This is a genomic window from Photobacterium marinum (genome assembly GCF_000331515.1).
GTDB classification, from domain to species: domain Bacteria; phylum Pseudomonadota; class Gammaproteobacteria; order Enterobacterales; family Vibrionaceae; genus Photobacterium; species Photobacterium marinum.
Genome location: NZ_AMZO01000033.1, coordinates 57672 through 115342 on the forward strand (window position 1 = coordinate 57672; position 57671 = coordinate 115342).

Genomic DNA, 57671 nt, shown 5'->3' on the forward strand with positions numbered 1-57671 from the left:
ATCAGGGTTTGAACATGCAAATACAACCGGCTTGTCAGCCATCAGCTTCAGCGATTCAGGAGCCAGCAGGTTCGGACCAGATACACCAACAAAGATATCAGCACCTTCAATCACATCTTCCAGCGTGCGCTTGTCAGTGTTGTTAGCAAACAGCTGCTTGTATTCGTTGATATCATCGCGACGAGTATGGATAACACCTTTACGGTCAAGCATGTAGATTTTCTCGCGCTGGGCACCACACTTAATAAGCAGCTCCATACACGCCACAGCAGCCGCACCAGCACCCAAGCAGACAATCACAGCTTCGCTAATCTCTTTGCCCTGCAGTTCCAGCGCATTCAGCATTCCAGCCGCAGTTACAATAGCAGTACCGTGCTGATCATCATGGAAAACCGGTACCTGACAACGTTCAATCAGGCGCTTTTCAATTTCAAAACAATCCGGTGCCTTAATATCTTCCAGGTTAATACCACCGAAGGTATCAGCGATGTTCGCAACCGTATCAACAAACTCGTCGATAGTACGGTGCTTCACTTCGATATCAATTGAATCAAGACCAGCAAAACGCTTAAACAGCAGTGACTTACCTTCCATTACCGGCTTAGACGCCAGCGGACCAAGGTTACCCAGGCCAAGGATAGCCGTACCGTTGGTAATTACTGCAACCATGTTGCCTTTACCAGTGTACTTGTAAACGTTCTCGGCGTTTTGTGCGATCTCACGGACTGGTTCAGCCACACCCGGGCTGTATGCCAATGCAAGGTCTTCAACCGTGTTTGCCGGTTTAGTCAATTCAACGGCAATTTTGCCTGGTACCGGGTAAGCGTGATAGTGAAGTGCCTGTTGGCGAAAATCTTCTGACATAGTGTTCCTGATCCTGAATGAAAATGATGTTCAGTTCGGTAATGAGAGCTAGATCATATTCTATAGTGATACAAAATCATAGCGAGGCTCAGCTGGTCGAGCCAATAATCCCAACCCGCCGACTCAGGTATTACATATTTTTGATATCACGACAAGAAAATGGGTAGTTTTCGTGCTACTTGAGGATAAGAAAATTAAATAATGAACAAGGCGAGAATAAATGAAGGATAGCAGATATAAAAAAAGGGATGCTTTCGCATCCCTTTTTATCGGAATTCATCTGGCAATTACTTGCTAGAAAGAGCACCGAAACGCTTGTTGAACTTGTCGATACGACCGCCAGTGCTAACCTGACGCTGCTTACCAGTGTAGAACGGGTGGCACTTGTCGCATACATCTAGGTTGATGTCTTTACCTAGAGTAGAGTTGAATACGAAAGTGTTGCCGCAAGAACATTTAGCGTTCACTGCTGTGTATTCTGGGTGAATACCTTGTTTCATGGGATAACCTCAATATGTAAGGCCGTGTCGCTCTCCCGATCCAAAGCCGGGCACCACACGTCATTAATAACAGGATAACGTATTACCATCAGCAAGCTGATATCAATACGCTAAATTCAGGCGGCGTATAGTAATCAATCAAACCGCCGAGATCAACCAATGCGCTCCTTTTTTCACCACTTTGCTGGCAATCGCCAAGCAAGGTACACTTCTTCATCTTAGTACATGCGGATTATGCGGTTAGTTATGACGCCCCAAATTGCCCGAGTGGCCCTCCCTGTTCCCCTGGATAAACAGTTCGATTATCTGATCAAGCCCGAGGCACGTCCTGTGATCGGCGGCCGGGTCAGGGTTCCCTTCGGCCGTCAGCAACTGGTCGGTATCGTCATGGCCATCACCGACAAATCCGATTTTCCGCTGAACCAGCTTAAAGCGATCTCTAGCGTGCTGGATCACCAGCCGCTATGGCAACCGCCCCTGTTTGGCCTACTGACCTGGGCCAGCAGCTATTACCAATACCCGCTTGGTGACACCCTGGCTAATGCCATGCCAACCCTGCTGCGCAAAGGGCGAGAAGCCTCACCGGCCAGCCTGAAAATGTGGCAAATAACAGAAACCGGACGCGACCAGTCGATTACCTCGCTAAAACGGGCACCACGTCAGGTGCAGGTACTTAATACCCTGCGCAATGGTAAAAGCAGCCATGAATCCCTGTTGGCCGACGAAGTCAGTACCGCCACTCTCAAAACTCTGAGCGATAAAGGCTGGATTCAGGCCATTGAAGAAAAGCCAGCCTCTACGGACTGGCTCAGGGATTTTGCGGTAACAGAAGAAAAGCCAAGGCTAAATGAAGAGCAGGCACTGGCGGTAGCGACCGTCAACGCCAGCCCGGAATTTGGCTGCTATTTATTGGAAGGGGTGACTGGCTCAGGCAAAACAGAGGTTTACCTCAACCTGTTGGAACCTGTGCTGGCGGCAGGGAAGCAAGCCCTGATCCTGGTACCGGAAATCGGCCTGACGCCGCAGACTATCAACCGCTTCCGCCGTCGCTTCAATGTACCGCTGGAAACAGTGCACTCCGGGCTGAATGATACCGAGCGGCTGTCAGCCTGGCTGGCCGGGCGCGATAACCAGGCCGGGATAATTATTGGTACCCGCTCCGCGCTGTTCACGCCATTCAGTAACCTCGGCATTATCATTGTCGACGAAGAGCATGATGGGTCTTACAAACAACAGGACAGCCTGCGCTACCACGCCCGTGATCTGGCTGTGATGCGGGCCAGCCGGGAGAACATTCCGGTGGTGCTCGGCTCAGCCACACCAGCGCTGGAAAGCCTGCATAATGCAAAAACCGGGAAATATCACCACCTGACCCTGACCCGCCGCGCCGGTAACGCCCAGCAGGCACGCCACGGGGTTCTGGATGTCAAAGGCCTTTACCTTGAGGCCGGACTGTCAGCACCGCTGATAGCCCGAATGAGAAAGCACCTAGATGCAGGAAACCAGGTAATGCTGTTCCTCAATCGCCGCGGTTATTCCCCGGCGATCATCTGTCATGAATGTGGCTGGCTGGCCGAATGTAAACGCTGCGATGCGTATTACACCTTCCACCAGCAGTCCGGTGAACTGCGCTGCCATCACTGTGCCACCCAGCGTCCAGTGATGCCTCAATGTGGTAACTGCGGCTCAACCCAGCTCAATGCAGTCGGCGTCGGCACCGAGCAGCTGGAACAGCAGCTGGCTACCCTGTTCCCCGAATACAAAACCGTCCGGATTGATCGCGACAGTACCCGTCGCAAAGGCAGTCTGGAAAGCTATCTTGAGGCAATTCGCAACAACGAATACCAAATCCTGATCGGCACCCAGATGCTGGCCAAGGGACACCACTTTCCGGATGTCACCCTGGTCGCCTTGATTGATGTCGACAGCGCCCTGTTCTGTAATGACTTCCGCGCTTCTGAGCGCCTGGCACAATTGTTTGTCCAGGTTGCCGGACGAGCCGGACGGGCGAGCAAACCCGGCGAAGTGATCCTTCAAACTCACCATCCGGAGCATGCCTTGCTCCAGGCTCTGCTGCATAAAGGCTATGATGAGTTCGCCGTCAGCGCCCTGGATGAGCGCAAACAGGCCTTCCTGCCACCTTATACTTACATGACATTGTTCCGCGCAGAAGCCAACAATAGTGAGCATGTTGAGCAGTTTTTACAGCAAGTTCGCGGCATTTTTGAATCCAGTCCAGTTTACAACCACGAAACACCGGTACTGGGACCGAATCCGGCCCCTTTGTCGCGCCGCGCCGGACGTTATCGCTGGCAGCTACTGGTTCAGGCACCAAACCGTAAGACCTTGCAACAGCTGCTTGCCATCGCCAAACCGGCGATTCAACTGCTCCCTCTAGCACGAAAAGTTCGCTGGTCAATCGATGTCGAACCGCAGGATTTAACTTAAAATGAACAATGCGATAGAAGTCACACAATGAATGTAATTTATGCTATTTTGGGCATGTTTAATCCGCCGGAGAGGGCCTACAATAGCAGGCTCGCTGGTATAGGTATCTGCCCGATTTGGCAATGATCCTCCGGCAATATAAGAGAGAGAAATATATAGAGAGGAACTGCAATTATGGCGACAATGAAGGATGTTGCCCAGCTCGCCGGTGTTTCAACAGCCACCGTATCCCGTGCGCTGATGAACCCGGAAAAAGTGTCGGCTTCAACCCGTAAAAAAGTTGAGCAGGCCGTCATGGATGCTGGCTATTCCCCCAACTCACTGGCTAGAAATCTTCGTCGAAACGAATCAAAAACCATCGTCACAATCGTCCCGGATATTTGTGACCCGTACTTTACCGAAATCATCCGCGGTATCGAAGAAGCGGCCATGGAACATGGCTACTTGGTCCTGCTAGGTGACAGCGGTCAACAGAAAACCCGCGAAAACTCATTCGTGAACCTGGTCTTTACCAAACAAGCCGACGGGATGCTCCTGCTTGGTACCGACCTTCCGTTCGATGTCAGCAAACCCGAGCAAAAGAACCTGCCGCCTATGGTAATGGCCTGTGAATTTGCTCCGGAACTTGAGCTGCCAACTGTCCACATCGACAACCTGACAGCGGCCTTCGAAGCCGTAAACTACCTCACCCAGATGGGCCATAAACGTATTGCCCAGATTGCCGGTCCGGACACTGCCGCTCTGTGCCAGTTCCGCTCCCAGGGTTATCAACAGGCCTTGCGTCGTGCCGGGATTGAGCTCAATCCGGCTTACACCGTCAAAGGCGATTTTACCTTTGCCGCCGGTGCCCGTGCCGTAACCGCCCTGCTTTCTCTGCCAGAACCACCAACAGCCCTGCTGTGTCACAGTGATGTGATGGCAATCGGCGCTATGCAGCAAGCCAAGCGTCTTGGCTTCCGGGTACCGCAGGATCTGTCAATTGTCGGCTTCGATGATATCCAGTTTGCCGAGTACTGTGATCCACCGTTGACTACAGTTTCTCAGCCTCGCTATGAAATCGGCCGTCAGTCGATGCTAATGCTGCTTGATATCCTCAAAGGCGGAGACATCGCCTCCGGATCACGCCTGCTTGATGCCAAGCTGGTGATCAGAGAAAGTGCAGCGCCACCTTCCCATTAAGTCATCAGATTATTCAGTGAGCTTATGATTTGGGCATAAGCTCACAAAAATCACCCATAATATTGCAAGCTTTCACTTTGGAAGCCGTCTCGGTACTAGTCAGATCTGGCGCAAATTTGTAACATAGCGTGAATTCATTCCCGTTGTATTGATCGTCACTGTGGCCACGAAAGATTATGTAAAACGCGGACGCGCCCCGAAGAAGCCGGCGCGCAAAAGCCGTAAAGCTCCGCCATCATCAGGATTTCCATTTAAATGGGCCTTTATCGCTCTGTGCCTAGTAGGTGCACTGGGCTATGGTCTTTATTTCCTGTCGACCAATCCGGCACCCGAGCAGGAAGCTGAGACAGTTCAGCCAAAACCGGCTCCTAAACCTCAGCCGAAGCCTAAACCAAAGCCACAGAGCAAGCCGCTGCCGCCAAAGCCTGAAGAAAAATGGCGCTACATCGAAGAGCTGGAGAACAAAGAAGTTCAGGTTGAAGCACCGAAAAAACAAACTCCGACCCGCCCTTATCTGATGCAGTGTGGTGCCTACCGAAGCCGCAATCAAGCTGAAGAACGCAAAGCCATGATTGCCTTCCAGGGTCTGAGCAGCCAGATCAAGGTCAGCCAAGGTGAAAAAGGCAGTTGGTACCGCGTGATCCTCGGTCCTTATCCGCAAAAACGAAAAGCGGAAAGCGATCGCAACATGCTGCGACGTGCTGGCATTGAGCCGTGTGCCATCTGGTTCTGGGAATAACCGGAGCCACTCTTCCAATAAGTTCACAGAAAAGGATGCACTTGCATCCTTTTCTTTTTTCACTTGTTCTTTTTCCGGTTCAGATGCCTTGAAAACAGAAAACCCCATCCCCAGATATACACTTAATACCGATACCGGCACTGGCCGGAGAGACTCAAAGAGGTAACACCGTGACAACTATCGTATCTGTACGTCGAAACGGTAAAGTCGTTATCGCCGGTGATGGTCAGGTTTCCCTGGGCAACACTGTAATGAAAGGTAACGCTCGCAAAGTGCGCCGTTTATACCACGACAAAGTTCTAGCAGGCTTTGCCGGCGGCACTGCTGATGCCTTCACCCTATTCGAGCGTTTCGAGCGTAAGCTGGAAATGCACCAAGGCCACCTGCTCAAAGCAGCCGTGGAACTCGCCAAAGACTGGCGAACCGACCGCATGCTTCGCAAACTGGAAGCATTGCTGGCAGTTGCTGACGAAAACAGCTCGCTGATCATCACTGGTAACGGTGACGTGGTTCAGCCTGAACATGATCTTATTGCTATCGGCTCCGGTGGTAACTTTGCCCAGGCAGCGGCAACAGCCCTGCTGGAAAACACAGATCTGGATGCCCGTGACATCGCCGAGAAGTCACTGAATATTGCCGGCGATATCTGTGTCTTCACCAACCACCACCACACCATCGAAGAACTTGAAACCAAGTAAGGAAGCCGATATGTCCGAGATGACTCCACGCGAAATCGTCCACGAGCTTGACCGCCATATCATCGGTCAGGACAAAGCCAAGCGTGCCGTAGCAATAGCCCTGCGTAACCGCTGGCGCCGTATGCAGTTGCCTGAAGAACTGCGCGTTGAAGTTACCCCGAAAAATATCCTGATGATCGGTCCTACCGGTGTGGGTAAAACAGAGATTGCCCGTCGCCTGGCTAAACTGGCCAATGCACCGTTCATCAAAGTAGAAGCGACTAAGTTCACCGAAGTGGGCTATGTGGGTAAGGAAGTGGAAACTATCATCCGCGATCTGACCGATGTTGCTGTAAAAATGACTCACCAGCAGGCAATGGAAAAAGTTCGCTTCCGCGCCGAAGAGCTGGCTGAAGAGCGAATTCTGGATGTTCTGATCCCGCCGGCACGCGATGCCTGGGGCCAGAACGAAGAAGCCGACACCGGCTCCGCAGCTCGCCAGTCATTCCGAAAAAAGCTGCGTGAAGGCAAGCTGGATGACAAAGAAATTGAAATGGAAATTGCTGCGCCACAGATGGGTGTAGAGATCATGGCTCCTCCTGGTATGGAAGACATGACCAACCAACTGCAAGGCATGTTCCAGAGCCTGGCAGGCAATACCACCAAAAAGCGCAAGATGAAGATCAAGGACGCGATGAAAGCCGCGACCGAAGAAGAAGCAGCTAAGCTGGTTAATCAGGACGAGCTGAAAGAGCAGGCTATCTTCGCGGTTGAAAACCACGGCATCGTATTCCTGGATGAAGTCGACAAGATCTGTAAGCGCGGCGAATCTTCAGGCCCAGACGTATCCCGTGAAGGTGTTCAGCGTGACCTGCTGCCACTGGTTGAAGGTTCAACCGTTTCGACCAAGCACGGCATGGTTCGAACTGACCATATCCTGTTTATCGCCTCCGGTGCATTCCAGGTTGCAAAACCATCTGATCTGATCCCTGAACTGCAAGGCCGTCTACCAATCCGTGTTGAGCTTGAAGCCCTGACCAGCGGTGATTTCAAACGCATCCTGACTGAGCCAAATGCCTCGCTGACCGAGCAGTACAAAGCCCTGATGGCAACCGAATCCGTTGATATCGAATTTACTGAAAACGGTATCAACAAGCTGGCCGACGCGGCTTGGCAAGTTAATGAGCGCACCGAAAACATTGGTGCCCGTCGCCTGCACACGGTAATGGAACGTCTGATGGAAGAGCTGTCGTTTGACGCTGCGGAACAGTCTGGCGACAAAATCGTGATTGACGAGTCATACGTAACCAAACGCCTGGGCGAGTTGGTTGAAGACGAAGATCTGAGCCGCTTCATTCTGTAATCGCTCGATTCCGAGACAGAATATTCCTTATCCAAACGGTGCCTTATGGCACCGTTTTTTTGTTTTTAAACAAACAAAGTGGCGATAAAGTTGCCCATATCGAAAGTTGCGCCATAATACGGATTCGACTGGTTCCGAAGTAAGCAACACATTATGAAATCATCTTCACTCGCAATCTGGCTGGATGCAGCAAGGCCAAAAACCCTGCCATTAGCCATCGCATCAATTGTATGCGGCAGTGCAGTGGCAGGATGGCAAGGAAGTTTCTCTGCTTTAGTCGCAGGCCTAGCCCTGCTGACCGCACTCTTACTCCAGATCTTATCCAATCTGGCCAATGATTACGGCGACGCTGTCAAAGGCACTGATAATAACGAGCGCCTCGGCCCGCAGCGGGCGATCCAGTCTGGACTGGTTACCCCGACGGCAATGCGCAAAGCCATGATAATTAATATCATCATGACCATTGTTAGTGGGCTTAGCCTGATCTTTATCGCCTGCAACAACCTTCAGGATATGTTTGGATTTATGTTGCTGGGCCTGATGGCCATTGCCGCCTCCATTGCCTATACCGTTGGTAACAAACCTTATGGCTACCGCGGGCTGGGTGATTTATCTGTCCTGATGTTTTTCGGTTGGCTGGGCGTCGCCGGCACCTATTACCTTCAGGCAGGACAGATTGATTCCGTCATCATGCTGCCGGCAACCGCCTGTGGCCTTCTGGCTGTCGGTGTGCTGAATATCAATAACCTGCGTGATATCGATAATGACCGCGCCTGCGGCAAGCTAACACTTGCAGTACGAATGGGACCGGACTGGGGTCGTAAATACCACCTGTTTCTGCTAGCCGGCAGCATGCTCTGCCTGTCACTATTTGCCGCGCTGGAGCTGCACTCACCGTTCGGCTGGCTGTTTGCTCTGAGCCTGCCACTGCTGTTCAAGCACGGTAAGCAGGTACTACAGTCGGCAGACGGTGCCGCCCTGCGTCCGATGATGGCAACTATGGTTAAATGCGCCCTGCTGACCAACCTGCTGTTTGCCGCCGGAGTGGTACTGGCTGCGGCCTGATAATCCCGGTAATTTGGCCCTGCTTTGTGAGGGCCATTATTGCAATGCCTTGCCAGCTGGTTATACTTTCAACAGGTTATCTCCTTTTCAACTGCCACAACAAGAAGCGAGCTTATGGAATACAATACCTCCGAACTCTGCGATATTTACCTTGATAAGGTGGATGTCGTTGAACCTATGTTCAGCTCTTACGGTGGTCGCAGCTCCTTTGGCGGCCAGGTAACCACGGTTAAGTGTTTCGAGGACAACGGCCTGATCCGTAATGTTCTTGAAGAACCCGGAGCCGGTCGGGTATTGCTGATTGATGGTGGCGGTTCGCTGAGACGTGCGCTGGTTGATGCAGATATTGCTCAGCAGGCAGTCAATAATGACTGGGAAGGATTAATTGTCTATGGCTGTGTGCGCCATGTCGATGATCTGGATGAAATGGATCTCGGTATCCAGGCGATGGCTTCAATCCCGGTTGGCGCGGATCAACAAGGTGTCGGAGAAATTGATGTAGCGGTGAACTTCGGTGGCGTTACCTTCCTGCCGGAGGATCACATCTACGCTGATAATACCGGTGTTATTTTATCGCCGGAACCACTCGATATTGAGTGATCCCAGTGCTCACCAAAAGAGTCAGATAAAAAAACAGAGCCATCAGGCTCTGTTTTTTTATTCAACGTCGTCCATCTTACCAAGAAGGTTACGAATGCGCTCTTGCCACGCCTGGTGATCATTGCGCAGCTTCTCGTTATCCTGCTCCAACGTTTCACGACCAGAACGCAGCTCCTGGGCTTCATTTGCCAGAGCATCATTCTTTTCTTTAAGTTCTTCAATTTCCATTTGCAGAAGAGAAATTGTATCAACAGCCATTTGTACTTTGGCTTCCAGCTTTTCCAACATTTCTAATGACATATTGTCCACCTGATCTAAGCCTATCCTCTTACCTTAAACTGATAAGGTAACATCACACAGGCATGTTTACGTTGCTTTATTCGCCTATTCTAACGGGGCTGCCGCCTTCTGGCATCTACAAATCTGCCCCTTTGCAGCAAACGGGGAAAAAATGTGCAGTTCTGATGATGTTCTGATGTTCTGTCGGAGCAAAGCCATGCCGGATATAGCCCGCCCCCCCTTGAACTCTGACTTTCAGGCAGGCCACCGACCACCTGAGCATAACGGTAATCAAAAGAAATATAACTGGGCGAAGACTCGGAAAAGCAGCATCTGAATAGAGCAAAATGCGTAGAATTGCGATCTAACTCTATTTTAATGCAGTTTTGCCATGCTAATTTTGAAAACGATCGTATCTCTCTTGGATAAATCCAAGATTTGCCCCATCTGGCACATCCGACCTTTCTTGGTCGGATTTTTTATTGCAAAATTAGCAACTTAATAGCAAAAACTCGCCATCAATAATCACCAAGTTGCACTGACACTTTGTCGATTCGTTCTCGGTCAAAAAAGCCGCAATCGTTTGCGCGTTCGCTCAAAAATGAAAATGTTTTATGCTCGAACACACATTTTTTAGCTGACAACATTTTAAATAAGGTGAGATCGAGTACAGTAATTTCCGCATAAAAACAAAATAAGTAGTACCCCTACAACATTCGACAAAAGGACTGAAAGATGACTACACCAAAACAACATACGTTGCTTGGCGAATGCATCGCTGAATTTATAGGCACTGGGCTGCTGATATTCTTCGGTGTGGGCTGTGTCGCAGCTCTGGTACTGACCGGCGCCAATTTTGGCCAGTGGGAAATCAGTATCGTTTGGGGCCTCGGCGTAGCAATTGCCATTTACTGTACAGTTGGTATTTCCGGCGCCCATATTAACCCGGCGGTGACCATAGCCCTGGCTCTGTTCCATGGCTTCGACAAACGAAAAGTAGCTCCGTACATCATTGCCCAGATGCTTGGTGCCTTCTTTACCGCAGCGCTGGTCTACAGCCTGTACAGCAACCTTTTTACCGAGTATGAAGCCGTTAACCAAATTGTCCGTGGTACTGAAGCCAGCCTGGCAACCGCCGGTATCTTCTCCACTTATCCAAATGCAGCCCTGTCTTTCGGCGGTGCCTTTGCTGTGGAATTCGTGATCACCGCGGTACTGATGTTCGGCATTCTGGCCATAACTGATGACAAAAACGGCGCACCAAACCGTGCGATGGGTCCATTACTGATTGGTATCCTGATTGCGGTTATCGGCGGCTCGCTTGGCCCACTAACCGGCTTTGCCATGAACCCAGCCCGTGACTTTGGCCCTAAGTTCTTTGCCTTCCTGGCTGGCTGGGGCGATATGGCGCTGACCGGTGGTAAAGATATTCCTTATATGTTTGTACCTTTGCTGGCACCAGTCTTCGGTGCGTGCTTCGGCGGCTGGCTGTATCCAAAAGCTATCGGTGCCTTCCTGCCTGGCAATGCTGAAGCAAAACAAGAAACAGCTGAAGAAACTGAAGCAGCCAAAGCATAACGTACGTTCTACTACCCTTATCCAATAACGAATAACCGAGGAAACCATCATGACAACTGAGCAAAAATACATTGTTGCACTTGATCAGGGCACAACAAGCTCACGTGCCGTTGTGCTGGATCACAACGCGAACATTGTGTGCACGTCACAACGTGAATTTACTCAGATCTATCCGAAAGCAGGATGGGTTGAACATGATCCTCTGGAAATCTACGCGACTCAGAGCTCAACTCTGGTTGAAGCTTTGGCGAAAGCCGGCATCCGCTCCGATCAGGTTGCCGGTATCGGTATTACCAACCAGCGTGAAACCACCATTGTGTGGGACAAAAATACCGGTAAACCGGTTTATAACGCGATTGTATGGCAATGCCGTCGCACCGCAGATATCTGTGAGAAACTAAAACAAGAAGGTCTGACCGACTACATCCGTGAAAACACCGGTCTGGTTGTTGACCCGTACTTCTCCGGTACCAAGATCAAGTGGATCCTGGACAATGTAGAAGGCGCCCGTGAAGAAGCCGAAGCCGGTAACCTGTTGTTCGGTACCGTTGATACCTGGCTGATCTGGAAGATGACCCAAGGACGCGTCCACGTAACTGACTACACCAACGCATCACGTACCATGGTATTCAACATCAATACCATGCAGTGGGATGAAAAACTGCTGAAAGCACTCGATATCCCGCTGTCCATGATGCCGGAAGTCAAGCCTTCATCAGAAGTTTACGGCCAAACCAACATCGGTGGTAAAGGCGGTACCCGTATTCCAATCGCCGGTATTGCCGGTGACCAGCAAGCTGCCCTGTTCGGTCAGATGTGTGTCGAAGCCGGCCAGGCGAAAAACACCTATGGCACCGGCTGCTTCCTGCTGATGAATACCGGCAAGGAAAAAGTCACCTCAAATAACGGCCTGCTAACAACACTGGCCTGCGGTCCTCAGGGTGATGTGGCTTATGCGCTGGAAGGGGCGGTCTTTATGGGCGGTGCTTCCATCCAGTGGCTGCGTGATGAAGTGAAACTGTTAGATGACGCCAAAGACTCTGAATACTTTGCAGAGAAAGTCGGCAGTGCTAATGGTGTTTATGTCGTTCCTGCCTTCACTGGCCTGGGGGCTCCGTACTGGGATCCGTATGCCCGTGGTGCTGTTGTCGGCCTGACCCGCGGTGTTAACGCCAACCACATTATCCGCGCAACACTGGAAAGTGTGGCCTACCAGACCCGCGATGTACTAGATGCCATGCAGGCAGATTCCGACATCAGGCTGGCTTCACTGCGTGTTGACGGCGGTGCTGTAGCCAACAACTTCCTGATGCAATTCCAGTCTGACATCCTGGCAACAGAAGTTCACCGTCCGGTTGTTACTGAAGTTACCGCATTGGGTGCCGGCTATCTGGCAGGCCTGGCCGTGGGCTTCTGGAACAGTATTGACGAGCTGAAAGACAAAGCGGTACTGGATCGCCGATTCACCCCTTGCGATGACGATCAAAAACGCGAACGCCGCTATAAAGGCTGGAAACGTGCTGTTGAATGCGCCAAAGGCTGGGCAGTAGAAGACGAATACATCTAATACCCCGCCTAATATACATACCTAACCAAGGCCTGCTGATGCAGGCCTTTTCTTTTCCTTCCGCGTCACAATCAACTTCCTTTAGATTCAAAAACAAATTTTACGCAAACGATTACTCCGAGCTGTGTTAGAATCGCCGCCAGAATTTATAGCCCACACAGATTTCATTTTCCGGAGTAATCATGAAACGCGATTTAGCAATGGCATTTTCCCGTGTCACTGAAGGTGCAGCACTGGCTGGCTACAAATGGCTCGGCCGCGGCGACAAAAACGCAGCAGACGGCGCAGCCGTTGAAGTTATGCGCACCCTTCTGAACCAGACAGAGATTGAAGGGGAAATTGTGATTGGCGAAGGCGAAATTGATGAAGCGCCTATGCTGTATATCGGCGAGCAGGTAGGTACCGGTGGCGACGCGGTAGATATCGCAGTAGACCCGATCGAAGGTACCCGCATGACTGCAATGGGCCAGAACAATGCCCTGGCTGTACTGGCTGCCGGTGAAAAAGGTTCATTCCTGAAAGCTCCGGACATGTACATGGAAAAACTGGTTGTCGGCCCAGGTGCTAAAGATTGCATCGACCTAGGCCTTCCCCTAACAGAGAACCTTGAACGCATTGCAGCGGCACTGGGTAAATCGCTGAACGACCTGGTAGTCACTACCCTGGCAAAACCTCGCCACGATGAAGTGATTGCTCAAATGCAGGCGATGGGCGTACGTGTTTATGCTTTCCCGGACGGTGATGTTGCCGCTTCTATCCTGACTTGTATGCCAGACAGCGAAGTCGATGTCATGTACTGCATTGGCGGTGCTCCGGAAGGTGTCGTTTCTGCTGCAGCTATCCGTGCCCTAGGCGGTGACATGCACGGCCGCCTGCTGCCACGCCACCAGGTAAAAGGTGACACCGAAGAGAACCGCGAGCTGGGCCAGATGGAAATCGACCGCTGCCATGAAATGGGCATTGAGCCAAATACCGTGCTGCGAATGGAAGACATGGCACAGAGCGACAACGTGATCTTTGCCGGTACCGGTATCACTAAAGGTGATCTGCTGGACGGCATCAGCCGCCAGGGCAATATCGCGACCACAGAAACACTATTAATCCGTGGTAAATGCCGCACTATCCGTCGTATCAAATCAACACACTACCTGGATCGCAAAGACGACGCGATCAAAGAACACATCCTGTAACCTTACCCGTTGCAGAGACTTTCAAAGCGCGCCCGTCCGGCGCGCTTTTTTCTTTCCCGTCCCTGATTCTGAATCGTCCTATTTCCCCCACTAGCAATAATTAGTTAGTAAAGTTGTTGCTTTATAATTTTTGCTGACTACATAATAGAATTGATGAAGAAAAAAGCAGCAACTATGAAGACCATCGACAAAATACTCTATCGCATCAAGCGGGAAGGCGCTGTGACCGCCAAGGTGCTGGCTGTGGAGTTCAAGCTCACAACCATGGGCGTGCGCCAGCATTTGCAAGCGCTGGAAGATGAAGGCCTGGTCGATTATGAAGATATCCGGGCCAAAGTCGGCAGGCCAACCAGGCACTGGAACCTAACTGGCAAAGGGCACCGCCGGTTTGCTGACCGCCACGGTGAATTTATTATTCAAATGCTTGATTCTGTTGAGGAACTCTTTGGCTCCGACGGCTTAAACCAGGTGGTTGAACGCCGGGAGAATCAAACCTTTGAACAATACCAAAAAGCATTAGCCAACTGCGCTGATGTAAAAGAAAAACTGGAAAAACTGACTACAATGAGGGAGCAGGAAGGCTATATGGCTGAACTGTCCCGGGACGGCGATGACTTTATCCTGGTGGAAAACCACTGCCCGATTTGCCATGCCGCCACCCGTTGCCCTTCGTTATGTAATTCTGAACTTGCTGTCTTCCAGCGCCTGGTCGGCGACGAGTTTCAGGTAGTCAGAGATGAACACATTATTGCCGGAGAGAGGCGCTGCGCTTATCGAATACATAAATTAGATTAAGGAGAAGATTATGGCTGACTGGATCCCTGCTGAGGTTATCACCAATCGTCACTGGAACAGTGACTTATTTAGTCTTGTACTACGAGCCAATATCGAGCCTTTCCGGGCCGGACAATTTACCAAGCTGGGACTGGAAATTGACGGACAGATTGTCCAGCGAGCCTACTCCTTCGTCAATCCACCGAGCAACAACAAAATTGAGATCTACGCCACCCGGGTGGCTGACGGGATACTGTCCCCACGCCTTCACGCCCTGGAAGCCGGCGACAGCGTAATGATCTCAGCCCGTGCTAACGGCTTTTTCACCTTAGATGAAATCCCCGAAGGTGAGCACCTGTGGATGCTAGCAACCGGCACCGCCATCGGCCCTTACCTGTCGATCCTGCGAGAACCGGATGTCTGGCGTCGTTTCCGTAAAGTTGCCCTTATCCATGCCGTCCGCTTTTCGGCCGATCTCAGCTATCAGGCTGAAATCAATGAACTACTGGAACGTCATCCGGACCAACTTGTCGTCCAACCATTCGTCAGCCGTGAACCGGCTCCATTGAGCCTACCGGGCCGAATCCCGCAAGCCATTGCCGACGGAATGCTGGAACGCCATATCGGCCTGACTCTCAACCCGGAACAAAGCCAGATCATGCTATGCGGTAATCCAGAAATGGTCAGAGAAACCAAAGCGATTCTCGAAACCATGGGCTTTGTCAAAAACCTGCGCCGCAAACCCGGTCAAATCACCATGGAACATTATTGGTGATCAATCCCCTGCCCGCCCGCTAAATGCGGGCGACTCCCTCTTTCGTTACTTCAGTGTAAGCACCCTGCTTTTCATAACGTTTTTTCCCAATCTCAAAAATGAGCCACTTAGCCACAGGCTGGCTAACTAACTTTAATGACATAACTCTTATTAACTTCTTTGCGTATCAGAAGGGGCGCAAGAAGAATGGAAGTTGAGATTGCGAGGGGAACAGTAATGCAGAACTTACCAACGTTTGACGAACTGAAACGCATGGCAGAACAAGCCCCTGAGGAGCTGGAAGCCCTCCGGCTTTCGATGAGTGAAGAGATCATTAACAATGCCAGCGATGAAATGCAACCAAGATTGCGCGCTCAGATGAGCCACATTAACCAGGTTATTGCCCGTGGGAAAAACCCTAATCACACCAATATATTGCTGATGTCCGAACTGCAAAACCAGCTCAAGCGTTTTGCTCAGGCCCTCAATGATCCGGATTCTCTGACAGAGCAACAGGCTGAAATCAAACCTTTTATCCGATCAGAGCCGCCACAGGACGAGCTATCCAATCAGGCAGATCTACGCCGCTGAGCCATAAATTAACTGTTGCGCCATCCAAACTGAAAACCACACCCTAAGTAATGACAGGGTGTGGTATCAGAAGGTACCGGTTCTTATATTAATGCGTCGCTTTGAGGAAACACTCACGATCCATATCGCGGATATCGACAGTCAGGCTGTTGATCTCACTGGCATGTTGCTCCAGTATCGCCATCAACCGCCGTGACAGTTCCCGTTTCTGCTCAGCACTACGCCCTGACAGCATTCGCAGTTCAAGATGGATAAAGGTTTTCAAATCCCCTTCCGGGCCCACCAGCCAGGTATGACAGGGATAGCTGCGAGACTTTACCGAATTGTCCTCAAACAACCCGCAGGACAGCAGGGTCTGGTGTAAATCTTCCAGCAATCCCGGGACACTAACGCGCTCGGCAACGGGATCGGCATACTCCATAACAAGATTTGGCACAACGTCCTCCATGGATGCTTATCACTCGCTGTGACTTATTGAAAATACAGCATTTTGATATAACAGCATGGTCAACTTACCCGATCATCTGCTGACAAGCCAAACAAATAGGCTATATTTCAATCACTGATCACTGTCTTTTTTCGTCTTAATCATCCGGTAAAATGAAATATTTAAAAATATTTCCCGCCAAGAGTTCACTTTTAGTGACGAAAAAGGTACAACCGAGCACAGAAATGATTTCGGACAGAAAATATATCAGCCAAAGCTGTTATATTTTTACAACATCAGCTGATACCAAACAGCATAGTTGTTTGAAATGATCAGATAATTACGCTTTTTGGTATTAACTTTTTACATCAAATTGATTTGGAGAAAAGCTATGCGCCATCCTGTGGTTATGGGTAACTGGAAGCTAAACGGTAGCAAGGAAATGGTATCTAACCTACTTAAGGGCCTTGATGCGGCACTTAAGGGTGTTGAAGGTGTAGACGTAGCCGTTGCTCCACCAGTTATGTATCTTGACCTGGCTGAACAGCTAATCGGTAAAGCAGAAAACAAAATCATCCTGGGTGCACAGAACGTTGACGTAAACGCTAAAGGTGCATTCACTGGTGATATCTCTCCTGAGATGCTGAAAGACTTCGGTGCAAGCCACATCATCATCGGTCACTCAGAGCGTCGCGACTACCACAGCGAGTCTGACGAGTTCGTTGCTAAGAAATTCGCATTCCTGAAAGAGCAAGGTCTGACTCCTGTTCTATGTATCGGTGAATCTGAAGCACAAAACGAAGCTGGTGAAACTGTTGCTGTATGTGCTCGTCAGATCGACGCAGTAATCAAGACTCAGGGCGTTGAAGCTCTGAACGGTGCAATCATCGCTTACGAACCAATCTGGGCTATCGGTACTGGTAAAGCAGCAACGGCGGAAGATGCACAGCGCATCCACGCTGCTATCCGTGCTCACATCGCAGAACAAAGCGAAGAAGTTGCTAAGAACGTTGTAATCCAGTACGGCGGTTCTGTTAAGCCAGAAAACGCAGCTGCATACTTCGCTCAGCCAGACATCGACGGCGCACTGGTTGGTGGTGCTGCTCTGGACGCTGAAAGCTTTGCAGCTATCGCTAAAGCTGCTGCTGAAGCAAAAAAATAATCATTACCTGATTGGTAACTGAATTACTAAGGCCACCTCCGGGTGGCTTTTTTTATACCCAGACTAAATAGCCAAGGTATAAAAAAACCGGTCATCTCGACCGGTTTTTCAATAAAGCTTGCTTATAGCAAATGATGCTTAGAACAACTTGTCAGCTAGTTCGTACAGATCATTACGAACCGGGCGCTTCATGTTCTCAATCGCATCGATGATGTCATGGTGAACCATCTTCTCGTTCTGGATACCCACACAACGACCACCTTCACCTTTCAATAGCAGCTCAACCGCGTATGCACCCATACGTGAAGCAAGAATACGGTCGAATGCAGTCGGCTGACCACCACGCTGGATGTGACCCAGAACAGTAGCACGGGTTTCACGTCCTGTTTCATCTTCGATGTACTTCGCCAGCTCATTGGCATCGGTCATCAGCTCAGTCAGTGCAATGATCGCGTGCTTCTTGCCTTTGTAGATACCTTCTTTGATCTTCGCCAGCAACTCTTCTTTATTCAGACCTGTTTCTGGCGTGATGATGTACTCACAACCACCGGCAATCGCAGACATCAAAGTAAGATCACCACAATGGCGGCCCATTACTTCTACGATAGAGATACGTTGGTGAGAAGAAGATGTGTCACGCAGGCGGTCAATCGCATCGATAACTGTGTTCATTGCAGTCAGGTAACCGATAGTGTAATCAGTACCTGCAACATCGTTATCAATCGTGCCTGGCAGGCCGATACATGGATAACCCATCTCAGTCAGCTTCTTCGCACCCATGTAAGAGCCGTCACCACCGATAACGACCAGAGCGTCGATACCGTGAATTTTCAGGTTCTCGATTGCCTGTGCACGCACTTTCTCATCTTTAAACTCAGGAAAACGTGCAGACCCCAGGAAAGTACCACCTTTATTGATCACATCTGAAACGCTTGAGCGAGTCAGCTTCTCAATGCGGTTCTGGTGCAGGCCCTGATAGCCGTCATAAACACCATAAACTTCCAGGCCTTCAGACAATGCAGCACGCACAACACCGCGAATCGCCGCATTCATACCAGGTGCGTCACCACCACTGGTCAATACACCAATCTTTTTAATCATGGTTACCCTCTGACTTTGGGAAATGAAAATTCAAATCCGGCACGAGTTGCCAGGGTTCCCCCGCCTGACATCATAAGCCGGCTCGCCGGGCTTATCTCGTGCAAACTGTAACTTTCCTACTAATGTAGGAGTATTACAATTTTGATAAAAAATTTTGTTGATTCACATCACGATCACCTCGGACTTCATTCACCCGGGTGACTATTGCCTGAAAGGACAACGGATATGAAACGAAACTGTTAGCATTCTGGTTGACGACCGGGCAAAACACAGACTGTGTAAACAGCCAAAGTAACGTCATGCCTTAAGTATATAACCTGTCATCAGAGCCACCAGCCGTGCATGAGGGAGAGTGATAACCGTGGGTAACTGGGTGTTTTCATCCATGATAATCACGCCTGTTCATCAGCACTCACTGGGCAATACCCCGCAGTATAGCTGTTTTATGATGAAAATTAATAACAAAAAATGACAGGAAATATGATTTTCATCGCAGCACGACAGACATGAATAACAAAAAGCCGCAACTCAAGTTGCGGCTGTATCAGGATGAAAAGGATTACAAATCATCATCGGCCCAGCGGGCTTCACACTGGCTGCGACGTTCATCCTGTAGCTGTTTCAGTTTTTCTTTTTGCGCCGGAGTCAGAACTGCCAGCATCTCATGACGCTTCTTCAACATAGTGACACGGTGTTCAATTTGCAGATCTGACATCTGCTTGGCCAAGTTACGTACTGCATTTTCATCAAAGTTTTCCGCCAACATCAGGTTCTGCATCTGCTGGTGATAACCGCGCATAGTATCAAAGTGCTCACGGTACTCAGTACGCATCGCATCACGGTTAGTGCGGCGGAAATCCCGCATCTGGTCACGCTGCTCATCTGTCAGATCCAAATCACGGAACATCTGCTTTCCGTCAAAGTTACCGCAGCCACCCCGACCTTCATGATAGCCACCATGGTGACCACCTTTATGACCGCCGCCATAAGCCAAAGCGCTGGCTGAACCCAGAGCGAAAGGAAGGGCGATAGCAATTAACAGTGTTTTCTTAAATTTGTTCATGATTGTTCTCCAGTTTCCGTCAGCAGGTATAAGTCTAGAATAGTCCCTGCTAGGTAAAGTGCTGTCTGCCAAACGTAAAACTGCGTAAAGCCAACTTCAGGAAGCTTGGCGGAAAGGAGGAGTTTAGCGATACTGGAGCTGACTGATTAACCTTACCACGCCTTTCCACAAAGGCAACCAAATGCATAAGGTAACCCCATGGCAAAGATACTGCTGGTCGATGACGATACCGAACTGACAGCCCTGTTAACCGACATTCTTGAGATGGAAGGCTTCGAAATCATTGAGGCCAATAATGGGGAACAAGGACTAAGTAAAGTCGATGACACCATTGACCTGATCCTGCTTGATGTCATGATGCCGAAAATGAACGGTACCGAAATGCTGCGAAAACTGCGCGAACAACACAGTACCCCAGTACTGATGCTGACCGCCAAAGGTGAAGAAATAGACCGGGTACTGGGGCTGGAGCTGGGTGCCGATGACTACCTACCAAAACCTTTCAGCGACCGGGAATTACTGGCCAGAATGCGTGCAATCCTACGCCGGACCCAACACAATAGTAATGATGCCCACCATGCATCTGACAGCCTGATTTATCAGGACATCACCATTTATCCGGGACGACAAGAAGTGTATTGCAATGAGCAGCTGATAGATATGACGGGAACTGAGCTGGCACTGCTGAGCCATTTCATCCGCCATCCCGGCAAGATCATTTCCAAAAATGAACTGAGCCTCGAGGTCCTGGGCAAGCGGCTGGCTCAGTTTGACCGCGCTATCGACATGCATATTTCCAATCTTCGCAAGAAATTGCCTGAGCGCAGTGACGGAAAGCCACGCATCAAAACCCTGCGCGGCAAAGGCTACCTGCTTGTTGAGGAAGCCGGATGAAACTGCCCCGTTTTTCCAGCCTTTACGGCCGAATCTTTGCCACTTTCTGGCTGACGCTGCTGCTCATTGTCGTCGTGCTGCTGTTGCTGCCGCACCTCGATCCACGATCCCAGCATACAATCCCGGAACCACAGCTCAAACGTTATCAGGACTCGGCCCTCAGTATTTCAGATCGCATTGCCTTTGGCCGGGAGCCGCTGCAAGAAAAATTGCGACACTTCACCGAGCATAAGCGTCATAAGGGCTTTCAGCTCTACTTCACCACCACCGACGGGGAAATTATCACGCCTCAGAAGCGTAATAAGGCACTGCGTAATTTCATCACCATGGCCGATAACCCGGAGGATCCGAAGCAGAAGCTTTATGGCCGCTGGATGATGGCCGGGCCATTTACCGTCGAGCACCAGCAACAAACACTGCTGATGTACATCGGCCGGATATGGCGGGAACCGCCGCCGTTTTTCATCCAGATTATGGACAAACCTTTTCAGCTCCTGTTACTGACGATGCTGGTCAGCACACCGCTGCTGCTTTGGTTAGCATGGGCCATCAGTATTCCGGCCCGTCGCCTGCAACAAGCCGCTGAACGTGTAGCAACCGGAGAGTTTGAAGCCAATCCGAAACTTGAATCCGGCCCCCGAGAATTCAAACAAGCCGGAGCCAGCTTCAACCAAATGGTCCAGGCCATCAACCAGATGGTAAGCGGCCAGCAACGCCTGCTGTCTGATATTTCCCATGAGCTACGCTCACCGCTGACCCGGTTAAGGATGGCCACTGCTCTGGCCTCACGCAAACAAGGTGAAAGTAAGGAACTGGAGCGAATTGATACCGAAGCTGAGCGACTGGAAAAAATGATCAGCGAACTACTGGAGCTTTCACGCATGCAGGTTAACAGTCATCAGGAGCGTGAAAACGCAGACGCCAGCACCCTGTGGTATGAAATGCTGGAAGATGCCCGCTTCGAAGCTGAGCAAAGCCAGAAAAAGCTGACTTATACCCCGCTCGAAGAGTGGCCACTCAGTGGTAACCCAAACTTGCTGATCAGCGCCCTAGAAAATGTGGTGCGTAATGCCATCAAGTATGGCAACGACATTATCGAGGTAACCTTCGCCACCACCGACCAAGAGCTTACGATCCTGATCGACGATAACGGTGAAGGGGTACCGGATGAAGAGCTGGACGATATTTTCCGTCCCTTCTATCGGGTATCGACAGCCAGAGATCGCAGCAGCGGTGGCACAGGCCTAGGGCTGGCAATCACCGAAAGCGCGATCCGCCAGCACAACGGTAGTATCAAGGCCAGCCGCAGTCCGCTTGGCGGCCTCAGAGTCAGCATTTCGCTACCACTCGCCCGGTAATCAAGTAATATCATCAGCGGAAATGGACAGACAGTCTGTCCGTTTCCGCTTTTTCTCTCCGGTTGGTTTTCGTCCCCTTTGTTTTGGTTACAATAGGGGCAAATTTTTAGCTGAAGCCACCCGTATGTTTGATATCGCCCTTTATGAACCGGAAATCGCTCCGAATACCGGCAACATTATCCGCCTTTGCGCCAACTGTGGTGCCACGCTGCACCTGATTGAACCTTTGGGCTTCGACCTAGAAGAAAAAAAACTGCGCAGAGCCGGACTGGACTACCACGATCTCGCTCATGTCCACCGTCATAAAAACTTTGAGGCTTTCCTGACAGCCATTGGTGAACGCCGCATTTTTGCCTGCACCACCAAGACAACCAACTACCATACTAATGCCAAATTTCAGGCCGGTGATGTGCTGTTATTCGGCCCGGAAACCCGTGGCCTGCCTGCTGAAATAATTGAAGTCCTGCCACTGGAACAGCGCCTGCGCATCCCGATGCACCCGGACAGCCGCAGCCTGAACCTGTCCAATGCCGCAGCTATCATCGGCTATGAAGTATGGCGTCAACTGGGATTTGAAGGCGCGGTATAAGTCCGAAATTAGAGGTTCGAAGCTCAAGAAAAATAACCTCTTAAAAACGACAAAGCGAGAGCTGCAGCTCTCGCTTTTAAATTTAATTCATCAACAGTGAAAGGTTAAATACCGTCACCGGCAATAAAGGTCTGGGATGTACCGTTAAACCGCTGATCCATATCCATCGCCGGCTTTTCACTGCTCGGACGGCCGACAATCTTCGCCGGCACCCCGGCAACCGTTGTATGCGGCGGCACAGGGTTCAATACCACGGAACAGGAACCAATTTTCGCCCCTTCGCCGACTTCAATATTACCCAGGATCTTAGCACCGGCACCAATCATCACCCCTTCACGAATTTTCGGGTGACGGTCGCCGCACTCTTTACCTGTACCACCCAACGTCACATCCTGCAGGATGGACACGTCATTTTCGACCACTGCCGTTTCACCAATCACAATACCGGTCGCGTGGTCGAACATAATCCCCTGACCGATAGTCGCCGCCGGGTGCACATCCACCTGACAGGCAACTGAGATCTGGTTTTGCAGATAAACAGCCAACGCAATCCGGTTCTGCTTCCAGAGCCAGTTAGCTACCCGATAACCTTGCAGGGCATGAAAACCTTTCAGATATAACAGAGGTGTCAGGAACATCCCCACAGCCGGGTCTCGTTCAACCACAGCCCGGATATCGCAAGCGGCAGATTCCGTTATCATACAGTCGGCTGCATACGCCTCCTCAACCACTTCGCGTACAGCCATTGCTGGCATCGAAGGTGTGGCCAGCTTATTAGCCAGAATATAACTGAGTGCTCCAGCCAGATTGTCATGCTTAATGATCGTTGCATGGTAGAAACTGGCTAACATCGGCTCCTGCTCTGACTGCTCCCGCGCTTCCCGCTTGATCGCCTGCCAGATCTCATGTTGTTGACATTCCTTCACGTCACCCTCTGTCTCGATTGTCCGTTTATTCAATCTGATATTTGGTTATCTGTTAACTGTAACCTGCTATGAAAAAAAAACAACGCGAGCACCCGGCCCGCGTTGTCTCAATCTTCAGCTTCTAGTGTCATCGAGCCATAAAGAAGTAACCCGACAACGAAGAAGTTAACCGTTATTCGTCTTTCTTCTCACGGGCCAGTAGATCTTTGGCTGCCTCACGGGCATCTTTACCCTGGTAAAGCACCTGATAAATCTGCTCGGTGATCGGCATCTCAACACCATGGCGCTTGGCCAGCAGCCACACTTCCTTGGTATTGCGATAACCTTCAACAACCTGGCCTATTTCTTCCTGAGCAATGTCTACCGATTTACCCTGGCCCAACGCCAGACCAAAACGACGGTTACGTGACTGGTTGTCAGTACAGGTCAGTACCAAATCCCCCAGCCCAGCCATCCCCATAAAGGTCTCCGGCTGCGCACCCAGAGCAGCGCCAAGGCGACACATTTCCGCCAGACCACGAGTGATCAGCGCAGTACGGGCATTGGCACCAAAACCGATACCATCCGACATGCCGGCCCCAATCGCAATCACATTCTTCACCGCCCCGCCCAGCTGCATACCGATAAAATCGGTATTGCTGTAAACACGGAACGTCTTGCTGCAGTGGATTTTTTCCTGCAGTTCGCGAACAAAAGTTTCATCCGGGGAAGACACGGCAATCGCCGTCGGCATACCAGCTGCCAGCTCTTTGGCAAACGTCGGGCCGGACAGGACAGCCAGCGGCACATCCTCACCCAATGCCTCAACAGCCACCTCTTTCAACAAGCGGCCGGTCTCAGGCTCAAGGCCTTTGGTTGCCCAGCAGATCCGCGAGTCATCGCGCAGGAAAGGCTTCACATTCGACAATACCTCGCCAAACACATGGCTCGGAACTACCACCAGCAAATCACGGCAGGCCTTAACCGCAGCTTCCAGATCCGCTGACACGATCAGCGACTCAGGAAACGGTACTCCCGGCAGGAAGGCTTCGTTAGATCTGTCCACCTCAAGCTGCGCCATATGCTCCGGCTCGTGCCCCCAAAGGATGACATTTGCACCGTTGCGGGCCAGTGAGATTGCCAGTGAGGTACCGTACGAGCCGGCACCCAGCACTGTCATCGTGATTGCTTTATCTACGCTTTGATTCATAACGGCTAATCAGCTAATTAAGCTTCAGTGTTTTCAGTGTTTGCTTGCGCTTGGTTCTGCAGGTAGTTCATGAACAGCGCATCAAAGTTTACCGGAGCCAGGTTCAGCTGCGGGAATGTACCTTTCACTACCAGGCTTGAGATAGTTTCACGTGCATAAGGGAACAGGATGTTCGGGCAGAATGCACCCAGGCAATGTGCCAGCTGAGGCGCTTCCATACCTGCAACAGTGAAGATACCACCCTGCTGAACTTCACACAGGAATGCAGTGTCGTCAGCATTTTTCACAGTCACAGTCAGACGTAGCACAACTTCAAACACACCTTCGCCCAGTTCACGGCTTTGTGTGTCCAGATCCAGTTTTACATCCGGGTTCCACTCTTTCTGGAACATGTCCGGAGAGTTTGGCGCTTCAAAAGAAACGTCTTTCAGGAAGATACGCTGGATTTGGAAGTTCTGTTGCGCTTCGTTGTTTGCTGCTTCAGCCATTTTAATGTCCTTTTTCTCTCTCATATCTCATCACATGAGATCATAATTATTCGCAGCCATGACAATCTTCACGCGCTGCACGAATCAGATTGTAGCCAGTGCGCACTCAAAGGGTGCACAAACCTTGGCAGCAAGAAGTTACTTCTTACCTTTGTTTGATTTACTGCGCACCAGGGGCAGATTGGCTTCATTCCAGGAAATCAGGCCATCTTTCAGTAAATTAACATTCTCAAAGCCGGCTTTATGTAACAGGCCAGCAGACTCTTGCGCGGTCTGGCCCGTCTTGCATACCACAATGATTGGGGCAGTTTTATGCTTTTCAAGCTCTGAGAAGTTTTGTTCTTTAATTTGGCTAGGCAAAATGTGAAGCGCACCCGCAATATGGCCCTGGCGGTATTCGTCACGGCTACGGATATCGACAAACACCCCCTCTTCACGGTTTACCATGCTGACAGCCTGGTTCGGGTCCACAACAGCATAGCCCGCCGCCTTCTGCTTCACATAAGAAGCAATTACGGCTACCACCAAACCAACCCATACCAAAGATAAAATGGGATTACTTGTAACAAAGTCGATGTATTGCTGCATGATTTTCGCTCTATTTTTCCTAGTATCAGACACCTGGGATTCAGGGCCAAACTCCACCTAAAAGGAACCTGAGTATACCCGTGTCGATCTTGTTGTACAGCCAGAGTCAGCAATTACGCGCCATGGCTCACTCGATCCCGGCGATATTAGTATATGCCTTAAACAACGGCGACTTACTCCAGGTTTACAATGAAATTGCAAAAAAATGTCCCCAGAGACTTAAACTAAAACGTGGAAATGATTATATTTCTCGTTGGAAGATAACAATCTATTTACAGCATTGTTTGATCTTACCCTACAGTTTTTGGCATAAGTTGTAGTAAAATTACACATAAACCAGACGAATTACGTTAGATATTTCAACTTTCATCAGATGTTTAATGTAATTGGTCTAAATTAAACTCAGATTTCTAACTTTACGAGAGGACAGCATATGTCTGCTAAGAAGCCACTGGCTCTGGTTATCCTGGATGGTTGGGGTTACCGCGAAGACAACGCTAACAACGCAATTGCTAACGCCAAGACGCCTGTGATGGACGCTCTGATGGCAAATGAAGCCAACACCCTAATCTCTGCTTCAGGCATGGATGTTGGTCTGCCGGAAGGCCAGATGGGTAACTCTGAGGTTGGCCATACTAACATCGGCGCTGGCCGTGTTGTTTATCAGGACCTGACTCGCATCACTAAATCTATCGCTGACGGCGACTTCTTCGAGAACGAAGCACTGGCAGCTGCGATGGACAAAGCAATCAAAGCAGGCAAAGCTGTTCACATCATGGGTCTGATGTCACCAGGCGGTGTACACAGCCATGAAGACCACATTGCAGCAGCTGTAGAAATGGCAGCTAAGCGTGGTGCAGAAAAGATTTACCTACACTGCTTCCTGGATGGCCGTGATACCCCACCTCGCAGCGCAAAAGCCTCTCTTGAGCGTTTCGATGCAATCTTCGCTGAGCTGGGCAAAGGTCGTGTTGCTTCACTGGTTGGCCGTTATTACGCTATGGACCGTGACAACAACTGGGACCGCGTCGAAGTTGCATACGATCTGCTAACAGCGGCTAAAGCTGAATTCAGCGCTGAATCTGCAGTTGCTGGTCTGGAAGCGGCTTACGCTCGTGACGAAAACGACGAATTTGTTAAAGCAACTGAAATCCGTACTGAAGGCCAGGACGTTGCGGCTATTGAAGATGGCGATGCTGTGATCTTCATGAACTACCGTGCTGACCGTGCCCGTCAGATCACTCGTGCTTTCGAAACTGATTTTGCAGGCTTCGAGCGTGCTCAGTTCCCGGCGCTGGCTGATTTCGTGATGCTGACTCAGTACGCCGCAAACATCAAACTGCCAATCGCATTCCCGCCAGCAAGCCTGGACAACACTCTGGGTGAGTGGCTGTCTAAGAAAGGTAAGAAACAGCTGCGTATCTCTGAAACAGAGAAATATGCACACGTTACTTTCTTCTTCAACGGCGGTGTTGAAAATGAATTTGACGGTGAGTCTCGCTCACTAGTTGCTTCTCCGAAAGTAGCCACTTACGACCTTCAGCCAGAGATGAGCGCACCAGAACTGACTGAGAAGCTGGTTGCAGCTATCAAGAGCGGTGAGTTCGACACTATCATCTGTAACTACCCGAATGGCGACATGGTTGGCCACACAGGTGTTTACGATGCTGCCATTCAAGCTTGTGAAGCACTGGACGGCTGCATTGGCCAAGTGGTTGAAGCTATCCGTGAAGTTGACGGCCAGATGCTGATCACTGCAGACCACGGTAACGCAGAAATGATGGTTAACCCTGAAACTGGCGGCATCCACACGGCACACACTAACCTGCCGGTACCACTGGTTTACGTAGGTAACAAATCACTAACTCTGAAAGAAGGCGGTAAACTGTCTGATCTAGCACCAACTATGCTGGCGCTGTCAGATATCGAAATCCCTTCAGAGATGACTGGTCAGGTGCTGTTTGATCTGAAATAATCAATCCCATGCGGGATATGATCAAATACCTAAACCAAACTCTCCGCGCCAGTGCATTATGCACTGGCGCTTTGTTATGCCTGGTTATTTCCTTACCAAGCCTTGCTGCCAACCAGAACCAGCTTGACGGTGTAAAACAAGAAATATCTCGCCAGCAATCCCAACTCAGCAGCAAGCAGAAAAAAATCACATCGCTGCAAAAATCACTCAAACAGCAAGAACTTGCAATTGCTGCTGCGGCCAGAAAAATCCACGCCGCTGAAGGCGAACTCTCTACCCTTGAGTCATCAATCCGCCAATTCCACGGACAACTGCAACAACTTCAGCAACAGCAAGTTGGCCAGCAGGAAATGCTCAAGGAACTCCTTAACAATCATTACCGACAAGGTAAAAACAGCCAACTGGCCAGTTTACTCAGCGGTGAAGACAGTACTGAACTTGACCGAATGTCTGTCTATGCGGAACGACTCAGCGCAGCCCGCGCCCGTGCCCTAGACGAGCTCGCGGCTACCACCACAGAACTGCAACTCAAACAGCATCAATTGAACCAGCAAAAACAACAGCAAAAAAACACACTGGCTGAACTGAAAACAGAAAAAAGCAAGCTCGAAGCCGAACAACGCAAGCGCAAGAAAACTGTGCGCACGATCAAAACTCAACTAAAGTCCGATACTCAATACCTGACTGAACTGCAGACCAATGAAAAAAGGCTGGTTGACGAAATAGCCAAGGCTAAAGCAGCTGCAGAAGCTGCGCGCCGGGTACCGATGGATGGCCTGGCCAAACGTAAAGGCAAACTGCCGTGGCCGGTCAAAGGCAAAGTCTTGCATCAATACGGCAGTTCACAGCAGGGCGAACTGCGCTGGAAAGGTATGGTGATCAGCAAATCAGCAGGCAGCCAAGTTAAAGCCGTTTACCCCGGTAAGGTTGTCTTTGCTGATTGGCTTCGTGGCTACGGCCTGATGCTGGTTATCGACCACGGTAAAGGCGATATGAGTTTTTACGGCTACAACCAGACGCTGCTGAAAAAAGTCGGAGATACTGTTCAGGCCAACGATGCCATCGCCTTGGTAGGTGACAGTGGCGGCCAGGATCAATCAGCTCTGTATTTTGAAATTCGCCGCAAAGGCTCACCGACAAATCCGGTAAGCTGGCTGACGAAATAACTCAGATTTAAATAACGTTTTATAAGGACAGATTTAATGCGACGGATCGCAATCGGACTCAGCCTTCTGATCGGATTACTGCTCTCTGGCAACCTACAGGCAGCAAGACTAGCCATTGTGATCGATGACCTGGGTTACCAGTCAATGCCGGCGGCACTTTCAGACCTTCCGCCTGAAGTGAGTATCTCTATTCTACCTGACACCCCTTTCGATCTGGAAACCGCCGACCAGGCCAAGCAAGAACGGCGCGACACCCTGCTCCACATGCCGATGCAGCCGCTGAAACCAGCCCCCCTGGAACTCACAACCCTTACAGAAGCGATGTCGCAGGCAGAACTGCAACAGACCCTGCGCCATGCCCTGAGCCGAGTACCCAATGCTATCGCCATGAACAACCACATGGGCAGTGCCCTGACTCAAAACCCCAAAGCAATGGATTGGGTGATGGAGGTACTGGATCACCAAGGAATAAACTTCCTTGATAGCCGTACCACGGCAAAATCTGTTGCCCTGCACCAGGCAAGGCAACACGGCGTACCGGCATTGCGCCGTCATGTTTTCCTTGACCACTTCCGCACCCGAGAATTTGTCAGCCAGCAGTTAAGACTGGCTATCAAACGAGCCAAAAGAAACGGCTTTGCCATCGCCATCGGCCATCCCTATCCTGAAACGCTGGCGACGCTAGAAGAGCAGATCCCGGCATTGGCCGAACAAGATGTTCAGCTGGTACGCATCTCTTCCTTATACCGTTAGGAACTCAAGGCTCGACGATTCAAGATCGCTTCCCCTAAATATCTCGCTGTACCTGCTCACAGTAATGAGATTCCAACTGCATAACCTGCTCTTTACCCTTAGCTGTAGTCAACGGTCGGACGATACTCAACATCTGCAATACGCCCTGATAGATCACACCCTTAGTAATCTTGGCGCCGGCTGCCTGAGTGGTCTGATAACAAATCCAACTGGAAGCAACCAGCTTGAGGGTATTGGCTAAGCTAAGCAGCTCTTTATCATCAAGATCCAGCAAACCGCTGGCTCGAAAACTGTTCATCATCGCCATAATATTACTATGCAGCTGCTCTTGCGCGGCCAGGTATTTATTCTGCAGTTCAGGATCCCGGCGTAAAATATCCGGTAAATTGGCATAAAAAAACCGGTACCGCCACATCAGCATGAAGACACCGTCGAGGTATCCCAATAAGTTATCAGCAGTGACATTCACTTCAGCTTGTGGCTGAAAACGAATACTCAAATCGCGGGCGTATTCATCAAAAATACTGTGTATAATCTCTTCTTTATTGCGAAAATGATAATACAGATTGCCGGGGCTTATCCCTAAATGAGCGGCAATATGGTTCGTGGTAATGTTTGGCTCACCGCTTTCGTTAAAAAGCTCTAGTGCAGCCAGAATAATTCTATCGCGGGTCTTCATTCGCTTCTCACTTCCGTCGCCCGGTGGCAATAGTGTAATGTTATCATAAAGAAGATTCATCACGGTGGCACTTATGCGGCCGTTGTCCCAATGTATTAAAGACTGGAATAGCCATGATTATTGTAACTGGTGGCGCCGGCATGATCGGCAGCAACATCGTAAAAGCTCTGAACGAGCAAGGACGCAACGACATCCTGGTTGTTGACAACCTGAAAGACGGAACGAAATTTGCGAACCTGGTTGATCTGGACATCGCCGATTACATGGACAAAGAAGACTTCATTACCCAGATTATGGCGGGTGATGAGTTCGGTCCAATCGATGCTATCTTCCATGAAGGTGCTTGCTCTGCAACCACTGAGTGGGACGGAAAGTACATGATGCTGAACAACTATGAGTACTCGAAAGAGCTGCTTCATTACTGTCTGGAACGCGAAATTCCGTTCCTTTATGCATCATCAGCGGCAACATATGGCGGCCGTGATCATGACTTCATCGAAGAAAAAGAATATGAAGGTGCGCTGAACGTTTACGGTTACTCGAAGCAGCAGTTTGATAACTATGTTCGCCGCATCTGGCAAGATGCAGAAGAGCACGGTGAAAAACTGTCTCAGATCACCGGCTTCCGCTACTTTAACGTCTACGGCCCTCGTGAACAGCATAAAGGCAGCATGGCATCGGTTGCCTTCCACCTCAACACACAGATCACCAACGGTGAAAATCCGAAACTGTTCGAAGGTTCTGATACCTTCAAACGTGACTTCGTTTATGTGGGCGATGTTTGCCAAATGAACCTGTGGTTCTGGCAAAACGGTGTATCTGGTATTTTCAACTGCGGTACCGGTAATGCAGAATCATTCCGAGAAGTCGCCAAAGCTGTGATCAAACACCACGGTAAAGGCGAAGTAGAAGAGATCCCATTCCCAGAACACTTGAAAGGGCGCTACCAGAAATTTACCCAGGCCGATCTAACTAAAGTCCGTGCAGCAGGCTACGACAAGCCATTCAAATCCGTTGCCGAAGGCGTGGCTGAGTACATGGCAATCCTAAATAAATAATAGCCAAAAACAACATAAAGCCGGTAGTAATAACTGCCGGCTTTTTTAAGCCGTCAACCTATTTTAAGACAAGACAAACAATATCTAGCAGCACATTACGTCTTGCTTACAAATACTGACATTGTCCTGTGGTATTAAAAGGTAACCCTATTCAACGCTGTTTGCTCTGCTATCTCCCGCCTCAATCCTGACAGCTAAAATGCCCGCATTTAAGCGCAGGAGATCTTGATAACAGCACAAAGCAGTGCGATATATCTCGCAGCAATGGTGAAAAAAAAGCATAATTGGCGGATTGATTATTTTGCGGCCAGAGCAGAGAGCACGAAAAGGTAGTTATTAATGAATATTCTGATGGCATTATCCCAGCTTGAGGTAACAGGAGCCGAAGCATATGCGACCACTGTCGGTAATGAGCTGACCAAACGCGGCCACAAGCTGTTTTATGTATCGGATACCTTAACAAAACCTCATGAAGGGCCTTACTTCAAGCTCCGTTTTAACAAACGCAGTATCCTGCGCCGCTTCTGGCATGTGGGCTACCTGATCAGCCTAATCAAAAAACACAATATCCAACTTGTGCATGCACACTCCAGAGCATCAAGCTGGAGCTGTCATATTGCTTGTAAGCTCACCAAGACCCCAATGGTAACGACTGTACACGGCCGCCAACCGGTACATGCTTCACGCAAAAAATTCCATGCTATGGGCGATAAAGCACTCCCTGTATGTGAAGCTATTGAACAACAGCTGATCAATGAGCTTAACGTCATTCCGGAGATGCTAGCCATCAGCCGGAATGGTATTGATACCACACGTTACCAAGTCACCCCGCCACCGCGAAATGACAAACCGGTAATCGCCATTATCGGGCGTCTTTCCGGTCCAAAGGGTGATTTGTGCTACCGCCTTCTCAAAGACAGCCTGGACAGTGAGCGTTACGATATCCGCATTTATACCGGAACCGAACCCGATACCCGTTTTGATGAATTCAAAAATAAAGTTAACTTTGTCGGCTATGTCGAAGATGTGCCTGCAGCAATGGCCGAAGCCGATTTAGTCATTGGTGCCGGACGGGTGGCCATGGAATCTCTACTCTGCGGACGACCAACCTTTGCCATTGGCGAAGCTATTTCCATTGGCCTGGTAACGCCAGAAAATGTCCAGAAAGCAATGGCAACCAATTTTGGTGATATCGGCCCTAAAGAACTGGATATCGACTTTACCCTGGCTCGCGAACAAATTAACCAGTCGGTATCATTATCCGGCTGCGATACCGCTGTGACTGAAACTATCCAGCAAAACTACCAGCTGAATACAGTTGTCTCCCAATTAGAAAAGATCTACCAGGATGTTTACGTCAAAACCCTTCGTCGTGAAATCCCGGTGATCATGTACCACCGATTTATCGATAGAGATGAAGATAAAAGTGTATTCGCCCCTTATCTCCATATCGATATGCTGGAGAAACACTTCAAGTTGCTGAAAAAGATGGGATTTGAAACCCTGACATTCGCTGATTTCCAAGATAGAGGCACAATGTCAAGGCTAGAAGCCGGAAAGCGCTATATCATGATCACTGTCGATGATGGCTACCGGGATAACTATGAGTTGCTGTTCCCGCTACTCAAAAAGTACGGGTTCAAAGCCGTGATCTACACTGTTACCGGCGTCGATTACAACCGCTGGGATGTAGAAAATCCGGGCCAAGCTGAAAAGCGGGCTGAGTTAATGACTCCGAAGCAAATCAAAGAAATGGCAGACTCTGGCCTGGTTGAATTTGGTGGCCATACACTGACACATCCCAAACTTAGTCAGCTAACCCGTGACGAGCAGCAGCACGAAATTGCAGAAAACAAAGCACAGCTAGAAAAAATTATCGGTAAGCCACTGGTTTCTTTTGCTTACCCATATGGTGACCACAACCAGGAAAGCAAAGATATCGCCAAGGAGCAAGGCTTTGACTTTGCCGTCGCAACAGACAGCGGACCATGCGCATTCCATCAGGATCACTATCAGATCAGACGCATCGCAATATTCCCTAGAACAGACGTATTTGGACTGTGGCGTAAAATTCGTGGAAATTACACTTTCAGAAAAGCAAAGAGCAACAATGGCATTTAAATTTCAGTTTAAGCATATTGAATCCGCTTTACTTGGTCTCTTAGGTCTTTCCCTGCTTACCTCAAAGGCAGGGATAAACATTTTCTCTATTGCGCTATTACTGCTTTTCATTATCAAGCTAGTAGTCAAAGCGCAATATCGCGAAGAGCTAAAAACAGACTCTCTAGGCAAATTATGTCTCGCCGTTTATATCATTGGTGTTTTATCAACCGTCATTTATCCAGGAACCCTGGAAGACACAATCTACTTCGCCCGTAAAGGGGTGTTTTTGCTATTAATTCCAATCCTTATCAAGCTAAATACCAATAAAATCAATAGAATGATTTCTGTCGGTTCGGTTATGGTCGGATTAGTCATAGCCGTTGCAAATAGTTATTTAAAACTGGCAGCTATCGGCATAGCTAACTGGGACGGGCAACGTATTGATAGCTTTTGGGATGTCGGCCGTTGGGGTGAAGCTCTAACCTATTGTGTCGTATTTATCATTCCTTTGATTTTCAACGGCAAGAATGGGGTTAAACAAAAAATTGCCTACGCCCTGATCACCCTAATGGCAATATCAGCAATACTTTTGAGCGGCTCACGAGCAGCAATCGGTTCTGTTATTGTAATTTCTTTGTTAACAGTATTGATTTTCCAAAAAAAGTATCTAATTCACCTTCTACTAATTATCAGTTTGGGTATGCTTTCACTGAGTTTTATATACCCCAAGCAAGTGCATGCAATCAGCAGCCGCATCACCAGTATCACTGATACAAATGAACTATCAAATATGAGCCGAATTAGCATGTGGAACCATGGGCTAAAGTTTGCACATCAAAAGTTAAACAATCAATTTATTGCTTTTATGTTTGGTAGCGGCCCATTAAATTTTCCGAAAGACTACTCATTATACCTTGAATCATCAGGTCAAGACGCACTAGCAACAGGTCACTCACAACTGCATTACTCGGTTACAGACAGCCACAATGCCTTTATTGATACCTTCACGAAATACGGAATGGTATTCTTTATCGGTTTAATGTCTCTTTTCATTGTCTGGCTAAAAGTCATATACCAGAGCCCAAATACCTACTCTACATCATCCCTAAACGTTATCCTTGCATTCCTGTTTATAGGTATGGTGTATACTAATCAGACCGATATTCAGACCATTATTGCAGTCTTCCTGATGGCTGTAGGCACCCCAAAGCACAGTGAAACATAAAATGATTAAAGCCAGTATCATCATCTCTTTCTACAATAACTTATACGCACTTGAGAAAATTCTCATCGCTCTGGAGAATCAAAATGATGGCTCATTTGAAGCCATTATTTCTGATGATGGCTCAAATCAAGAATCCATTGATGAAATTAAGACATATAGTGATCGCTTCAGTTTCCCAATCCAGCATATCTGGCATGAAGATAAGGGCTTCAGAAAAAACCGCATCCTAAATAAATCGGTTATAGCAGCAAAGAATGAGTATTTAATTTTCATTGATGCCGATTGTGTCCCACAAGCACACTTTGTTGCCGATCACCTACAAAATGCACAAAAAAACACCACCCTCAGTGGGCGCCGTGCAGACATTTCACAAAAAATTAGTGAAAAGATTAACAATGAGCACCCCGAGCTGTTTTTTAAACGCAATTTCTGGTCTATTTTACTCGACTACCTGCTCGGTAACGGAAAAAACATTGAGAAAGGAATCCGAGTCTCAAATTCATTCATATCAAAACAATTAAACAAAAAAGAGAAAGGCATCGTTGGATGCAACTTCTCACTCTTCAAAAAAGATATATTGAAAATTAACGGCTTTGACGAAAGATACGAAGGCGCAGGTATCGGTGAAGACAGTGATGTTGAATTCCGATTAAAGTTGGCCGGGATACAAGTGAAAAACCTCTTCTATTTGGCTAACCAAATCCATATTTATCACGAAGAGCTACCAAGGCCCTGCCATAATCATGAACTTTTTTCACAAGTGAAAAAACTAAAACAAGCCTATACCCCCTTTGGCATCAAAAAAACACAATAAAGAAACAAGCTGATAAACAATAAAACACAATCGCCCTCAAAGGCACCCACGTGGGAGATAATTCAATTGTCGGCATTAATTCTGTTGTTACCAAGCCAATAGGGAGTAATGTAATCGCAGCCGGCAACCCTGCTGAAACCGTCAAATCCAATATTACCTGGGACTAAAAGTTAACGTACTAAGTTATGAGAATATCCAAAGCTCTTAATCGCCTATACCTTTATTTACGGGCGGTACCAAAGACCCTGCTTTTCAACTTTTATTACCTTCCTCTGTCGCAAGCCTACAAGCTTCCCTTACTTGTAAGCCACAGGGTCAGCATTGAAGCCTTATCAGGTTCAATCACCCTGACTGACAAAATAAAAACCGGCAAAATAAAAATCGGCTTTGGTAAAGTTCAGGTCGCCAGCCCTTCTCGCTCACCTCTTTTATGGAGCCTTCATCCTACCGGCAAACTATTCTTAGGTACCAATATAAAGCTGGGCACTGGAACAAAGCTTGACGTCAGAGGGGAGCTTCGCATCGGCAACGGCTCAAATTTCACCGGAGAGAGCACACTCGTGTGCAATCATAAAATCACCTTTGGCCAAAATAATCTGGTCTCCTGGCAAACCCTGTTCATGGATACTGACATGCACCAAATTATTGATGGCCAGCAACAACAGCTAAACCCTGACGCTGCCATCACGTTTGGCGATGATATTTGGGTTTGCGCAAGATCGACTGTGTTAAAAGGTGTTACCCTTGGCCACAACTCTATCGTGTCAGCTAATTCCAACGTGGTATCAAACTTCGAGCAAGGCAATGCGGTTATTGGTGGGAACCCGGGGAGGGTGATATCCTCAATGGAAGGAAAGACATTTTTACCTTAATCCACCATAATAATCAGCCGACAGCTGGCCTTGTTACACTAAAAACATAACAGTTTCCAAGCTATGAAAATACTAATCATTGCCCCTTCTTGGGTGGGTGACATGGTGATGTCACAAGCATTATACATCACCTTAAAACAGCAACACCCGAATGCTCTTATTGACGTTATGGCACCGGCATGGTGCAAACCGATCCTTGAACGCATGCCGCAAGTTAACAAGGCCATCGAAATGCCGATAGGCCATGGACAGTTTAATCTGAAAGGTCGTTATCAGTTAGGTAAATCACTACGAGAGGAAAATTACTCTCACGCCATAATTATGCCTAACTCGGCTAAATCAGCCCTGATCCCATTGTTTGCCAAAATCCCACACCGGACAGGTTGGAAAGGTGAAACAAGATACGGGCTGCTAAATGATATTCGAACTAATAAAAAGCAATTTGGCCTGGTTGTGGAGCGCTACTGCTCACTTGCCTACCCAAAAGCAATGATGACCAACAGCTCAGCAATCCCACATATTCCATACCCGAAGCTGAGCGTTGAACCTGAAGCTCAGGCAAATGCCATTCAGCGTTTAGGATTAAACCCTGAGCGCCCAGTGATCGGTATGTGTCCGGGTGCCGAATTCGGTCCGGCTAAGCGCTGGCCTGATGAATATTTCTCAGAGGTCGCAAAACACCTGATAGAGCAAGGTTATCAAGTATGGCTCTTCGGCTCGCAGAAAGACCAAACAGTAACCGACAGTATTCGTGGACGCCTGAGCGAGGAGCAGCAAGAGCATTGCTTCAATCTCGCCGGCGAAACAAGCCTGATTGAAGCTGTTGATCTGCTAGCTGGCTGTCAGACAGTCATCAGCAATGATTCCGGACTGATGCATGTAGCCGCAGCCGTTGGCAGCCAGGTCGTTGCTATTTTCGGCTCAACATCGCCAGACTATACGCCTCCGCTGTCGGATAAAGTAGAAGTTGTCCATACCGATATTGAGTGTCGCCCGTGCTTCAAGCGCGAATGTCCTTACGGCCACCTTAAGTGTCTGAAAGAACTGATGCCGAAGCAGGTGCTCAAAGCCATTGACCAACTTCAGAAAAGTGCCTGAACGCTATGCTGAGACACCTTTATTCAACGCTGCTATATCTGGCTACCCCATTTTTTTTACGAAAGCTCTATAAGTCATACCCAGACAAGCCGGCTGTAGGCCGGCGCTGGCCTGAGCACTTCGGTTCATGTCCGCCGTTAGACAAAACCAGCCCCATCTGGATCCATGCCGTATCTGTCGGGGAAGTCCTCGCAGCCAGTGAGTTCATCAAAACCCTGCATCGCCACTACCCGGAGCTAGCCATCCTGCTGACAACGACAACCAGCACAGGCGCTGCTCAGGCTGACAAACTATCCGACATTGTAGAACACCGCTATATGCCGCTTGATTTTGGTTGGGCCGTACGTCGATTCCTTCATCGAGTTCGCCCCCGCGCTCTGTTCATCATGGAAACAGAGCTGTGGCCAAATACCCTGCATGAGGTCCAACGTGCGGAAATTCCGGTGTGCGTGCTTAATGCCCGTTTATCAGAACGCTCATGCCTGCGTTACCAGAAAGTCCAGCCCCTTTTTAATATTGTCAAAAAGAACATTGATTTACTGCTTTGTCAGCATCAGGATGATGCTGAACGGTTCCACCGCCTTGGTGTGAAAGAACATCAGCTTGGTGTTACGGGTTCAATGAAGTTTGATATTAGCGTCAGCAATAAATTACAGCTTCAGGGCCAGCAACTTAGGCAGTTAATCGGACAACGGCCTGTCTGGATTGCAGCCAGTACGCATGAAGGTGAAGATGAACAGATACTGGCGGCGTTCCATCAAATAAAAACCCAGTATCCAGAATCATTACTGATATTAGTACCCCGTCATCCGGAACGTTTTAGCTCTGTCGCCGAATTGTGTAACCGTGAGGGATTCAAAACAGTGAGGCGTACGGAGGCCGGAGAGAATCCAATATCAGCCAGTGACGATATTTACCTTGGCGATACTATGGGTGAAATGATGATCCTGCTTGCCGCTGCTGATGTTGCTTTTGTCGGCGGCAGCTTGTTAGGCGATAAAGTCGGCGGACATAATCTGCTGGAACCGGCTGCACTTGCCAAACCAATCATTACCGGACCAAGTTATTTTAACTTTACAGATATCACCGAACAGTTAATTGCTCGAGGTGGCTGCCAAATCTGTGAAAGTGCAGACATGCTTGCCAGCCAAGTTTCAGCTCTGTTTGCAAATAATGAGAAACAACAAGCAATGGGAAGCAATGCCCTGTCAGTCGTCAAAGACAATCAGGGAGCCATTGCACGAAGTATTGAAGCAATTCGTCAGTACCTGTAAACACTCGCAGATTACACAGATCATACCCATTAAAAAAGCCAGCAATTGCTGGCTTTCTTTTCATCTGTTCTTTATCAGTTTTGACCCTCGGTATCCTCGTCCCGGGAGATCAAATCTTCTGCTTTTGTATGGATCCATTTCCCGCGCGGCTTGTCCATGTACTGAAAATACTCATTCGTGAAGCTACCCTGAATACTGGTGTAACGATAGCTTCTGACATAGACATCTTCACCTTCCAGAACCTCCTCTAAGACCGCAGGGCCGGTTGTCGAGTATACCCCTTGAGAAGCATCATGGTTTTTGATGTTCTCAACGACCTTATCAATCGTTTTCTGGTAAACCTCATTACCCGGCTTTGTCGCCAGGAAGAAGTTGGTGATCTGGGTATCATTGCTATTTTTAATAAAGACGTGATCTCTGCCTTCAGTAATTCTAGACAATGGCCACACCAAGTTAGCATCAATATCCATGTAGATACCGCCTTTCAGGTGCAAGACAACCAGTCGCCACAAATCAGCCTGTGCCGCACCATCATTAATTCGACAGTAACAACGGTAGACCTCGTCAGGGGCATTATTCTTAATAAATTCTTTTCTCTCTTCTGTGCTTACATAGTAGTAATCATGATCAAGAGACATTAATCGGTTGAACAAATAGTTCAGATAGACAGGCAAAGTCGACTTATTCGAGTAATTTGTCTGCCAGATAACTTTCGGTATTTCAGAATGTTTTGATGACCTGATCTTAGCTCTAGAGTAAACAGGGATTTCAAAGCGCTTTTTCGGGAAAAGCCAATGAAAAGGATAGGAAAGTACCTTACATAGATTACCAACCACTTTAGATAAGCGGTTAGTTAATAAAATAATAAAATTCATCATCTTTCACTCAACGAGTTTAATAGTTTAGCCTTGCATATAGCCTTTCACTAACCGGTCCCAATCGCTTTCATTCCACAAAATTGAAAAACGTTTCACTTCCTTTCTCAGAGACCGTAATAACCTATCCAGGTTTTTCTGTTTCCAATCCTCTTTTTTACTCTGATAACACTTATCAAAATCGATAAGCCAGCACTGTCCCAAGTCATCCAATAATATATTGTGAATATTTAAGTCAGTATGGCATACCCAGAGATCATGCATTTTCCTGATCAACTGACCAATAGTATACCACTCAGAGTCAGTCAAACGCCGCTGCTGCATGATAGCAACCAAATCTTTTGCATTCGGCACTTTCTCGGTCAGAATATCAGACCGATACAAGAAACCATTACGTACAGCCCTTGCCGCCACAGGCCTGGGAACACGGACACCACCGTCAGACAGCAGCTTAAGTAAACGCATTTCGCAAATACTGCGTGTTTTGTCCCAACCGGTAAAGAAGTACTGATCTTTAACCAATCGCCCAAAAAAACCACCGCGCCAGTAATGCCTTAACGCCATTTGCAGCAGCTTTCCCTGAATAAAATAGGTCGTGCCACGGCCGCTAGCCTGACCGATAATAGCATCATTACGCTGCCAATAGTCAGGCTCAAAACAATTTTCAGGTTCAGCCATCAGAAGTGATTCATCAAACCAAATCCGGCTATTTTTTGATGATATAACTTGCATATGTATTAAAATATGTGGTTTTACAATTTTTTATCCCAACTGCATAATGCAGTCTACACTGTCCCAGAGCAATGACCTATGGCCCTATTTTCGTCCCCACCCGAATCTTTATGTATTTTACGTCTATCCGCTATCGGCGATGTATGTAATGCCACAGCCATGGTACAGGCAATCCAGCGCCAATGGCCTACGACGAAAATAACCTGGATTATGGGAAAAGCGGAAGCACAGTTGCTGAGCGATCTACCTGGTATCCACGTGATCCCATTTGACAAAAAACTTGGCTGGAAGGGGTACACCCAGCTTTGGCGTCAACTCAAAGGCCAGAAATTCGATGCTCTGCTGCACATGCAAACCGCACTGCGGGCCAGCATTGCTAGTCTCGGAATTCGGGCTAAAATCCGTCTCGGCTTTGACCAAACCCGCAGCAGTGACTTACAAAAATGGTTTATTAACCATCCGGTTCCATCTCCACAATCCCCTCATGTACTAGACGGTTTTATGGCTTTTGCCCATGAACTGGGCATACATAAATCAGAGCCTCACTGGGAGCTTCCTCTGTCAGAACAGGATAAAACCTGGGCTACAGCACAAATAACATCCGCAAAGCCTACACTGATCATCGTGCCAGGTGCCAGTAAGGCTTTCAAAAACTGGACAGCCGAAGGCTATGCAAAGGTAGCCGAATATGCCGTTCAAAGAGGAATGGAAGTTATTCTGGCAGGCAGCCCAGCAAAAGTTGAAATCAAACTTGCCGAACAAGTAGTGACCCAGTGTCAGGCTCCATTATTAAACCTGGTTGGCCAAAGTTCGCTGAAGCAAATGTTAGCCTTGCTCGCGCAGGCAGATCTGGTTATTGCTCCGGATACAGGCCCTGCCCATATGGCTGTAGCGGTCAGCACCCCGGTGATAGGCCTTTATGCTCATCACAATCCACAACGAACAGGCCCGTACCGCTATCTGGACTATGTTGTCAGCGCATACCGGGAAGCGATTGAAGCAGAAACAGGCATCTCACTGAGCCAGCAAGCATGGCGCAGCAGAGTGAAAGCTGAAGATGCCATGATCCGGATACAATCAAAAACTGTCTGCGACATGCTGGATAAAGCACTATCCGATTTTGAAATCCTTGAGGAGACACCATGAGCGCCAATAAGCCAACCCTGGCTGTTGCCTTAATCGTAAAAAACGAAGCAAAAAACCTTCAGGCTTGCCTGGAAACAGTTAAAGGCTGGGTAGATGAAATTGTCGTACTGGATTCAGGTAGTAGCGATGATACAGAAGCAGTTGCCCGCAGCTATACCGACAAATTTTTTGTCAATGCCGACTGGCCAGGTTTCGGCCCTCAGCGTCGCCTTGCCCAGAGTTATGTCGAATCAGACTACATTTTGTGGCTGGATGCCGATGAGCGTGTCACCCCGGAACTAAAAGCCAGTATCCTGGCAGTATTGGCAACACCTAAACCAGACACCATCTATAGCATAGCCCGGCTAAGTTGGGTATTTGGTCGCTATATCCGCCACTGTGGTTGGTATCCGGATCGAGTTAACCGTCTTTATCCGACCAAACTGACCCAATACAATGATGACTTGGTCCATGAAAAGGTTGAAATTTCCGAAGATATGGCCGTTAAGCCGCTTGAAGGCGACTTACTGCATTTCACCTATAACGATCTCAATCATTATCTCGTGAAATCCGCAGGCTATGCCAAAGCATGGGCTGAACAGCGTGAAAAGCGCGGTAAACGCAGCAGTATCAGTCAGGGACTTCTGCATGCCTTTGGCTGCTTCTTTAAAATGTACGTTGTCAAAGCGGGCTTTCTCGATGGCAAGCAGGGATTCCTGCTATCCATCCTTTCTGCCCACTCGACATTTGTGAAATATGCGGATTTGTGGATCAGGACCAGTACTGAGCCACCCAAGTCTTAGCGCGGACCAGTACCTCGTCAACCTCAATCAAGCCCATATCCGTCTCGGTTTCTTTCCCTTCAGGCGGACAAAAAGCTAAATGCCGCCCCTCTGTATTCAGTGTTTGCCAGCGCAGAGGGGTTGCCGAGCGTTTATTTGGGAAAAAGCCTAAAGTCAGTACATCCAGCGTGGCAGCGATATGCAACGGCCCTGTAGACCCGGCGATAAATAAATCGGCACAGGCCAGTGAGCGGGTAAAATCTTCCAGCCCGTCATTCTTATCGTAAATCACGGCTTTGACATCATCCTTAACCAACTCATACAGGGAAGCAGCCATCGCCTCTTCTCCCGGCCCGGCAGTTAATACAAACTCCCCGCCAAAAGATTGGGCAAGCCCCTTGATCAATCCGGCATATTGATTCAGAGAAAGATTATTGGCCGAACCACCTGAGCCGGCATGAACAAAACACCAACGGCTGCTTGCGTCCAAGCCAAGTAAGTTATCCAGTTTCATCCGCTGCGCATCCAGACAATCAGTATTAAATGTCAAATACGGGCCTTGCGGCTCTTTGATTGCAACCCTGTTGTCTTCCAGGAAAAAGCGGATCAGATCCAGGTTATATTCAAACTCCGGCTTTTCGGAGCGGGAGCGACGCTGCTTGAGGCGGCGGTTATAAAGCACCTGGGCAAACTTGGTTGCCGGTGCCAGGCGGTAAGGGATACGAGCCTTCCATACCAATGTGGCATTATAGGTATCAGAAAACAGGCAAATAGATGCATCAAACTGTTCAGCTTTTATCTGGCTGATCAGTGCTCTTTTCGCCGCCTTGTCAGCTCGCTTGGTACAGTCAACAATAACCTTATCAATCCACGGGCAAAGCAAGGCAAGATCTTTTGTGTAGGCAGGCACCAATGCCGTAATTTCACTGTCTGGCAGTGACTGTTTCAGCATCGCAAAACTTGGCCACGCCAGCATGAAATCGCCAATCTTATCGTTGCGAACTACAAGTATTTTTTTCATGATTGTCCTAAACACCAGCTCAATTCACGGTGATCATACTGGGTAATCACTAATGGAACAATTAATGAAGTCCTGCTGACCTAAATTGATGAAGTTTATTCAGATTTTGATAGCATGCTGAAAAATCATATTAAAGAGCCCCAACAAATGAAAAAGAGCACACGAGTCATTTATCCCGGCACCTTTGATCCGATTACCAACGGACACCTGGATTTGATTGAACGCGCCGCCGCCCTGTTCGACCACGTGGTTGTCGGCATTGCATTCAGCCCGAGCAAAAAGCCCCTGTTTGATCTGGAAGAGCGAGTTAAACTAGCCAAAACCATCACCAAACACCTCGATAATGTCGAGATTGTCGGCTTCTCCGGCCTGCTGGTTGATTTTGCAAAAGAATACCAAGCCAACGTCCTGGTTCGTGGTCTGCGCGCCGTATCTGACTTTGAGTACGAATTTCAGCTGGCGAACATGAACCGCCGCCTGATGCCTGAGCTGGAAACCGTGTTCCTGACCCCGGCAGAAGAAAACTCGTTCATTTCTTCGACCATCGTCAAAGAAGTGGCTCTGCACAAGGGCGATGTCAGCCAGTTTGTCGACCCGTATGTCGCTGACGCCCTGATGGAAAAACTCCACGGCTGATAACCGCAACTTAATCTGACAAAAAAGAGGCACTGCCTCTTTTTTTTTATCTACCTACGCCCGCTATTTCTGACAATCACTGCAAAAAACAGTCGCCCGCTGGCCGATTTTTATCTCACTCAACGGCTTATCACAACGCGGGCAAGGCTCTCCACCTTTACCGTAAACCAGCAACTCCTGAGCAAAATAGCCCGGCTTACCATCGGCATTTTTGAAATCTTTCAGGGTTGTTCCGCCCTGCTTAATCGCAAAGGCCAGCACTGCTTTGATTTCGTCCACCAGCACGCCCATGCGCTGGCGGGAAATTTTGCCCGCCGCCTGTTTCGGGTGGATTCCAGCGCTGAACAGGGACTCATTGGCATAAATGTTCCCCACCCCAACCACAATATGGTTGTCCATAATGAACTGTTTGATCGCGGTGCGCTTACCCTGCGCCCGCTCAAACAAATAGTCCGCAGTAAATGCCTCACTCAGCGGCTCAGGGCCGAGCTTACCCAGAACCGAGTGTTCTTCATCAGCCGTCTGCCACAACCAGGCTCCGAACCGGCGCGGATCGTTATATCGAAGCAATTCGCCACTCGCTAACACCAAATCGACATGATCATGTTTCTCCGGTGGCGTCGTTGCCGGCAACACCCGCAAGCTGCCTGACATCCCCAGGTGGACAATCGCCGACCCGGCATCTGTTTCCAACAGCAAATATTTTGCCCGGCGACTTACCTTGCGGATCACCTGCCCTTCAATCTGTCGAATTTCCTCCGGCACCGGCCAACGCAGCTTCGGGTTACGGACAGTAATCCGTTCCACTGTCTGCCCGACCACATGAGGCGATATTCCCATCCGGCTTACTTCAACTTCTGGTAACTCAGGCATGATGCTATTCCATTAATAGTTATCAAAGGGGAAACAGGTAGGACTCTTCGACAGAAATCGCCAGCCAGGCACCCTGCCAGCTTTGCAGCAGCCAAAACTGTGGTAACTGATAGACAGTTACCCGAACCGGCTCTTCCAACGACTGCAGCCAGATCTCAACCGTTCTCGGTGTGCCAAGTTGAGATTTCAGCTGAGCCATCATCTCGTCCCCCACTACTGTACCACTGATAGACTGCCAGTTATCCACCACAACTTTTGGTGAGACATTGATGGCTGGCTCGGCCACCCAGTGGCTCTCTTGTAAGGTAAACGTATGATGAGGCAGATACAGCTTAGTGATTTGTGCCGGTTCAGGCAGCAGTGATTGCAGGGAGGTGTCTGACTCGGCCTGTTCAACAGGAGCCTGTCGCTGTCGAATTAATTCCGGAAACTGCACCACAGCAATAAAAAGAATAACTGCAATAATGATGACATTATTCCAGCCCCGGCGTGACAGTTTAATTGCCATGATTTTCCTTCTACTCCATAACCACCAAATTGAGAGCAGCTAATCAACCAGCGAAATTGCTCTGAAATCAATTTGGTCTGATAAAGCTTTCATTAAATCATAACAATAAATGGGCAAATAGAAGAAAGTCGAAGAAAAGGGGTATACAACAGACATAAAAAAACCCAGCTTAATGCCGGGTTTTTTATCAAAGAACAGATAAAACCAATTACTTGATTTTAGCTTCTTTGTACATAACGTGCTTGCGAACTACAGGATCAAATTTTTTGATCTCGAATTTGCCTGGCATGTTACGCTTGTTTTTGTCGGTAGTGTAGAAGTGACCTGTACCAGCAGATGATACTAGGCGGATCTTCTCACGAATGCCTTTAGCCATTGTTCAAATCCTCTTAAACGTTCTCGCCGCGAGCACGCATATCAGAAAGAACAGCTTCGATGCCTTTCTTATCAATGATACGCATACCTTTTGCAGAAAGGCGTAGTTTAACGAAGCGTTTTTCGCTTTCTACCCAGAAACGATGAGTTTGCAGGTTCGGCAGAAAACGACGCTTGGTGGCATTACGTGCGTGTGAACGGTTGTTACCCGTTACAGGACGCTTACCAGTTACTTGGCATACACGGGACATTACTGTCTTCTCCAAATCGTTTCAGCTCGATATCAACCATGGTTAGCCAAATGAAAATCAAGTTTTCATCTAACCATAGCTATCAAAGGTCGCGCATTATACTAAGTCAAAACCAGTTGCTCAAGTCCCGAGCAGATCCTTTCGCAACATTTTGTTCGATTTCGGCTCATTTTATAGCCAACCTCGTTCAGCAAAAGAAGTAATTTCTCCATCGCCGACAACAAAATGATCGAGGACACGAATATCCACTAAGGCTAGTGCATCACTGATCTTGCGCGTTATTCGACGGTCGGCCTGACTTGGCTCTGCGACGCCTGACGGGTGATTATGCGCTAAAATGAGCGCGGCTGCATTAAGTTCCAGTGATCTTTTTACAATTTCCCGCGGATATACGCTTGCAGCGTCGATTGTTCCTTCAAATAATGCCTCTCCAGACAGAACTCGATGCTGATTGTCCAAAAATAACACAAAAAAAACTTCGCGATGACGGTCCCGCAGAACCTGACTCAGGTACCGACGGGTATATTCAGGGCTGGTCAGGGCATCTCCTTTGGACAAAGTTTCAGCAAAATGGCGTTCACTCATCGCCATTACCGCCTGCAATAAAGCATATTTCGCAGGCCCAAGCCCCTTATGACGACAAAAATCCTCTTTTCCCACCGCCAACAAAGCCCGCAGCGAGCCAAATTCATCCAGTAAGTGCGTCGCCAACTCCAGCGCATTCATTCCGGCAACCCCGGTGCGCAAAAAAATTGCCAACAGCTCGGCATCAGTCAGGGCAGCCGGACCGTGAGATAACAGCTTCTCCCTCGGCCGGGAGGCAATCGGTAATAATTTTAAAGACATGTTGTCCCCTTCTGTCACAAACTACAGAAGAGGACGACCGAATAGGAAGAACAAGCACTCCCCTTAAGTTGTGGGAAAACCCTCGCAATAATTTCAGGTGGTTACATTACACCCTGAACTGACCTACGAGCGAACGCATCTGCTCGCCAGAAGCGGCCAGTTGGGCAGTGGTCGCCTGAGTACCAGACAGCGCCTCAACCAAGCGACTCAGGATCTGCTGAATCGACACCAGGTTAGTATTAATTTCTTCAGCAACACAGCTTTGCTCTTCAGCCGCCGTCGCCGTTTGCGTGCCCATAGTATTGATACAAGCCACCGCTTCCGTCACCGTAGCCAGGCTTTCGGTGATCTTATGTGACTCACCTAACGTGGTCTGGCTTCGCTGCTGGCTCACAGCCATCGCCTCAACCGCCTTACGGGTTCCTGACTGAAGCTCTGCCAGCATCTGGTTGATTTCCTGTGTACTTTGCTGGGTACGCCCGGCAAGGGAACGCACTTCATCGGCCACCACGGCAAATCCCCGTCCCTGCTCACCAGCCCGCGCCGCTTCAATTGCTGCATTAAGGGCCAACAGGTTAGTTTGCTCGGCAATGGCACCTATCACGGTCAACACGGAGTTAATCTGCTCAGCCTGCTCATTGAGCACATCCATCGCCTGTGCCGCACTGTCAACATCCCCGGCCAACTGCTCAATGCTGCTGACCACAGTATCGACTTCCAGTTGCGCCGCCTGAGTCTGGTTAGTCGCTTCCTGCGTCGCCTCTGCGGTATTGATGGTGTTATTCGCTACTTCACGGGCAGAAGCGCTCAGCTCAGTGACTGCCGCCACCACCTGATCGGTTTCGCGGCTATGCTGCTCCATCTGTCCGCCTGCTGCTTCCGTTTGCTGTTGCAGGGCATGGGAGGCTTTATCAACATGCGTTGCGACTTGTTGGATTTCACCGATCAGCTGTTGCAGTTTTGCCATGAAATCATTGAAGGCTGTTGCCAGATCGCCGATTTCATCATTTGCCGTCACATCCAGACGTGCGGTCAAATCCCCGCCACCGGCTGCTATGTCTTTCAAAGCCTCAACCATATGGTTCAGCGGCTGCATCGCCCGTCCGGTCACCCAGAGCACAATCAAGCCAGCAAAAATAATCACCGCCAGCGTCGTGCCGAGAGATATCCACACCTGGCGCTGGAACTTCGCTTCAGCCTGCTGCTGGAATGCTGCTACGTCAGCATCAATATCATCAATGTAGACACCGGTCGCCAGCACCCAGTCCCATTTTGCCAGGTACTCTGCATAACCCAGTTTCGGCGCGGTCGCGTCAATAGACGGCTTGTGCCAGCTAAAATGAAGGAAGCCATCACCTTGTTTGGCCGCCTCAATCAGTCCGGCAATCACCTTCACACCGTTTTCATCGACGACACCAATCAAATTTTTACCTTCAAGCTTCGGTTGGGCCGCATGCATGGTATTAACGCCTTGCGAATCATAAGCGAAGAAATAGCCGTCCTCACCAAAACGCATCGCGGTCAGAATCTTCTTCGCCGCCTGAATATTTTCACCGTTCTGATCGGCGCTGTAGAGATCATTAATTGCCGTTCTGGCTAACTGGATGGCGCCTTTCAGTTCCTCTTTCTTCATGGTGACAGTCTGGGTGCGGTAGGCATTGATTTGTTCCGCAAGGTTGGTCTTCTGTTCGGAGAGATAAACAAAGTTAACAAGGCCGGCAACAAGTACAACGGGCAGTAAAACAAGTAGCAGCAATTTGCCGCGGCAACGTAATTCCATCTGGGTATTTCCTGCATTACTTAGAATAATTTTTCTTCTTTCACCCTATTTATTGCAGGGTTTTATTCCATGACCGACCCGACAAAAATGACATTCCCCCAAGGAATAAATAACAAAAATTTGCACTTCTCCGAGATTCCCAGTTGATCTCGGCCGATGATTCTCCGGCCCTTTGGTGCTATCTTGTTGCCGAATTCACAGGTTCAGAGAGACAGGCAAAACGATGCAAACACTGGCAGGAAAGAAAATACTTCTGGGTATCAGCGGTGGAATTGCGGCGTACAAATGCGCCGAACTGACACGCCGCCTGATTGAGCGCGGCGCTGAAGTCCGTGTCGTCATGACCCGGGCAGCCGAGGAATTTATTACTCCCCTGACCATGCAGGCGGTATCCGGCCACCCGGTTTCAGACAGCATTTTCGACCCGGCGGCGGAAGCGTCGATGGGTCATATCGAGCTGGCAAAATGGGCAAATCTGGTGCTGCTGGCACCAGCTACCGCCGACCTGATCGCCCGCGTCAGTGCCGGCATGGGCAATGATTTGCTGTCCACTCTGTGCCTGGCAACAGACTCACCAATTGCCGTTTCACCAGCAATGAATCAGCAGATGTACCGCAATGTTGCCACTCAGGAAAATATTGCGACCCTGAAGCGTCGCGGCTTTCACATCTGGGGGCCGGACAGCGGCGAGCAGGCCTGCGGTGATGTCGGTCCGGGTCGTATGCTAGACCCGATGGATCTAGTTCACCTGACTGAAGATTTCTTCCAGCCAGCCGATCTTGAAGGCATCAAAATCGCGATCACTGCCGGCCCGACACGTGAAGCCATTGACCCGGTGCGTTACCTGACCAACCACAGCTCGGGCAAGATGGGTTATGCCATTGCTGAAGCCGCGGCTAAACGCGGTGCGGAAGTCACCCTGATCAGCGGCCCTGTCAACCTGGCAACCCCGGCTGGTGTTACACGCATTGATACCGCCAGCGCCGAGCAAATGCATCAGGCCGCGATGGATGCAGCAACCCAACACAATATTTTCATCTCCTGTGCGGCAGTGGCTGATTTCCGCCCGGCAGAAGTTGCAGACCAGAAGATGAAGAAAAAAGACGGCGAAGATGAAATGATCCTGCGCTTGGTGAAAAACCCGGATATCGTCGCCAGCGTTGCCGCACTGACCGAACAGCGTCCGTTCACAGTCGGGTTTGCAGCTGAAACCCGGGATGTGGAACAATACGCGCGCGGTAAACTGAGCCGCAAAAACCTGGACCTGATCTGCGCCAATGATGTTTCGCAGCAGGGTCAGGGTTTCAACAGCGACAACAATGCCCTGCACCTGTTCTGGTCTGCCGGCGACAAAGCTTTGCCGCTTTGCACCAAACATGAACTGGGCCAGCAGCTAATCAGTGAAATCATCACCCTATACAAAGAGAACAAGCATGAAAAAAATTGATCTGAAAATCCTCGACCCACGAGTTGGTAACGAGTTCCCGCTTCCTACCTATGCAACTGAAGGTTCTGCGGGTCTGGATCTGCGTGCTTGTCTGGATGAAGCCCTGACGGTTGAGCCGGGGCAGACTCACCTGGTACCGACCGGCCTGGCAATCCACATTGCCGACCCGAGCCTGGCAGCCACTATCCTGCCGCGCTCTGGGCTGGGCCATAAACACGGTATCGTACTGGGCAACCTGGTTGGCCTTATCGACTCGGATTACCAGGGCCAGCTGATGGTTTCTGTATGGAACCGCGGCCACAGCACATTCACCATTGAACCGGGCGACCGCATTGCCCAGCTGGTCTTTGTTCCTGTGGTTCAGGCTGACTTCAACATCGTCTCAGACTTTGACGCCACCGACCGTGGCGAAGGCGGTTTCGGCCACTCAGGCCGTAGCTAACCCTCTGCTGGCGAAGTAAACAAATAAGCGCAAATATAAAGCCCGGCCCTTCAGGTTGGGCTTTTTTTGTCGATAAATAGATCAGTATCTAAAGCTCATGCTTTTCACCGTTCAGCTCCGTCGATAAGATATGCGGGTTTCAAACTGTCCGGTGACAGTCTCATTTCGAAAAGGATCGGTTATTCATGGCAGGCAACAAAAAGAACAATCGCCGCGAAGAAATTTTGCAGGCGCTGGCACAAATGCTGGAATCTGCCCAAGGCAGTCAGCGAATTACAACAGCTAAGCTGGCAGCTCAGGTAGGGGTTTCTGAAGCCGCACTGTATCGCCACTTCCCAAGTAAAGCCCGAATGTTCGAAGGGCTGATTGAGTTTATCGAAGACGCCATCACCACACGTATCAACCGTATCCTGGATGACGAAAAAGACACCCTGAACCGCCTGCGCATGGTTCTACAGCTGATCCTGGGCTTTGCTGAGCGCAACCCGGGCCTGAGCCGCATCATGACCGGTCATGCGCTGATGTTTGAACAGGACCGCCTGCAAGCGCGTATCAACCAGCTGTTTGAGCGTATTGAAACCCAGCTGCGCCAAATCCTGCGCGAGCGTAAACTGCGCGAAGGCAAAGGCTTCCCGGTCGATGAAAACATCCTGGCAGCCCAGCTGCTAGGCCAGGTTGAGGGCAGCCTGAACCGTTTTGTTCGCTCTAACTTCAAATACAAGCCCACTGACAGTTTCGACGAATACTGGCAGCTGCTAAGCGCCCAGCTCGGCTAAGAGCATCAACGATGCTTTCAGAATAAAAAAGCGAGAGGTCAATACCTCTCGCTTTTTGTTTTCGAAACTGGCGGTTAAATTAAACCCCGTACTCCGCACGATAGGCTTTCACCGCTTCCAGGTGGGTTTCCATGCCATCCTGCTCTTCCAGGTAGCTCACCACATCACCCAGCGACACAATCGAAATTACGGCACAACCGAAGTCACGTTCTACTTCCTGAATCGCTGACAGCTCACCCTTCCCCTTTTCCTGACGGTCGATAGCAACCAGCACCCCAGCCAGATCCGCACCGTTAGCCTTGATGATTTCCATCGATTCCCGAATCGCAGTACCGGCAGTGATCACATCATCAACCAGCATTACGCGGCCTTCCAGTGCACTGCCGACCAAGTTACCGCCTTCACCGTGATCCTTGGCTTCCTTACGGTTAAAACAGTACGGCGTATCGACATCATGGTGATCCGCAAGAGCAACCGCAGTCGTCGTTGCAATCGGAATACCCTTGTAAGCCGGGCCGAACAGCACGTCATATTCAATACCTGCATCCACCAAAGCTTCAGCGTAAAAACGGCCCAGGCGTGCCAGGTCACGACCCGTGTTAAACAAACCCGCATTAAAAAAGTACGGGCTCTTACGGCCAGATTTCAAAGTAAACTCACCAAACTTCAGAACCCCTTTCTCCAGAGCAAATTCGATGAACTGACGCTGATATGCTTTCATGGTTTCTCCTTATATATGCGATTCAAATTACGCGAGTGCTATGACTAAACCTGTTTCCTTTATCCATGGAGGATAAGTTCAGGCCAAAAAAAAGCGGCTCCAATAGGAACCGCTTCAAAATCAATTTTCCAACGCCTGCTTCTGAACGTTGATAATATCGGCAATGCCCTCTTTCGCCAGGGCCAGCATCGCCAGCAATTCTTCATGACTGAAGGCTTCGCCTTCGGCCGTCCCCTGGATCTCAATCATCTTGCCTTCTTCGGTCATCACCACATTCATATCGGTTTCGGCAGCCGAGTCTTCAACATACTCAAGATCGCAAATCGCCTCACCGTTATAAATGCCGACAGAAACCGCAGCCACCATGCCTTTCAGCGGGCTTTTCTTCAGCATGCCGTTTTCCAGCATGTAGTTGATGGCATCAACCAAGGCAACCATTGCACCGGTAATTGATGCAGTACGAGTACCACCGTCAGCCTGGATAACATCACAGTCAACCGTGATCATCTGCTCACCCAGCACTTCCAGATCCACAGCGGCGCGTAGGCTGCGTGCGATCAGGCGCTGGATTTCCATAGTACGGCCACCCTGCTTGCCGCTCGCCGCTTCACGGCGATTACGCGAGTGAGTCGCGCGTGGCAGCATGCCATATTCAGCGGTAACCCAACCCTGTCCTTTACCTTTCAGCCAGCGTGGCACATTTTCTTCAACACTGGCGGTACAGATAACTTTGGTATCACCAAACTCAACAAGCACCGAACCTTCAGCATGAGCTGTAAAGTTACGGGTGATCGTAATAGGACGTACTTGACTGGCGTTTCTTCCGCTTGGACGCATTGATGTTACCTTTAGCTGGCTGATATTAACCGGCGATTATAGCCAGAACCGCCCGCTAATGTACACCACACCATGAAACGCAATCACCGAGGGTCAGATTTCTTTTATAGTCAATGGTGCGTATAATCAGCGCATCGTCGCAGCTACGCCGACAACGTTTTAATAGTGCTTCCTTGCCCGTAGCGGCCAGCAAGCCAGATACGTAGCTGTAATCCTCATCTAGTAAAGGGCCATCAGCCAATGATTCATAGCATGACCGCCTATGCCCGTCGCGAAGTTAAAGGCGACTGGGGCACTGCCGTTTGGGAAATCCGTTCTGTCAATCAACGTTACCTGGAAACCTACCTGCGTTTGCCGGAGCAATTCCGCAGCTTGGAACCAGTACTTCGCGAGCGTTTCCGTAAGCGCCTGGCGCGCGGCAAAGTGGAATGTAACCTGCGTTTTGAAGCTAACGCAGCAACCAGCAACGACCTTCGTATCAACGAAGAGCTGGCAAAGCAGGTTATCAAGGCGGCTCAGTGGGTAAAAGAAACTGCAGGTGAAGGCAGTGTCGGCCCGTTCCAGGTACTGAACTGGCCAGGCGTGATGGAAGCGCCGGAGCAGGATCTGGATGCCATCAACAAAGCCCTGCTGGAAGGGTTTGACGAAACCGTTAACGACTTTATCGCTGCTCGCGCCAGCGAAGGCGACAACATGAAGGCCCTGATTGAACAGCGCCTGACCGCAATTGCCGAAGAAGCGACAAAAGTTCGCGCCCATATGCCGGAAATTATGAACTGGCAGCGCGAACGCCTGACAACCCGCTTTGAAGAAGCAAAGGTAGAACTGGACCCGACCCGCATTGAACAGGAACTGATCCTGCTGGCGCAAAAAGTTGATGTCGCCGAAGAACTGGATCGCCTGGATTCTCACGTAAAAGAGACCCACAAGATCCTGAAAAAAGGTGGTGCCTGTGGCCGCCGTCTGGACTTCATGATGCAGGAATTCAACCGCGAATCGAACACCCTGGCCTCTAAGTCTATCAATACCGACATCACCGCCTCAGCGGTTGAGCTCAAGGTACTGATTGAACAAATGCGCGAGCAGATTCAAAATATCGAATAACGCTCAGAAGCCCCGGTCATGCCGGGGCTTTCTTCTATTAATGCCCAAAACCTAACTCTTACCTCTGACACCGCAGCGAAACCTCGTCATATAAATGTCATCAAACACCCAGATATTGGCAATAAAGAAACTGACCAAGTTGAATTTTTCATCAGTCAGCTGATTCATTTTTCACGCAGTTCATGATACCCTGCGCGCCCTTCTACCACTTGGTGAGCAACACAATGAGCAAAGGCACCCTGTATATCGTTTCTGCGCCAAGCGGCGCCGGTAAATCGAGCTTGATTTCAGCACTGCTGGAAAATAACCCAACATATGCAATGAAAGTTTCGGTATCACATACCACCCGTGACATGCGTCCTGGTGAAGTAAACGGTGTGCACTACAACTTTGTCGCTGTGGAAGAGTTCAAAGCGCTGATCGATGAAGGTGCATTTCTGGAGTTTGCTGAAGTATTCGGTAACTACTACGGCACTTCTCGTCCATGGATTGAAGAAAACCTGGATAAGGGTATCGATGTATTCCTGGATATCGACTGGCAAGGTGCGCGACAGATCCGCAAGCAAATGCCGGAAGCCCGCAGCATCTTTATTCTGCCACCTTCTCGTCCTGAACTGGAGCGTCGTCTGAACACGCGCGGCCAGGACAGTGAAGAAGTCATTGCCAAGCGTATGTCCGAAGCGCGTTCAGAAATTTCCCATTACAATGAATATGATTATGTCATTGTAAATGATGATTTTGATGTCGCCGTTATGGATATGAAGGCAATTCTTCGCGCCGAGCGCCTGAAAGAGGCCAAACAAGCGGTGAAGCATGCTAATATGCTTGACTGCCTACTGGCAGAAGAATAAACAATTTTGTACAATTTTCCTCTTAATTTTGTTAGTTAACCACTGGAGTCCTCCATGGCACGCGTAACCGTTCAAGACGCTGTTGATAAAATTGGCAACCGTTTCGATCTAATCCAAATTGCTGCTCGCCGCGCACGTCAGATGCAAACAGGCGGTAAGGATCCACTGGTTCCGGAAGAGAACGACAAGTACACAGTGATCGCGCTTCGTGAAATCGAAGAAGGTCTGATCACTAAAGATATCCTGGATGCACGTGAGCGTCAGGAACTTCAAGAGCAAGAAGCAGCTGAACTGGCAGCAGTAAGTGCTATTGCAGGCAACAACCGTTAATTCAGGGAACCGGGCGAATTGTATCTTTTTGATAGCCTGAAAGAAGTTGCAACAGAGTACCTGCCTGAGCCCCATATTGAGGCCCTCAGGCAGGCATACCTCGTTGCGCGAGATGCCCATGAAGGGCAGACCCGCTCCAGCGGGGAACCATATATTATCCACCCGATTGCCGTAGCCCGCATCCTCGCGGAAATGCGCCTCGACTATGAGACGCTGATGGCAGCCCTCCTCCATGACGTTATCGAAGATACCGAGGTCACCAAAGAAGATCTCGAAAGTCGCTTCAGCGCGACGGTAGCCGAACTGGTCGACGGGGTATCGAAGCTGGATAAACTGAAGTTCCGCGACCGCAAAGAAGCGCAAGCCGAGAACTTCCGCAAGATGATCATGGCCATGGCCCATGACATCCGCGTTATTCTGATCAAACTGGCCGACCGTACGCACAACATGCGCACCCTGGGTGCCCTGCGTCCGGATAAGCGCCGCCGCATTGCCCGCGAAACCCTGGAGATTTTCTCTCCGCTGGCCCACCGCCTTGGTATCCATAACATCAAAACCGAACTGGAAGAGCTCGGCTTTGAAGCGCTGTATCCCAACCGCTACCGGGTACTGAAGCAAGTAGTGGCAGCCGCCCGCGGCAACCGCAAAGAAATGATTAACAAAATCCATGCTGAAATTGAGGGTCGCCTCAATGATGCGGGGATTGACGGCACTGTGCTGGGTCGCGAGAAGAACCTGTACTCCATCTACAACAAGATGAAGAACAAGGAACAGCGTTTCCACTCGATCATGGACATCTACGCCTTCCGCGTACTGGTCAAAGATCTGGACACCTGTTATCGCGTACTGGGTCAGGTTCACAACCTGTACAAGCCCCGCCCGAGCCGGATGAAAGACTATATCGCCATCCCGAAAGCCAATGGCTACCAGTCACTGCATACATCACTGGTCGGCCCGCACGGGGTTCCAGTCGAAGTCCAGATCCGTACCGAAGATATGGACCAGATGGCCGACAAAGGCGTTGCCGCCCACTGGGCTTACAAAGACGGCGAGCGCAACAGCGGCACAACCGCGCAGGTTAAGGCCAAGCGCTGGATGCAGAGCCTGCTGGAGCTGCAGCAAAGTGCCGGCAGCTCGTTCGAATTCATCGAGAACGTTAAATCTGATCTGTTCCCGGATGAGCTCTACGTCTTCACGCCGAAAGGCCGCATTGTTGAACTGCCTGTCGGGGCAACCGCAGTCGACTTTGCCTACGCCGTGCATACCGATGTCGGTAATGCCTGTGTTGGTGCCCGTGTCGATCGCCAGCCATACCCGCTGAGCAAGCCACTGAAAAACGGCCAGGCCGTAGAAATTATCAGTGCACCGGGTGCCCGCCCGAATGCCGCATGGCTCAACTATGTAGTGACTTCCCGTGCCCGGACCAAAATCCGCCAGGTGCTGAAAACCATGCGCCGCGAGGAGTCTCTCAATCTGGGCCGCCGCCTGCTCAACCATGCTCTGGGCGAGTTGAATATCGACCAGATCGATCCGGAAAACCTGGAACAGGTACTGGCAGATTTGCGTCTTGAAAGCCTGGATGATCTGCTGGTTGAAATCGGCCTCGGCAAACTGATGAGCGTAGTTATCGCCCGTCGACTGCTTGGCAATGCCGATGAGCTTACCGAACGCGAAACCGACAGCCGACTGGCTATCCGCGGAGCGGACGGTATCCAGCTGACCTTTGCCAACTGTTGTCACCCAATCCACGGTGATCCAATCATGGCGCATATCAGCCCGGGTAAAGGCCTGGTTATCCACCGTGAAGAATGTGCCAATATCCGTGGCTACCAGCGCGAGCCGGATAAATATATGGCCGTCGAGTGGAGTGAGGACTTCGAGCAGGAATTCCTGACTAACCTTAAGGTCGATATGCTTAACCACCAGGGTGCCCTCGCCGATCTGACCAACACCATTGCCGCGACTGGTTCCAACATCCAGGGGCTGGCAACGGAAGAGAAAGATGGCCGTCTGTACACCATCACGGTGAAGCTGACGACGAAAGGTCGTATCCATCTGGCGAATATCATGCGCCGTATCAGGGTGATGCCGAATGTGGTGCGTGTATCTCGCCGGAAGAACTGACAGCAAGAACGAGGCACAGCCTTGCTCCTGCACTGAACCGAAACGCCCGTCTACGGGCGTTTTCTTTATCAAAGAAAGACAAGCAAGATTATGACTCCTGAACGTTTTGAACGTATTCAGTCGGTTTTGGCCACCCGCCAGCCAGATCTGACGGTGTGCATGGAAGAAGTGCATAAACCTAACAATGTATCAGCCATTATCCGTACCGCTGATGCGGTTGGCGTCCACAAAGTCCATGCCGTCTGGCCGGAAGAAGGCATGCGTG

General features: G+C 49.6%; 60 protein-coding genes (2 of these 60 cut by a window edge). 38 read left to right on the top strand and 22 right to left on the bottom strand.

What is annotated here, in order from left to right; all coding sequences use genetic code 11:
• Together C942_RS19300 and rpmE are read right to left on the bottom strand one after the other, a co-directional pair.
• Positions 1-864, bottom strand: partial view of a malic enzyme-like NAD(P)-binding protein gene (locus C942_RS19300; protein WP_007469329.1) — the 5' portion only. The gene continues 387 nt to the left of window position 1, outside the view; the window shows 864 of its 1251 coding nt (coding positions 1-864); it begins with the start codon at positions 862-864; the stop codon falls past the left edge of the window.
• 287 nt (positions 865-1151) lie between these two features.
• The gene (gene rpmE / locus C942_RS19305) at positions 1152-1364 is read right to left on the bottom strand and encodes a 50S ribosomal protein L31 (RefSeq protein ID WP_007469331.1); all 213 of its coding nucleotides are present in this window, start codon (positions 1362-1364) and stop codon (positions 1152-1154) included.
• 246 nt (positions 1365-1610) lie between these two features.
• On the opposite strand from rpmE, the gene priA reads away from it, so the two are divergent.
• From priA to rraA, 7 genes are all read left to right on the top strand, one after another.
• Positions 1611-3812: a primosomal protein N' gene (gene priA / locus C942_RS19310; protein ID WP_007469335.1), complete on the top strand. Its 2202-nt coding sequence runs from the start codon at positions 1611-1613 to the stop codon at positions 3810-3812.
• Positions 3813-3986: 174 nt separating this feature from the next.
• Positions 3987-4991, top strand: a complete 1005-nt coding sequence (cytR, locus tag C942_RS19315; protein ID WP_007469337.1) for a DNA-binding transcriptional regulator CytR — start codon at positions 3987-3989, stop codon at positions 4989-4991.
• Positions 4992-5151: 160 nt separating this feature from the next.
• Positions 5152-5730, top strand: a complete 579-nt coding sequence (locus C942_RS19320; RefSeq protein WP_007469339.1) for an SPOR domain-containing protein — start codon at positions 5152-5154, stop codon at positions 5728-5730.
• A gap of 170 nt (positions 5731-5900) precedes the next feature.
• A complete protein-coding gene (gene hslV, locus C942_RS19325) occupies positions 5901-6428 on the top strand; it encodes an ATP-dependent protease subunit HslV (RefSeq protein ID WP_007469341.1) in 528 nt (175 codons plus the stop codon).
• Positions 6429-6438: 10 nt separating this feature from the next.
• Complete coding sequence (gene hslU / locus C942_RS19330) at positions 6439-7770, top strand: HslU--HslV peptidase ATPase subunit (protein WP_007469343.1); 1332 nt, start codon at positions 6439-6441, stop codon at positions 7768-7770.
• A gap of 153 nt (positions 7771-7923) precedes the next feature.
• On the top strand, positions 7924-8835 hold the full coding sequence (locus tag C942_RS19335) for a 1,4-dihydroxy-2-naphthoate polyprenyltransferase (RefSeq protein WP_036801213.1): 912 nt from the start codon (positions 7924-7926) through the stop codon (positions 8833-8835).
• A gap of 114 nt (positions 8836-8949) precedes the next feature.
• Positions 8950-9435 carry a ribonuclease E activity regulator RraA gene (rraA, locus tag C942_RS19340; RefSeq protein WP_007469347.1) on the top strand — a complete coding sequence of 162 codons (486 nt, stop codon included), beginning with the start codon at positions 8950-8952 and terminating at the stop codon, positions 9433-9435.
• Positions 9436-9492: 57 nt separating this feature from the next.
• Here the strand turns inward: rraA and zapB are convergent, their stop codons facing one another.
• The gene (gene zapB, locus C942_RS19345; RefSeq protein ID WP_007469349.1) at positions 9493-9735 is read right to left on the bottom strand and encodes a cell division protein ZapB; all 243 of its coding nucleotides are present in this window, start codon (positions 9733-9735) and stop codon (positions 9493-9495) included.
• 714 nt (positions 9736-10449) lie between these two features.
• On the opposite strand from zapB, the gene C942_RS19350 reads away from it, so the two are divergent.
• The 6 genes from C942_RS19350 to C942_RS19375 all read left to right on the top strand — a co-directional run bounded on the left by C942_RS19350 (position 10450) and on the right by C942_RS19375 (position 16168).
• Positions 10450-11292 (top strand): MIP/aquaporin family protein, encoded by an 843-nt coding sequence (locus C942_RS19350; protein ID WP_007469353.1) that lies wholly within the window; start codon positions 10450-10452, stop codon positions 11290-11292.
• 49 nt (positions 11293-11341) lie between these two features.
• Complete coding sequence (gene glpK / locus C942_RS19355; RefSeq protein ID WP_007469356.1) at positions 11342-12859, top strand: glycerol kinase GlpK; 1518 nt, start codon at positions 11342-11344, stop codon at positions 12857-12859.
• A 182-nt stretch (positions 12860-13041) separates the two neighbouring features.
• Positions 13042-14049, top strand: coding sequence for a class II fructose-bisphosphatase (gene glpX, locus C942_RS19360; RefSeq protein WP_007469358.1), 1008 nt, complete (start codon positions 13042-13044; stop codon positions 14047-14049).
• A 174-nt stretch (positions 14050-14223) separates the two neighbouring features.
• Complete coding sequence (locus tag C942_RS19365) at positions 14224-14844, top strand: helix-turn-helix transcriptional regulator (RefSeq protein WP_036801218.1); 621 nt, start codon at positions 14224-14226, stop codon at positions 14842-14844.
• 10 nt (positions 14845-14854) lie between these two features.
• Positions 14855-15598, top strand: coding sequence for a ferredoxin--NADP reductase (locus C942_RS19370; protein ID WP_007469362.1), 744 nt, complete (start codon positions 14855-14857; stop codon positions 15596-15598).
• Positions 15599-15814: 216 nt separating this feature from the next.
• Positions 15815-16168, top strand: a complete 354-nt coding sequence (locus C942_RS19375; RefSeq protein WP_007469366.1) for a DUF3135 domain-containing protein — start codon at positions 15815-15817, stop codon at positions 16166-16168.
• 88 nt (positions 16169-16256) lie between these two features.
• Here C942_RS19375 and C942_RS19380 read toward each other — a convergent pair whose 3' ends face one another.
• On the bottom strand, positions 16257-16604 hold the full coding sequence (locus C942_RS19380) for a 5-carboxymethyl-2-hydroxymuconate Delta-isomerase (RefSeq protein ID WP_007469368.1): 348 nt from the start codon (positions 16602-16604) through the stop codon (positions 16257-16259).
• Between the two features lie 382 nt (positions 16605-16986).
• Between C942_RS19380 and tpiA the strand changes: the two genes are divergently transcribed.
• On the top strand, positions 16987-17757 hold the full coding sequence (gene tpiA, locus C942_RS19385; protein WP_007469372.1) for a triose-phosphate isomerase: 771 nt from the start codon (positions 16987-16989) through the stop codon (positions 17755-17757).
• A 138-nt stretch (positions 17758-17895) separates the two neighbouring features.
• Here tpiA and pfkA read toward each other — a convergent pair whose 3' ends face one another.
• Both pfkA and C942_RS19395 read right to left on the bottom strand, forming a co-directional pair.
• A complete protein-coding gene (gene pfkA / locus C942_RS19390; RefSeq protein WP_007469373.1) occupies positions 17896-18858 on the bottom strand; it encodes a 6-phosphofructokinase in 963 nt (320 codons plus the stop codon).
• A gap of 559 nt (positions 18859-19417) precedes the next feature.
• Positions 19418-19921, bottom strand: coding sequence for a CpxP family protein (locus C942_RS19395; RefSeq protein ID WP_007469377.1), 504 nt, complete (start codon positions 19919-19921; stop codon positions 19418-19420).
• 198 nt (positions 19922-20119) lie between these two features.
• Between C942_RS19395 and C942_RS19400 the strand changes: the two genes are divergently transcribed.
• The 3 genes from C942_RS19400 to trmL all read left to right on the top strand — a co-directional run bounded on the left by C942_RS19400 (position 20120) and on the right by trmL (position 22762).
• The gene (locus C942_RS19400) at positions 20120-20815 is read left to right on the top strand and encodes a response regulator (protein WP_007469380.1); all 696 of its coding nucleotides are present in this window, start codon (positions 20120-20122) and stop codon (positions 20813-20815) included.
• Positions 20812-22173 carry an envelope stress sensor histidine kinase CpxA gene (gene cpxA, locus C942_RS19405; protein WP_007469381.1) on the top strand — a complete coding sequence of 454 codons (1362 nt, stop codon included), beginning with the start codon at positions 20812-20814 and terminating at the stop codon, positions 22171-22173. The genes C942_RS19400 and cpxA overlap by 4 nt, the downstream gene beginning before the upstream one ends.
• 124 nt (positions 22174-22297) lie before the next feature.
• Positions 22298-22762 carry a tRNA (uridine(34)/cytosine(34)/5-carboxymethylaminomethyluridine(34)-2'-O)-methyltransferase TrmL gene (gene trmL, locus C942_RS19410; protein WP_007469383.1) on the top strand — a complete coding sequence of 155 codons (465 nt, stop codon included), beginning with the start codon at positions 22298-22300 and terminating at the stop codon, positions 22760-22762.
• 104 nt (positions 22763-22866) lie between these two features.
• On the opposite strand, the gene cysE is transcribed toward trmL, so the two are convergent.
• The 4 genes from cysE to C942_RS19430 all read right to left on the bottom strand — a co-directional run bounded on the left by cysE (position 22867) and on the right by C942_RS19430 (position 25953).
• Positions 22867-23688 carry a serine O-acetyltransferase gene (gene cysE / locus C942_RS19415; protein WP_007469385.1) on the bottom strand — a complete coding sequence of 274 codons (822 nt, stop codon included), beginning with the start codon at positions 23686-23688 and terminating at the stop codon, positions 22867-22869.
• A 172-nt stretch (positions 23689-23860) separates the two neighbouring features.
• Positions 23861-24877 (bottom strand): NAD(P)H-dependent glycerol-3-phosphate dehydrogenase, encoded by a 1017-nt coding sequence (gene gpsA, locus C942_RS19420; protein WP_007469387.1) that lies wholly within the window; start codon positions 24875-24877, stop codon positions 23861-23863.
• 17 nt (positions 24878-24894) lie between these two features.
• Complete coding sequence (gene secB, locus C942_RS19425) at positions 24895-25365, bottom strand: protein-export chaperone SecB (RefSeq protein WP_007469390.1); 471 nt, start codon at positions 25363-25365, stop codon at positions 24895-24897.
• A gap of 138 nt (positions 25366-25503) precedes the next feature.
• Complete coding sequence (locus C942_RS19430) at positions 25504-25953, bottom strand: rhodanese-like domain-containing protein (RefSeq protein WP_007469392.1); 450 nt, start codon at positions 25951-25953, stop codon at positions 25504-25506.
• Between the two features lie 433 nt (positions 25954-26386).
• Here C942_RS19430 and gpmM point away from each other — a divergent pair, with 433 nt between their 5' ends.
• Genes gpmM through C942_RS19445 form a run of 3 tightly spaced genes read left to right on the top strand, consistent with a single transcriptional unit; the run spans position 26387 to position 29847 of the window.
• Positions 26387-27928, top strand: coding sequence for a 2,3-bisphosphoglycerate-independent phosphoglycerate mutase (gene gpmM / locus C942_RS19435; protein ID WP_007469394.1), 1542 nt, complete (start codon positions 26387-26389; stop codon positions 27926-27928).
• 17 nt (positions 27929-27945) lie between these two features.
• A complete protein-coding gene (locus C942_RS19440) occupies positions 27946-29094 on the top strand; it encodes a peptidoglycan DD-metalloendopeptidase family protein (protein ID WP_036801276.1) in 1149 nt (382 codons plus the stop codon).
• A 36-nt stretch (positions 29095-29130) separates the two neighbouring features.
• Entirely contained in the window at positions 29131-29847 is a 717-nt protein-coding gene (locus tag C942_RS19445; protein WP_007469398.1) for a divergent polysaccharide deacetylase family protein, read from the top strand.
• Between the two features lie 34 nt (positions 29848-29881).
• On the opposite strand, the gene C942_RS19450 is transcribed toward C942_RS19445, so the two are convergent.
• On the bottom strand, positions 29882-30526 hold the full coding sequence (locus C942_RS19450) for a TetR/AcrR family transcriptional regulator (protein ID WP_007469400.1): 645 nt from the start codon (positions 30524-30526) through the stop codon (positions 29882-29884).
• Positions 30527-30639: 113 nt separating this feature from the next.
• Here C942_RS19450 and rfaD point away from each other — a divergent pair, with 113 nt between their 5' ends.
• The 7 genes from rfaD (at position 30640) to waaA (ending at position 38970) form a co-directional block, all read left to right on the top strand.
• Complete coding sequence (gene rfaD / locus C942_RS19455) at positions 30640-31584, top strand: ADP-glyceromanno-heptose 6-epimerase (protein ID WP_007469402.1); 945 nt, start codon at positions 30640-30642, stop codon at positions 31582-31584.
• A 339-nt stretch (positions 31585-31923) separates the two neighbouring features.
• Positions 31924-33705: a polysaccharide deacetylase family protein gene (locus C942_RS19460; RefSeq protein ID WP_007469404.1), complete on the top strand. Its 1782-nt coding sequence runs from the start codon at positions 31924-31926 to the stop codon at positions 33703-33705.
• The gene (locus C942_RS19465) at positions 33695-34912 is read left to right on the top strand and encodes an O-antigen ligase family protein (protein WP_007469405.1); all 1218 of its coding nucleotides are present in this window, start codon (positions 33695-33697) and stop codon (positions 34910-34912) included. The genes C942_RS19460 and C942_RS19465 overlap by 11 nt, the downstream gene beginning before the upstream one ends.
• Before the next feature lies 1 nt (position 34913).
• Positions 34914-35726: a glycosyltransferase gene (locus C942_RS19470; protein WP_007469407.1), complete on the top strand. Its 813-nt coding sequence runs from the start codon at positions 34914-34916 to the stop codon at positions 35724-35726.
• A gap of 185 nt (positions 35727-35911) precedes the next feature.
• Positions 35912-36598 (top strand): acyltransferase, encoded by a 687-nt coding sequence (locus C942_RS19475; protein WP_007469411.1) that lies wholly within the window; start codon positions 35912-35914, stop codon positions 36596-36598.
• Between the two features lie 63 nt (positions 36599-36661).
• The gene (gene waaF, locus C942_RS19480) at positions 36662-37696 is read left to right on the top strand and encodes a lipopolysaccharide heptosyltransferase II (protein WP_036801222.1); all 1035 of its coding nucleotides are present in this window, start codon (positions 36662-36664) and stop codon (positions 37694-37696) included.
• Positions 37697-37701: 5 nt separating this feature from the next.
• The gene (gene waaA, locus C942_RS19485) at positions 37702-38970 is read left to right on the top strand and encodes a lipid IV(A) 3-deoxy-D-manno-octulosonic acid transferase (RefSeq protein ID WP_007469413.1); all 1269 of its coding nucleotides are present in this window, start codon (positions 37702-37704) and stop codon (positions 38968-38970) included.
• A gap of 74 nt (positions 38971-39044) precedes the next feature.
• Here the strand turns inward: waaA and C942_RS19490 are convergent, their stop codons facing one another.
• Positions 39045-39848 carry a glycosyltransferase family 32 protein gene (locus C942_RS19490; protein WP_007469415.1) on the bottom strand — a complete coding sequence of 268 codons (804 nt, stop codon included), beginning with the start codon at positions 39846-39848 and terminating at the stop codon, positions 39045-39047.
• A 24-nt stretch (positions 39849-39872) separates the two neighbouring features.
• On the bottom strand, positions 39873-40577 hold the full coding sequence (locus C942_RS19495; RefSeq protein ID WP_007469417.1) for a 3-deoxy-D-manno-octulosonic acid kinase: 705 nt from the start codon (positions 40575-40577) through the stop codon (positions 39873-39875).
• Between the two features lie 78 nt (positions 40578-40655).
• Here C942_RS19495 and C942_RS19500 point away from each other — a divergent pair, with 78 nt between their 5' ends.
• Positions 40656-41723: a glycosyltransferase family 9 protein gene (locus C942_RS19500; RefSeq protein ID WP_036801225.1), complete on the top strand. Its 1068-nt coding sequence runs from the start codon at positions 40656-40658 to the stop codon at positions 41721-41723.
• Positions 41720-42505 carry a glycosyltransferase family 2 protein gene (locus C942_RS19505; RefSeq protein WP_007469421.1) on the top strand — a complete coding sequence of 262 codons (786 nt, stop codon included), beginning with the start codon at positions 41720-41722 and terminating at the stop codon, positions 42503-42505. Before C942_RS19500 ends, C942_RS19505 begins: the two co-directional genes overlap by 4 nt.
• Here C942_RS19505 and C942_RS19510 read toward each other — a convergent pair.
• Positions 42474-43505 carry a glycosyltransferase family 9 protein gene (locus C942_RS19510; protein WP_007469424.1) on the bottom strand — a complete coding sequence of 344 codons (1032 nt, stop codon included), beginning with the start codon at positions 43503-43505 and terminating at the stop codon, positions 42474-42476. The two genes, C942_RS19505 and C942_RS19510, sit on opposite strands and share 32 nt — an antisense overlap.
• A 147-nt stretch (positions 43506-43652) precedes the next feature.
• Between C942_RS19510 and coaD the strand changes: the two genes are divergently transcribed.
• A complete protein-coding gene (gene coaD / locus C942_RS19515; RefSeq protein ID WP_036801229.1) occupies positions 43653-44141 on the top strand; it encodes a pantetheine-phosphate adenylyltransferase in 489 nt (162 codons plus the stop codon).
• A gap of 63 nt (positions 44142-44204) precedes the next feature.
• Here coaD and mutM read toward each other — a convergent pair whose 3' ends face one another.
• The 6 genes from mutM to C942_RS19545 all read right to left on the bottom strand — a co-directional run bounded on the left by mutM (position 44205) and on the right by C942_RS19545 (position 48774).
• A complete protein-coding gene (gene mutM, locus C942_RS19520; RefSeq protein WP_007469428.1) occupies positions 44205-45014 on the bottom strand; it encodes a bifunctional DNA-formamidopyrimidine glycosylase/DNA-(apurinic or apyrimidinic site) lyase in 810 nt (269 codons plus the stop codon).
• A gap of 22 nt (positions 45015-45036) precedes the next feature.
• On the bottom strand, positions 45037-45522 hold the full coding sequence (locus tag C942_RS19525) for a hypothetical protein (protein ID WP_007469430.1): 486 nt from the start codon (positions 45520-45522) through the stop codon (positions 45037-45039).
• A 208-nt stretch (positions 45523-45730) separates the two neighbouring features.
• On the bottom strand, positions 45731-45898 hold the full coding sequence (rpmG, locus tag C942_RS19530) for a 50S ribosomal protein L33 (protein ID WP_004405486.1): 168 nt from the start codon (positions 45896-45898) through the stop codon (positions 45731-45733).
• A gap of 13 nt (positions 45899-45911) precedes the next feature.
• Positions 45912-46148, bottom strand: coding sequence for a 50S ribosomal protein L28 (gene rpmB, locus C942_RS19535; protein ID WP_007469437.1), 237 nt, complete (start codon positions 46146-46148; stop codon positions 45912-45914).
• A gap of 171 nt (positions 46149-46319) precedes the next feature.
• Entirely contained in the window at positions 46320-46994 is a 675-nt protein-coding gene (gene radC, locus C942_RS19540) for a RadC family protein (RefSeq protein ID WP_007469439.1), read from the bottom strand.
• Positions 46995-47100: 106 nt separating this feature from the next.
• Positions 47101-48774, bottom strand: a complete 1674-nt coding sequence (locus C942_RS19545; RefSeq protein ID WP_007469441.1) for a methyl-accepting chemotaxis protein — start codon at positions 48772-48774, stop codon at positions 47101-47103.
• A 223-nt stretch (positions 48775-48997) separates the two neighbouring features.
• Here C942_RS19545 and coaBC point away from each other — a divergent pair, with 223 nt between their 5' ends.
• The 3 genes from coaBC to slmA all read left to right on the top strand — a co-directional run bounded on the left by coaBC (position 48998) and on the right by slmA (position 51439).
• Positions 48998-50221 carry a bifunctional phosphopantothenoylcysteine decarboxylase/phosphopantothenate--cysteine ligase CoaBC gene (coaBC, locus tag C942_RS19550; RefSeq protein WP_007469443.1) on the top strand — a complete coding sequence of 408 codons (1224 nt, stop codon included), beginning with the start codon at positions 48998-49000 and terminating at the stop codon, positions 50219-50221.
• Positions 50208-50663, top strand: coding sequence for a dUTP diphosphatase (gene dut / locus C942_RS19555; protein WP_007469445.1), 456 nt, complete (start codon positions 50208-50210; stop codon positions 50661-50663). Before coaBC ends, dut begins: the two co-directional genes overlap by 14 nt.
• 185 nt (positions 50664-50848) lie before the next feature.
• The gene (gene slmA, locus C942_RS19560) at positions 50849-51439 is read left to right on the top strand and encodes a nucleoid occlusion factor SlmA (RefSeq protein WP_007469447.1); all 591 of its coding nucleotides are present in this window, start codon (positions 50849-50851) and stop codon (positions 51437-51439) included.
• Between the two features lie 79 nt (positions 51440-51518).
• Here the strand turns inward: slmA and pyrE are convergent, their stop codons facing one another.
• Positions 51519-52160, bottom strand: coding sequence for an orotate phosphoribosyltransferase (gene pyrE, locus C942_RS19565; RefSeq protein ID WP_007469449.1), 642 nt, complete (start codon positions 52158-52160; stop codon positions 51519-51521).
• 120 nt (positions 52161-52280) lie between these two features.
• A complete protein-coding gene (rph, locus tag C942_RS19570; protein ID WP_007469451.1) occupies positions 52281-52997 on the bottom strand; it encodes a ribonuclease PH in 717 nt (238 codons plus the stop codon).
• A 240-nt stretch (positions 52998-53237) separates the two neighbouring features.
• On the opposite strand from rph, the gene C942_RS19575 reads away from it, so the two are divergent.
• The 5 genes from C942_RS19575 to trmH all read left to right on the top strand — a co-directional run.
• Positions 53238-54101 carry a YicC/YloC family endoribonuclease gene (locus tag C942_RS19575; RefSeq protein ID WP_036801233.1) on the top strand — a complete coding sequence of 288 codons (864 nt, stop codon included), beginning with the start codon at positions 53238-53240 and terminating at the stop codon, positions 54099-54101.
• A 224-nt stretch (positions 54102-54325) separates the two neighbouring features.
• Positions 54326-54952: a guanylate kinase gene (gene gmk, locus C942_RS19580; protein ID WP_007469458.1), complete on the top strand. Its 627-nt coding sequence runs from the start codon at positions 54326-54328 to the stop codon at positions 54950-54952.
• Between the two features lie 54 nt (positions 54953-55006).
• A complete protein-coding gene (gene rpoZ / locus C942_RS19585) occupies positions 55007-55282 on the top strand; it encodes a DNA-directed RNA polymerase subunit omega (RefSeq protein WP_007469460.1) in 276 nt (91 codons plus the stop codon).
• A gap of 18 nt (positions 55283-55300) precedes the next feature.
• Positions 55301-57406 (top strand): bifunctional GTP diphosphokinase/guanosine-3',5'-bis pyrophosphate 3'-pyrophosphohydrolase, encoded by a 2106-nt coding sequence (spoT, locus tag C942_RS19590; RefSeq protein ID WP_007469462.1) that lies wholly within the window; start codon positions 55301-55303, stop codon positions 57404-57406.
• A 90-nt stretch (positions 57407-57496) separates the two neighbouring features.
• Positions 57497-57671: the beginning of a tRNA (guanosine(18)-2'-O)-methyltransferase TrmH gene (trmH, locus tag C942_RS19595; protein WP_007469464.1), read on the top strand. 533 nt of this gene lie beyond the right edge of the window; only the first 175 of its 708 coding nucleotides appear in the window; its start codon is at positions 57497-57499; the stop codon falls past the right edge of the window.

Coding starts and splice junctions, on each gene's coding strand:
- hslU (WP_007469343.1), top strand. CDS start 6,439: ATGTCCGAGATGACTCCACGCGAAATCGTCCACGAGCTTGACCGCCAT.
- rfaD (WP_007469402.1), top strand. CDS start 30,640: ATGATTATTGTAACTGGTGGCGCCGGCATGATCGGCAGCAACATCGTA.
- dut (WP_007469445.1), top strand. CDS start 50,208: ATGAAAAAAATTGATCTGAAAATCCTCGACCCACGAGTTGGTAACGAG.
- trmL (WP_007469383.1), top strand. CDS start 22,298: ATGTTTGATATCGCCCTTTATGAACCGGAAATCGCTCCGAATACCGGC.
- glpX (WP_007469358.1), top strand. CDS start 13,042: ATGAAACGCGATTTAGCAATGGCATTTTCCCGTGTCACTGAAGGTGCA.
- secB (WP_007469390.1), bottom strand. CDS start 25,365: ATGGCTGAAGCAGCAAACAACGAAGCGCAACAGAACTTCCAAATCCAG.
- C942_RS19470 (WP_007469407.1), top strand. CDS start 34,914: ATGATTAAAGCCAGTATCATCATCTCTTTCTACAATAACTTATACGCA.
- rpoZ (WP_007469460.1), top strand. CDS start 55,007: ATGGCACGCGTAACCGTTCAAGACGCTGTTGATAAAATTGGCAACCGT.
- C942_RS19430 (WP_007469392.1), bottom strand. CDS start 25,953: ATGCAGCAATACATCGACTTTGTTACAAGTAATCCCATTTTATCTTTG.
- coaBC (WP_007469443.1), top strand. CDS start 48,998: ATGCAAACACTGGCAGGAAAGAAAATACTTCTGGGTATCAGCGGTGGA.
- C942_RS19440 (WP_036801276.1), top strand. CDS start 27,946: ATGATCAAATACCTAAACCAAACTCTCCGCGCCAGTGCATTATGCACT.
- C942_RS19335 (WP_036801213.1), top strand. CDS start 7,924: ATGAAATCATCTTCACTCGCAATCTGGCTGGATGCAGCAAGGCCAAAA.
- waaF (WP_036801222.1), top strand. CDS start 36,662: ATGAAAATACTAATCATTGCCCCTTCTTGGGTGGGTGACATGGTGATG.
- C942_RS19575 (WP_036801233.1), top strand. CDS start 53,238: ATGATTCATAGCATGACCGCCTATGCCCGTCGCGAAGTTAAAGGCGAC.
- gpmM (WP_007469394.1), top strand. CDS start 26,387: ATGTCTGCTAAGAAGCCACTGGCTCTGGTTATCCTGGATGGTTGGGGT.
- radC (WP_007469439.1), bottom strand. CDS start 46,994: ATGTCTTTAAAATTATTACCGATTGCCTCCCGGCCGAGGGAGAAGCTG.
- C942_RS19365 (WP_036801218.1), top strand. CDS start 14,224: ATGAAGACCATCGACAAAATACTCTATCGCATCAAGCGGGAAGGCGCT.
- C942_RS19495 (WP_007469417.1), bottom strand. CDS start 40,577: ATGCAAGTTATATCATCAAAAAATAGCCGGATTTGGTTTGATGAATCA.
- C942_RS19505 (WP_007469421.1), top strand. CDS start 41,720: ATGAGCGCCAATAAGCCAACCCTGGCTGTTGCCTTAATCGTAAAAAAC.
- slmA (WP_007469447.1), top strand. CDS start 50,849: ATGGCAGGCAACAAAAAGAACAATCGCCGCGAAGAAATTTTGCAGGCG.
- C942_RS19375 (WP_007469366.1), top strand. CDS start 15,815: ATGCAGAACTTACCAACGTTTGACGAACTGAAACGCATGGCAGAACAA.
- C942_RS19545 (WP_007469441.1), bottom strand. CDS start 48,774: ATGGAATTACGTTGCCGCGGCAAATTGCTGCTACTTGTTTTACTGCCC.
- pfkA (WP_007469373.1), bottom strand. CDS start 18,858: ATGATTAAAAAGATTGGTGTATTGACCAGTGGTGGTGACGCACCTGGT.
- rraA (WP_007469347.1), top strand. CDS start 8,950: ATGGAATACAATACCTCCGAACTCTGCGATATTTACCTTGATAAGGTG.
- rpmG (WP_004405486.1), bottom strand. CDS start 45,898: ATGGCTAAAGGCATTCGTGAGAAGATCCGCCTAGTATCATCTGCTGGT.
- pyrE (WP_007469449.1), bottom strand. CDS start 52,160: ATGAAAGCATATCAGCGTCAGTTCATCGAATTTGCTCTGGAGAAAGGG.
- C942_RS19525 (WP_007469430.1), bottom strand. CDS start 45,522: ATGGCAATTAAACTGTCACGCCGGGGCTGGAATAATGTCATCATTATT.
- C942_RS19450 (WP_007469400.1), bottom strand. CDS start 30,526: ATGAAGACCCGCGATAGAATTATTCTGGCTGCACTAGAGCTTTTTAAC.
- cytR (WP_007469337.1), top strand. CDS start 3,987: ATGGCGACAATGAAGGATGTTGCCCAGCTCGCCGGTGTTTCAACAGCC.
- mutM (WP_007469428.1), bottom strand. CDS start 45,014: ATGCCTGAGTTACCAGAAGTTGAAGTAAGCCGGATGGGAATATCGCCT.
- priA (WP_007469335.1), top strand. CDS start 1,611: ATGACGCCCCAAATTGCCCGAGTGGCCCTCCCTGTTCCCCTGGATAAA.
- C942_RS19370 (WP_007469362.1), top strand. CDS start 14,855: ATGGCTGACTGGATCCCTGCTGAGGTTATCACCAATCGTCACTGGAAC.
- C942_RS19460 (WP_007469404.1), top strand. CDS start 31,924: ATGAATATTCTGATGGCATTATCCCAGCTTGAGGTAACAGGAGCCGAA.
- rpmB (WP_007469437.1), bottom strand. CDS start 46,148: ATGTCCCGTGTATGCCAAGTAACTGGTAAGCGTCCTGTAACGGGTAAC.
- C942_RS19400 (WP_007469380.1), top strand. CDS start 20,120: ATGGCAAAGATACTGCTGGTCGATGACGATACCGAACTGACAGCCCTG.
- C942_RS19350 (WP_007469353.1), top strand. CDS start 10,450: ATGACTACACCAAAACAACATACGTTGCTTGGCGAATGCATCGCTGAA.
- zapB (WP_007469349.1), bottom strand. CDS start 9,735: ATGTCATTAGAAATGTTGGAAAAGCTGGAAGCCAAAGTACAAATGGCT.
- waaA (WP_007469413.1), top strand. CDS start 37,702: ATGCTGAGACACCTTTATTCAACGCTGCTATATCTGGCTACCCCATTT.
- C942_RS19490 (WP_007469415.1), bottom strand. CDS start 39,848: ATGATGAATTTTATTATTTTATTAACTAACCGCTTATCTAAAGTGGTT.
- C942_RS19500 (WP_036801225.1), top strand. CDS start 40,656: ATGGCCCTATTTTCGTCCCCACCCGAATCTTTATGTATTTTACGTCTA.
- gmk (WP_007469458.1), top strand. CDS start 54,326: ATGAGCAAAGGCACCCTGTATATCGTTTCTGCGCCAAGCGGCGCCGGT.
- glpK (WP_007469356.1), top strand. CDS start 11,342: ATGACAACTGAGCAAAAATACATTGTTGCACTTGATCAGGGCACAACA.
- C942_RS19395 (WP_007469377.1), bottom strand. CDS start 19,921: ATGAACAAATTTAAGAAAACACTGTTAATTGCTATCGCCCTTCCTTTC.
- C942_RS19510 (WP_007469424.1), bottom strand. CDS start 43,505: ATGAAAAAAATACTTGTAGTTCGCAACGATAAGATTGGCGATTTCATG.
- tpiA (WP_007469372.1), top strand. CDS start 16,987: ATGCGCCATCCTGTGGTTATGGGTAACTGGAAGCTAAACGGTAGCAAG.
- rpmE (WP_007469331.1), bottom strand. CDS start 1,364: ATGAAACAAGGTATTCACCCAGAATACACAGCAGTGAACGCTAAATGT.
- gpsA (WP_007469387.1), bottom strand. CDS start 24,877: ATGAATCAAAGCGTAGATAAAGCAATCACGATGACAGTGCTGGGTGCC.
- rph (WP_007469451.1), bottom strand. CDS start 52,997: ATGCGTCCAAGCGGAAGAAACGCCAGTCAAGTACGTCCTATTACGATC.
- C942_RS19475 (WP_007469411.1), top strand. CDS start 35,912: ATGAGAATATCCAAAGCTCTTAATCGCCTATACCTTTATTTACGGGCG.
- coaD (WP_036801229.1), top strand. CDS start 43,653: ATGAAAAAGAGCACACGAGTCATTTATCCCGGCACCTTTGATCCGATT.
- C942_RS19445 (WP_007469398.1), top strand. CDS start 29,131: ATGCGACGGATCGCAATCGGACTCAGCCTTCTGATCGGATTACTGCTC.
- C942_RS19465 (WP_007469405.1), top strand. CDS start 33,695: ATGGCATTTAAATTTCAGTTTAAGCATATTGAATCCGCTTTACTTGGT.
- cpxA (WP_007469381.1), top strand. CDS start 20,812: ATGAAACTGCCCCGTTTTTCCAGCCTTTACGGCCGAATCTTTGCCACT.